We start from the raw sequence: 54,399 nt of genomic DNA, 5'->3' as shown, positions 1-54,399 counted from the left end.
GCTAAGCTCTGCCTGCCATTTCGTGACCCTCCCCGTGCAAGTTTTCAGTCCGCAGCTTTAGTTCGCAGGGCCGCCCTTGGCCCTGAATATACGAACGCCTTATCGGAAGAACGACCCGGGCCCCGTCCGAATTGTCCGAGGAGGGTCTGCCATGACCTGCAACGCTTTCGCTCCTGCCCGCATTTTCACCATTGTCACCATACTCCACGCATCGATCATGATTCTGGCTCCCACACCGCAAGCCCAGCAAAGCGATGCAGCCCGAGCATCGGCAACGCGCTCACTCGCAGGGCGTCAACTCGTCGCGGCTCCAGCGACTTTAAATTCAAAAACCGTGACCGCATCTGGCTTCCGAAAACAGAAACCGAACTCCGGTTCAACCCTTCCTCGAACCGTCAGCTTCCTGGCGCCGGCATCGTACAGCACCGGCGGCTCCGGGGCGTCGTCGGTAGCCGTGGCGGACTTGACCGGCGATGGCACGCTGGACGTGGTTGTCACAAACCAGTTCGACGGCACCGTAGGTGTGTTGCTCGGTAATGGAGATGGTACGCTCCGGAACGTTGTCGTTTACAGCGTAGGCGGCGGGGCTTCATCGATAACCATCGCAGATGTGAATGGGGATCATAAGCCGGATTTGATCGTCGTCGGCGACGAGGAGGCGATTACGGTTGCAGTACTTCTGGCCAACGGCGACGGAACATTTCAACCTGCGGTCACTTACTCATCCGGCGGCTACGGTTACGCCGAACCTTCGCAAATCCTCGTAGCGGACGTGAATCTCGACGGCAAGCCGGACTTGGTTTTGACGAACCAGTGCGCCGACAGTGCGTGCATGAATGGATCGGTTAGCGTGCTTTTAGGCAATGGCAACGGCACGTTCCAACCGGCGGTCTCCTACTCATCCGGCGGTTACCTTGCTTCCGGTCTGGCGCTGGCTGATTTTAATGGCGATGGCATTCCTGACCTGGCAGTAACCAATTGCGGTAGCATCGGCGCGACCAACTGTGCACCGGAAACGGGAACAACTGGAAACGGGACGATTGGCGTCCTCTTGGGCAAGGGCGATGGGACTTTTCAGGCCGCCGTTGACTACAGCTCCGGAGCCCAGGAGTTCTTTTTTACGAGGATCGCCGTCGCAGACGTAAACGGGGATGGCAAACCTGATCTGTTGGTTGCAAATGAAGGCGGCGACAATGGCAACGGTGAGGGTTCGGCCGGAGTGCTCTTGGGGAATGGCGACGGAACTTTTCAGCCAGTTGTGACTTATGATTCGGGCGGGGATTGGGCCAATTCGATATTGGTCGCAGATTTGAACGAGGATGGCGTTGCCGACTTGGTGCTGACCGACTTCAGTGGGACGATAGGCGTCTTGCTGGGCAAGGGAGACGGAACCTTCCAAGCGGTGACAAGCTATGGAGCGGGTGGCGTCAACCACAGCAACTCTGCTCTGGTCGCAGACCTGAATGGCGACAATATCCCGGACGTAGTTGTGCTGACCTGGGAACCGCTGGAAGTGCTGCTCGGCAATGGCGATGGAACCCTTCAGCAAGAAGAGAGTTTCAACCCCGGTGATGGCGGATTTGTCGGTGTAGGACCCGCATTTGCCATCGCCGACTTGAACGGGGACGGCATGCCGGACTTGCTGACAGTCAGCAGCGGCACATTGGGTGTGCTGATCAATAACACCAACGCCTCACGGTTCTCGACCGCTTCCACAGTGGCCTCATCGCTTAACCCATCCACCTACGGTCAGTCCGTCATCTTCACCGCGACGGTCACCTCAACTTCAGGCACACCCACCGGAACTGTCATCTTCTACAACGGCACAGCCAACATCGGTAGCGGCACCCTCGCCAACGGCAAAGCCTCAATCGCGGTTTCATCGCTGCCCGCAGGCTCCCACTCCATCACCGCGGCATATCAGGGCTCCTCGACTTTTGCACCCAGCACCTCGTCTCCCGTCGCTCAAACGGTCGCCCGAGCGGCCACCTCCACCACATTGGCTTCATCGCTCAATCCCGCCGCAAACGGCCAATCCATCACCTTCACCGCAACCGTCACCAGTCAATACGGAGGCTTCGCCACCGGTTCAGTCACCTTCTACAACGGATCGCAATCCCTCGGCGCCGGCTCGCTCAGCAACAATCGCGCCACGCTTACGACATCGTTCGCGACCGCGGGCGCCTACACCATCACCGCAAAATATACGGGCGACACCAACAATACCGGCAGCGCCTCCAGCGCTCTGATCCAGACCATCATCACGTCCACCACAACCACCCTTTCCTCGTCTCCGAACCCGTCGCTGGCCGGCCAAACCGTAACCTTCACCGCCACGGTAAGCTCAAGCACCGGACCTCCGCCCAACGGCGAGTCCATCACTTTCTACAACGGATCCGCCATCCTCGGCGTCGGCTCACTTGCCGGCGGAGTGGCCAACTTCGCAACCTCATCGCTTGCCGCCGGAATCTACTTCGTCACAGCCACCTACCCAGGAGATTCCACCTTCGCCGGCAGCACCTCGCCCGCACTCCGCCAGGTCGTGAATTCCACCACCAAGTCCGCCACCTCAACCACTCTCACCTCCAGCCTCAACCCGTCCACCTACGGTCAAAGCGTCACCTTCACCGCGGTCGTCACCACCACAGGGTCGCTTCCTCCCACTGGCACCGTCATCTTCACTTGGTCCGGTTACAACATTGGCAGCGCTACCCTGAACAGCAGCGGCGTAGCCACTCTCACCAAAACCAATCTCAACGCCGACACCTATCCCCTTACCGCCATATACAAAGGCGACGCCAACAACCTCGGTAGTACATCCGCGATTGTGAATCAGGTTGTCCAGCAGGCAACCAGCAGCGCTATGCTGACGTCGTCGCCGAATCCATCTAACGTCGGCCAAGCCGTCACCTTCACCGCAACCATTACATCCCTCACGGCCAAGCCCACGGGGCCGGTAACTTTCTCAGCAGGGAAGACGATTCTGGGGACCGTTAATCTCAGCAATGAGAAAGCCACTCTCACAACTTCATCGCTGTCCTCAGGCTCAACCGTCGTCACCGCCGCCTACAACGGAGACTCAAACATCGGGAAATCTTCCGCCTCGGTCACTCAAACAGTCCACTAATTCCTTCCGGGTGCCCCACTTCTCTCGCGCGCTCTTTGCGCGAGAAGTGGGGGCGCTCAACCGCTGATTTGTCATTCCGAGCGATGCCCGCCGGCAAGCGGAGCGCGACGGCGTGCGCAGTCGGGGTACCTGTTTTTTCTTTCCGAAACGATACGCCTCTCCGCCGTCCCTCCCTTGACCCCAACTCCCGTCCCCTTTACTGTTCCTCTATCCCATGAAACTCTCTGTGGTGATGCCCGTCTACAACGAGGAGGCAACTCTCCGGGAAGTCATTGCCCGAGTCATTGCCGTACCGCTTCAGACAAGCATGGAGATCGAACTCATCTGCGTCGACGACGGCTCGACCGACAGCTCCCGCGAAGTTCTTTCCACTCTGCAATCAACTTATCCCCAACTTCAGGTGCTTCTTCAGCCCAAGAACACAGGCAAGGGCGCAGCCCTCCGCCGCGGCATTCAGCAAGCCACCGGAGACTTCATCATCATTCAGGATGCCGACCTCGAGTACGATCCCTCCGACTATCCCGCGCTCCTTCACCCGCTGCTCGAGGGCAAAGCCGACGTCGTCTACGGCTCCCGCTTCCTCGGCTCGGGGCCGCACCGCGTTCTCTACTTCTGGCACTCCGTCGCCAATAAGATCCTCACGCTCATCTCCAACGCCCTCACCAACATGAACCTCACCGATATGGAGACCTGCTACAAAATCTTCCGCCGCGAAATTCTGCAATCGATTCCCCTCGAAGAAGATCGCTTCGGCTTCGAACCAGAAATCACCGTAAAAATCGCGAAACGCCGCCTCCGTGTCTACGAAGTCGGCATCAGCTATTGGGGGCGCACCTACGAAGAAGGGAAAAAGATCACCTGGAAGGATGGCGCACGCGCCCTCTTCTGTCTGCTGAAGTACACTGTCACCGAATCGCAGAAATGATCCCAGAATGGTCCGCACGCAGTACAAAGTTGCGTCCGGGGATCTAACGTCCGATAAGAAGTATTCTGTTAAGCCTGTTCCGGACCGCAAACCCTCAGTCTCCGTTCCCAGCAATTCCGACCAGGTGGCCGCATGAACCGCCGCCTGCTGCTGCCCGGTCCGCTCTTCGTCCGCGTCGCCATCTGGCTGTTTGTCTTTGCCCTCTCGCCGCTGCCGGCGCCGGTCGCTCAGCTTTCTTTCCAACTCGAAGTCCTGGGGCGTACAACGGTTGCCGCGCTTCCCCCAAGGAGCGCGCCCGTGGAGGCTCAGCACTTAACCGAGAAAGAACACACTCAGAGAATTCTGCTGTACCTGGAACACGCCGAGAAAAAAGAAATCGATCCATGGCTGCGTGACGATATCCGCATCGCCTGGATCACTACGCTGGAAGCCTCACGCGGCAATTCTCAGCCGCATGTAGACGCGACCTACCGCGTGCTGGGCGTTCACCCCGATCAGGTCTGGACGCGCATCGTAGCGCGCCGGAAAGCGCTTCTGGGCAGCGAATACGAAGATTTCTTCGGCGGAGTTTCTTCGCCGAAAAAGCCGGTTCGATCGGTCAGTTTGGGAGAGCTGAGGGGGCGACGAACCGCCTGAAAAGCGAACGGCGCGGATCAGCACTCCGCGCCGCTTTGATGCAGTGTCTCAACCGCCATGGTCTCGACAGCGACAGCATATCCCAAATCGGCCAGTTCGCAAAGTGGAAACCGCGACGTTTTCACGGAGCAAAAGATTCGCGCGCTTTTGCTGTCACTGCCCTGTAAACCACGCCTTCGGCTGAGCGCCTTTTGCGTCTGGGAAGCATCGACCAGTCCAACCGGCACCGAGATTCGCTGCTTCAAAACCATGAAGGCATACGCTAAGCGCGCCGGAGTCTGCGAGCGCACCATGCGGTCTCATATGCGGCAACTGGAGCGGCTTTTCGGCACCTGCGAGGTCCACGTGGACGGGCCTGACCCTTATTGCGAGCAATGCCGCAGCGTTGCCTTATTTCAGTTGGATCGACGTCACAACACGATTCGCCGGCCGTCGACTCACAAGCTCAACACCGACCGGCTCGTCCGGCCGCGGCGGGATGATGGATTGTGTCCGGCATGTGGGCATAGTCACCAAGGTTCGAACGTGTGCGGCTGTGAATTGCAGAGCCGGCACTCTTATAAACGCCGCTGCCGCTGCGAAGCGCAATACGAGACGAACGTTACCCCGATCCGCAAGCCGTCGCAGGCCGCGTCGTCGGATCCCCAGCCGCCAGCAGCAGCAGCTCCGCCGGAGGCTGATGCCGCCCATGATCAATCTCAGCGCCGCATCACGCGCGACGAACGCTTCGCGCTGTTCAGCGCCTATATCGCTCTCAAGAAATCGGGGATGGCGCACGATGCCGCGATCGGAGAAGTGCACCGGCAATTCAAGGGGCGCTACTCCGGCGATGATATCGACTTCGCAGTGAAGATCGCCGGCCCGAAACAAGAGCATCGGCAGGAACGCGCGCGGGAACAAATGCAGGCTACCGACGCGCAAGCGTGGCAACGCCTGAGCCGCGCCATCATCAACGCGCGCGAGGCCTCGGTTGGGTCGGGTCTTAGTGGCGAAGACATTTTTGCGCGGGCCTGCCGTTTTGCCGGCATAAGCGTAGAGCGCGGAAACGAGCTGTGGGAGCGGAATGCGGAGGAAGGCTCATGACAGCCAAAGAACATGGCGTTTTGCTCGGCTACAAAGTTGGCAGCGGAGAGCCGGTGACGATTCCTCTGCGCCATCTCTGCGTGACCGGGCAAACGCAAGAAGCCGGGAAAACGACGGCGCTCGAAGCGCTGATTGCGCGCAGCGGCAAAAAGGCGATCGCCTTTGTCACCAAGCGTGGCGAGAAGAGCTTCGAGAGCGGCCGCAAAATTCCTCCCTACTTTCAGGAGCGCGTTGACTGGGAGTTTGTCGAGTCCATCCTCGAAGCGATCATGCGCCAGAAAATGAAGTTCGAGCGTGCCTGGATCGTGCGCGCAACGCGCGGCGCGCACACTCTTGCCGACGTCCGGCTCAACGTCGCCACGGCGATGGAGAAGGCGAAGCGCGGTCTGGATGCCGATGTCTACATGATGCTGGGCGAGTACCTGGATAAGATTCTGCCGCTGCTGGCGCGGCTTCCCAAGGCCGATCGCATCGATCTGCAGCCTGGGCTGAATGTGATGGACTTGCGGCAATATCCGGAAGAACTTCAGATGCTGATCGTTTCTTCCAGCGTCCGCTGGGTGCATCAGCGAGAAGACGAAGTAATTACGGTTCTGCCGGAGGCCTGGAAGTTTGCTCCGCAAGGCCGCAATACTCCGGTAATTGTCGAAGTGCGCAAGATCGCGCGCGAGGGCGCTGGACTCAAGAATTATCTCTGGATCGATTCCCAGGACATCGCCGGCGTGGAAAAAGAAATTCTGCGCGGCGCCGCGGTGTGGCTGCTGGGCGTGCAGCGCGAAGCCAATGAGATCGAGCGCGCGTTGAAGTCGATTCCCAAAGGCATCAAGCGTCCCGACGCCGGCGAGATCCCGCGGCTCGGCCTGGGCGAATTCTTTGCATGTTGGGGGCAGCACGTTGAAAAAGTGTATGTACAGCCGGCGTGGATGTATGCGGACGATGCCCGTTCGATCGCCATGGGCGAAGCTGACGCGCATAACTTTATCCGGATATCTCCGGCCAAAAGCGAGGATGAAAATATGGACTTCAAAGCCGCCTACGAGCAAGAAGCAGCAAGCCTCTCAGAAGCGCAGAAAACAATTCGCGAGCTGGAGACGAGGATCGCCGACTTAGAAGGGCTGATGCTCCGAAACAGCATGGCTCAAGAGCGGAAAGCTCCGGCGCCGGCCGCACGCGCGAATGAGCCCGCCAACGGCAACACCGTGAAGCGTTCCCCTGCCGACATCAACGGCGAAGTCGCGATGGCTCTGGAACGCAGAATTCCGGTGATCGATGTCAGTGTGCGCAAGTACGTGATTGAGGCCGACGACAGCACGCTCAAAGGACGCCTCGCCGTGCTGATCTCGCAGAACTTTTTCGATTCCGCGAAAACCGGAAACGCTGCCTACGTCGAGATGCAGCGCCGCGGATTCTCGACCGCGAAGCCGAATGTGTATCGCGAACTCGATAAGCTCGCGGAAATGGGCTTCCTGACGAAGGAAGGCACCGAAGGCTATCGCACCGTTTCCGGCATGAAGGTGAACGTGAAAGAGGTCCGCACCGTCGCCTGAAAAGTTTGTTCGTAAATCTCAACCGCCAATGGAGGAAACAACGTCATGGCCTCAGCAGCCTGCCGTCGCATTGCACCAGCGCCCGCGCTCACACTCGAAGTCCACACCGAACAAAACCCGCGCCCGGCCACGCTTCACCAGGTCTGCCGCGATTTAGAGCAGCTCTGCGAAATGGGCCTGCTGGAAGCCTTTCGCGATGAGTACAACATCGTGCGCTATCGGACTACGGGCGCCAAGCTCGTATGAATCCCGATCGCATAAGTTTGACTTCGACTTCGCCGACTGATCGTGGCCCGGTCGGCGTCGAGGACGGCGTGCAACGTTCCCCCGTCGTCGCCGTCCTCAATCTCCCGGTGGAAGACATGCGCTGGTGCGCTACCTGCGGCCGCGAGGAGTGCTTCGTCGCATTTCTGGAGGGAGCTGCCGGACGCATCGGCTCCTGCTTAGGATGCGGCGAGATTTCGTTTGTCCCATTCACGCGCGCGACGACGGAGGTTGCCTGAAATGGTGCGCGCGTGGACGCCTGCGGATTACTGGATGCTGCAAATGTTTTATCCACACATCTCGACGCCGGTGTTGGCGCGGCGACTCAACAGGACGGTGCCGGCGACATATGGCCAGGCGAAGAAACAGGGACTCTCCAAAAGCGCGATCTATCTAGCGAGTCCGGATGCGTGCCGCCTGCGTCGCGGTGACAAAGTGGGCATGGCTTTTCGTTTTAAAAAAGGCATCGTCCCCGCAAACAAGGGAAAGCGAATGCCCGGATGGGGACCGGGCAGGATGCGTGAGACGCAGTTCAAGAAAGGCCAGGTTCCGCGCAATGCGATGCCGCTGTGGAGCTTCCGCTGGTACCAAGGCGGCAGCGATGCGGCTCCTGGATATTTGCTGCTGAAAACCGGCAAGCCATGCCCGAAGCCGATCGATGGCTGGGAGTTTGTACACAAGCTGATCTGGGAACAAGCGAATGGTCCGCTTCCCGACTGGCGCATTGCGCGGCTTTGGTGGAAAGACGGCGATCACGCGAACTGCGCGCTGTCCAATCTCGAACTGGTTTCGGCACAGGAACACATGGCGCGGACGACGGTGCACACGCTGCCGGCGCCGCTGCCTCAACTCATCCAGCTGGCGGGCGCGCTTAAACGCAAAATCAATCGCAAGGAGAAACAGAGAAATGGCGAAGAATACGTTGAACGATCTGCGGGACCATCTGTTTGCCACGCTGGAAGCGCTGTCTGACGCAGAGAAGCCAATGGAGATCGAGCGCGCGAAGGCGATTTGCTCGACCGCGCAAACGATCATCGACTCGGCGCGCGTCGAAGTGAAGTACATCGAAGTGACTGGACGCGAAGAGAAATCGCAGAAGTTTTTCGCTGGCCAAGTCCCTGATGCGCCGATCACTTTTTCAAGTCGACGAGGCAACTTGCCGGCATGAACCGCGAACTCTTGAACCTCTCGCTCTTGCTGTGCGCCCTCGCCAAGGTCTTGCTCTACACCGGAGTGGGGCCGGGGATCGCGCTGATGGTCATTGCGGAATCAAAGCCTGTACGGCTCTACGTGTTTCGCTGGGCGAAGTATCTCGGGATGCCCGTGCTGGGCGGAACGCGCAAAGGCCAGTTCTGCAAAGTTCTAGTGCGCGGCGGACGCAACTCCTGCCTGGTCGAATTCCCGGACGGATTGCAGGTGGTGACGAGCCGCAATGCGTTAAGGAAAAGCAGTTGAGTTTGAAACCGGGGTTCCCCTTCAAAAAATGCAAGTCGGCGGGAACTGAGTCCTGGGCAACTAGGCCCGGAGCGGAAAAGGGACGACAGATGAACATGCAAACTCAGACGGCTATCGTTTGTTCGCACAAATGGATTGCAACTGGATGGTCTATTTTTGGGCAAGCAAATCAGTGGGTATGCATGTTTTGCCGAACACCGTGGATGCTTACAGGCAACCCTGGCCCCGCCCCACGGAAAGGAATGGAGGAACAACGGTGAGCGACACAGTTTCAATCGTCGGTCCCCGAAAAGACGGCTGGTGCTACGCATGGCACATGGGGTGGAAGACCTACCTGCATCCGCTGTTTATGGCGCAGTTGGCAGCGGCGGCGGCGTCTCGGAAAGGAATGGAGGAACAACGGTGACTTCTCACAAAGAGTTCTACGCCAACAACATATCGGACAAAGACCGGCTTCTTCTGGAAGAATTTCGCAAATTTGATGAGCGCCGCGCCCAGCGTGAGGCCGAGAAAAGAGGAGCGAAATTACTTTTGCCAAAAGCGAAGGCGGCGTCCCGGAAAGTGAGGCAGGCGTGAGCACAGACGAGGAAAATATTTCGGTCGAACTGACTGACCAGAATGAATTGCATTGCTTCAAGCTGATTTTCCGCGCGAAGCACGAGAACTTGGGCGAACGATTGCCGCTCGAAATTTTTCTGCACACGCGGCAAGCCTTTGACCTGTTCCACAAACTCGGACTGAAGCTGATGGATTATTTCTCGCTTCACTCGCTTGATCTGCTGAAGAAGTTGGGCGAGAGGGACGAGATGCGGCGATTGCTGGAAGCGGCATCGCATGGCCTCCGCAGTTATCAGTACGGGAATGCGGCGACCGATCCGGCAAAAGATATGGCTGACTCGATTGACCGTTTCCTAAACACAGGCGAGCCGCAAACGTTGGAAGGAAGGGCGGCACGATGAACGCCTTCGCTCTCCAACCCTTCGGACCGCCTGCCCCATGCGGTTTTCCGCGCTGCACGCTGACTGCATTTCACGATGGCGATCACCAGTTCCCTGCTCCCAAGCCCGGCCTGGTGCAGCCTAAGTTCGATCAGCATTGCGTCGTTTGCGGACAGCCCTTCACCGTCTACGCTCCACCCAACTTCCCGAAATATGAAGTGCATCGCACCTGTGGGAAGGAAGAATGTTTGCTTCATCTGGCTCGCCACGATGCGCAGCCAGTTCCACAAATGTGCCGCTGCCCACAGCGCGACTATCCGCACGAGCTGGCGATCCACACGCAACTCCGCAGTGAATCGTTCAATCCCGCGTTTCGCTATCGCTGGCCCTGGTCGCTAATGCTGTCGCTGCGCGAAGAGCCGAGCACGGAAAGGCGGCGGGATGCCTGACTCAACTCTCATCGCTAACGATTCCCTGATGGCCTACGCTCTGCGCACGTTTCGCAAGGCCTGCGCTTGCGGAGAGCAGGCCGTCGCGCTCTGCGATTGGCCGATGCCGAATAAGAAGTCAGGCCACTGCGACACGCCGATGTGCGATGCGCACCTGAAGATCACGCGCCAGGGCCTCTGTTTCTGCCCAGAACATCAGGCGCTTCCCAATCCCTTCGAGGTGGCTGCATGAAAGCGAGAACCGCGCATTGCAAATTCTGCGGTTGCACCGATCGCCGTAGCTGCGCGATCCCGATGCGCTACGAGCCGACTCCGGATGACCCCGGCCTGCTCGAATCGTTTGGCGACGAATATCCCATCGTTCTGATGCCGGCGGGAAGCGTCGCGGAGTTCACCACACCCTGCCATTGGATCGCTCCCGACATTTGCTCGGCGCCGGCATGCGTCGAAAAAGCCTATCGCGAACGCTGCGCCTGGATGGATGCGGTGATTGCTGCCGAGTTGGAGGCCGCATGACGCAGTACCTGGTCAATTGCGCGCTCGGTGTGCTCTGGATTTTGTGGATCGTATACCGGCTGATGAATTCCTAGCCGGAGAAAGGAGAAACTCTCATGCTGAAGAGACTTTGGAACGACGAGGCTGGTCAGGACATGGCCGAATACGCCGTGATGCTGGCCGTGATCCTTGTCATCGTCGTGGGCACGATCCGTCTGGTCGGATCGGACACCAACATGCTGTTCTCGCAGACTGTCAGCGCCATGCAGTGAATGAAGTTTCGGCCCTCTCCCGGAAAGGAGTTCTCTGTGACGCGAATGGAAACCGGAGTAACGCTGATCTTCGCTTTTGTCGGCGGAGTTTTCGCGGGGATTGGGCTATACGTGGTATTGGTAGTTGCGAAAGGGGCGGGCCTCGAATGAGCGCTAATAACTCGCCACGACATTTCGAGTGGACGTTTTCAACGCGAATCCGCGAACGTGATTGCCGGCGCTGCAAGGCCAGCACATCAGCTTTTTTGACAGACATGCGCACTGGCGTGCGCTATCCTTTTTGTTCCCGATGTTTTTTCACGGCCGTCAAGTCCGTTAGTGGACTTAGCTCGACAGTGCTCAATCTGACCGGAGGAGTTTCAAAGATGAAAAACGCAATCTATCGCCAAGGCGATGTTCTGATTCGGCGTATCCAGAGCCTGCCGACGCAAACGGCTCAACCGCGGCTGACCGGCATACTCGCCTACGGCGAAGTGACGGGACATGCTCACAAGATCGAGAACCTGAAAGTCGCCGAGGTTCTCGAGATCGAGAACGGTCTTTACCTGCGAGTAGGAGAAGAAGGCGTTCGCGTCGTCCATGAAGAGCACGCTGCGATCACTCTTCCGGCCGGCAACTACGAAGTCGAGATCCAGAAGGAATACACGCCGGCGGAGATCCGCAATGTCGCAGACTAGGCCACCCTCCGTTCTCGATCGCTATGTGGAAGCCTGCAACTATCCTGGCAGGCTCGATGAATCCGCGGTCGAATCGGAGCTGCGGCGCTATCTTCGGGCGCTCGGCGTGAAGCGGGAAATCGTGCGCCTTCGCGAAGGCTGGACTCTCGCGGAACATCCGCCGCTGGTGAAGTATGTAGGCGAGATCCTGGATAGGATCTCGACGGCCGCCCGCGACGCCCTCGACGCCCGCGACGCCCTCGACGCCCGCGACGCCCGCGCCGCCCGCGCCGCCCTCGATGCCCGCGACGCCCGCGCCGCCCTCGACGCCCGCGCCGCCCTCGACGCCCGCGCCGCCCTCGACGCCCTCGACATTCCGTTCCGCGGCGATGCAGCTTCGCTGCATCGCCTTGCAGCCTGGTGTATTCAAGTCGGCGGCTGGGGCTGGTGGAGATTCGAGTTGAGCTGGATCGCGTCGACTCACGTCGGCGCGCAACAGCTCAACTCTCCGAAGTCAGTACAGTCCTGGACTGAACCCATCTTTGAAGCTTTCCTCGCCGGCGCCTGGTTTCTTCATTGGACCGAAAGCACTCTGTACTGGGTTGCGAAGCCAGGGGTTCACGTAGAGGAGACTGCCAACGGCCGACGCCTGCATAATTCCGAGGCCGCCGCGATCCGCTCGGACATCGAGAACCTCTATTTCTGGCACGGCGTGATGGTGCCGGCATTCGCCGTGGTGAAGCCGGAGTGGATCACGCTCAAACACATCGCCGATGAGACGAACGCGGAAGTGCGCCGCGTATTCATCGATCGCTATGGGCTGACTCGCTATCTGATCGACAGCGGAGCCAAGAAGATTGCCGAGGACGAGTTCGGAGAACTCTATCGCGCCGAACTCGATGGTGACGAGCCGTTGGTGATGGTGAAGGTGATCAACTCAACTCCGGAGATGGATGGCAGCTCGAAGCCGTATTTCCTGCGCGTGCACCCGGAAATTAGGCCGCTGATGAACGCTGGCCTTGGCGATGAGCAGAAACCGACGCCGCTGAATGCTGTCGCGTCAACCTTCGGAATGACTGGCGAACAATATCTGAAGAGGCTCGTCGCTCAGACTTGATGTGACATAGCCCAGGGAGGTTTTCACCCCATCGCCTAGCGAAACTTCCAGCAGTTTGCGTTCGGCGTTCCACGTCGCATTTAGGCGTTCCCGACGCTTCGACTTCCACCCGATTGAGCGTAGAAACCTCCTCGCGGTGCAGCTGGCCTGAGAGTCGGCGCGGGTGAAGCTGAGTTTATAGGAGTCCTTCTCGCCCTCATCCGCGGCCAGAAGTGCGATCTTGCGCTTGTTCCGGTCCCACAGGAATTGCACCGCGCCCACTCCGACGCTTTTGGCCAGGTGCGAGGCCGTGGAATTTAGAACGATTCGCCCATCTGGCGTGATCGAAAGCGCTGGTCCTCCGCGTGAGCGCGTCTTTGGGCGTTCAAATATTTCGTAGGTCATAAAGTAGACTTTAGATTAGCACAGATATGAGACAGTAACAAACAACGTCTCCGCGAGGATGTATAGATGTATTGCCTCTCGGCGCGGCGACCCGTTCCAGCACGAACGTAACTTGCGCTGTCTCCCCCTCGGCGTTGATCCTGCATCCTGAACGGGCGGCGGACCAGTGACCCTAAGCGCCGCGTCTCTGACGCCCCGACTTCTTCGCTCGATCTGCCGCCTGCCTAGTTTCCAGGTACTCCCGCACCACGCCGGGAAGCCCCGTCACCCCCTTACCTGAAGTGTATCCAGCGCCATGAAAGTCGCCTTTTTAGATCACACCCAACTCCCTGGGGCTACGAAGCCTTCCGGGGGGTATCTCGATCGGATCGATGCCGATCGGCTCGTCAGCGAATTGATTGCGGAACGCATCTCGGCTAAAGTCATTCGAGCTTTTGCCCCTGGTTCCTCATTCCGCCGCCTGCCAGGCTCTATTCCCTCGCCGGGCAGGCTCGCTCTCGCACCGAAGGAAGTCGGAAATGTCCGCTTCGCGAACGTGCCCACGCGCGCCGGCCGCTATATTGCCGAGATGCACAAGCTCGCGCTCAAAGCTTTTAAATCGAACTTCCTCCGCACAGCCTGAGCCATGCGTGCCCAGCTTCATCGAACTGCTTGCTCTTTCCGACAGCGTTACTTTGCTTTCCCAACTGAAGGCTGCCCGGACGCCGATGATGCCGGAGAGGATCGAATTCCTGTCCTGGATGGCTTTGGTGATGTTCGACGGCTACGAAGTGTTCCCCGCCCATGACTCCACTCGAACAAAAAGCGCGCGATCGAGCGATCCGGAATAATCCGCGTCGCCTGCCGGAACGTTGGATCAAGGCTTACCTCGAACGGAAACCGGAACAGCTAGCAGAGGATGTGCTTCAGGTTTTTGACGAGAATTACAAACTTCGGCGCCACGTCGAGCGCGACCGCATCATCATTGCGGTCTTCACTTCGATCCTGACTGGCCTGTGCTGGGAAGGACTGAAGGCGCTAGTTCAATTCGTCCGATGAAACGCGTAAAACACATCGCGCTTAATGTTCCGATGGAGATGTGGTTCGAGCTGATCGACGCTGCGGCCGAATGCTACCAGAAGGACGAGCGTCGTGACTGCACTCCGGAATCCTTTGCCCTCGAAGCGATCCAGTCGGTCCTAGCGGATCGCCGATTGAACCGCATGGAGTTGGCTGGATGACAATTTTGATCCTCATCATGCCATGCCGCCGTCTCTCCGGTCCCGCTACTATTCGCGAGGGCTGAAGTGAAAGACGAAACTGCATGCCTCGACGTGCACCGATCGCAAAGCCACCACGGTTCGAATCGGCGAACGGCAGTCGCGAGCGGCGACGACGCGAAAGCGGACTTCGCCGGCTATACGACTCAGCGCAGTGGCGTGAGCGCACCAGGCCGTTCGTTCTCGAGCGTGACCCGATGTGCAAGATCGCGAAGCTTTGCGGCGGCAACGAGCCCAGCACCGACGTCGACCATGTCATCAAGGCTGCGGTCTATATTGCGCAGAACGGCGGCGACTGGCGCCGCTTCTATGACGTCTCAAACCTCCAGGGCGTCTGTAAGGCAGACCACACCGCGAAGACCGCGCGTGGGGGGTAGGGGGCTGATTTTCGCCAGCCGGCGAGGGCCTGCGACCGATGTGCAGTCACGCGCGCAATTCCGCAGCAAACGATTTTTTTTCAATTGGGGAAAAATATGGGCGCTAAGGGATCCGGTGGTCACAACAAAAAGCCATCGAAGCTCAAAGCGATCCAGGGCAACGCCGGCAAGCGCAAGATTAATCATCGCGAACCGAAGCCTACACCAGGCATCCCACTGATGCCGGCACACCTAGCGAAGGACCCAGTCGCAAAAGCGAAGTGGAAGGAGCTGGTGCCGATCTTGAATCGCATGGGCGTGCTGACAACCGCAGACGGTGACGGCCTGGCTGCTTACTGTGCGCTGTTCTCGCAGTGGGTCAAGTGTGAGGCCGCGATTCGGAAGCTTGGCATGTTCACCGCTGACGTCGATGAGACCAGTGGCCTAGCGAAGATCAAACAGAATCCAGCGGTGCGCGTGAAGGCAGATACGCTTCGCCTCATGCGTCAATTTGAAAACGAATTCGGCCTTACGCCAGCGGCGCGCTCAAATCTGAGCGTCGGCCAAGGTCGGGATCTCGAGCCAGATGTTAAAGCACAAGACGCACTTCAAAACTTCATCGACCGAAAGCCTGTTAGCGCGCGCACACAATAGCACGCCGGCAGTGGCGCGCTATTGTCTCGACGTCCTCACCGGTAACATCCCTGTCGGGCGCCTGGTCTTCCTCTCGGTCGAACGCCACGTCCGCGACCTGATTGAAGGCCAAAAGCGCGGACTGTGCTATGACGATGCAGCCGCGGCTTATGTCATCGAATTCTTTGAAAACTTCCTGGTCTTCGCGGAGGGCGAGCACGCCGGAAAGCCGTTCATTCCGTCGCCCTGGCAGCAATTTGTTCTTGCAATGTTGTTCGGCTGGAAGACGGCCGATGGCTTTCGCAGGTTCCGGACGGCCTATCTTGAGATCGGCAAGGGGAACGGCAAATCCCCGCTGGCGGCCGGAATTCTGCTCTTTATGCTCATCGCCGACGGCGAAGAGAGCGCGGAGATATACTCGGCCGCGGTCACGAAAGACCAGGCGAAGATTCTTTTCCGCGATGCGGAAAATATGCGGACCGCGTCGTCTTGGCTTCGCCAGAAGATCGCTGCCCACCGCAATAATCTCTCCGTTGCGTCGACCGCCTCATTTGCGCGGCCGATTTCTTCTGAGAAGCGCGGCCTTGATGGCAAGCGCGTCCACTGCGCTCTGATCGACGAACTGCATGAGCACCCGAGCGATGTTGTTGTGAACAAGATGCGCGCTGGCACTAAGGGGCGCCGGCAGGCACTCATCTTCATGATTACAAATTCGGGATTCGATCGCGAAACCGTCTGCTATTACCAGCATGAGTATTCGAGGAAGGTCCTCGATGCGATCATCGAGGCCGACGCGCACTTCGCCTATGTCTGCCACCTCGATGCCTGCGAAGAATGCCAGGCGAACGGCTACACCCAACCGAAAGAAGGCTGCAACAACTGCGACAGCTGGCTTGACCAGGACGTCTGGATCAAGGCCAATCCGAATCTGGGCGTCTCGATCGGGGTGAAGTATCTGGACGAGCAAGTACAGGAGGCCGTCGCGATGCCTTCTAAGGAAGGGATCGTCCGGCGTCTGAATCTTTGCTTCTGGACGCAGGGGGAGAAGCGCGCGATCGGCGCTGTTGCCTGGGCTCGCTGCAGCGGTCTGGCACGAGAAGAGGATCCTGTTGCCTGGCGTGCTCGCCAGTTCGAGCAACTACGCGGACGCAACTGCGGCGCCGGGATGGATCTGGGATCGACCGATGACATGACGTCCGTTGTCTATTTTTTCGATCGCCAGCCTGGTGTGGCAAAACCGATAGTTCTGCCGTTCTTTTACGCGCCGGAAGAGAGCGTAGCCCTCCGCACGCAGCGCGATCGAATCCCTTATGAGATGTGGCGACAGCTTGGCTTTCTGAAGGTCACTCCAGGCCAGGTGCGCGACGACGACTTTATCCGCAAGGATATTAACGACTGCGCGCGGCTCTTCAATGTGAAGGAACTGCGTTTCGATCCGCATCGCGTCCTATTGCTTTTGAACCAATTGCAAGGCGATGGATTCAGCGTGGAGAGCAACGCGCACCGGAATCGACTGGAAGGCCATCAGCAGGGCTTTATTTCGATGCACGACCCGACGAGTCGCGTTCTTACCATGATCAAGAATGGCGACTTCGAGCACGGCAACAACCCCGTACTGACCTGGATGGCGGATAACCTGGTCATCGTCGCCGACGCAGCCGGAAATCAGAAACCGGTGAAGCCCTCGAATCCAAGTTCTCCGAAAAAGATCGACGGCATGGTTGCTTTCATTCTAGCCACGGCAGCCATGGATGCCCATCCCGTCACCGCGCGGCCTCGAGTCCACGTCGTATGAGCGCAAAACCAGTCAGCATCAGCGATCTCGGCGGGCAGAACGAAAAGGACAAACTGCTCAAGGCCAAGCGGCGAAGCGAACTCCGCGACGATGTTCTTTACGTCGCTGGAGCGCTCCTGGTCACCGCGGGCGTCGGATTGCTCCGCATCAGCTGGGCCTTCATTGCTGCCGGATTTTTTTGCATGCTGTTGCCTCTCCTCCAGCTCGCGACAGGGTTCATTCGGGGTTTGAGGTCGATCCCTTCCGGGAGTCGAAGATGAACGAACCGATAGTTGAACAGCTCGGTGAAATGAATCCGTTAGGCCATGCGAGACTCACGTGCAAGATTTATCGCAATCCGGACGGGTCGCCCATCAAGAGTCCCGAGGCGATTAGGTTTCCTGCGCTTTCGCGCCGACAGCGTCGCGCCATCTCACGCCAGGTTCTAAAAGAGATGCGGAAGAAGCCGGCATAACCATGGGCCTGATCTCCGAAACCCGCACATCACTGGAAAATCCGCAGACGCCGCTCTCCTACCCGAGCGAATGGCTGTTAGATATTTTCAACGGTGGTCGCACCGACTCCGGGATCCGCGTCTCGGAGATGACCGCTCTTCAGGTTTCCACCATCTGGGCCTGCTGCGAAATCAAGGGCGGCGCGATCGGCGCCCTTGAGTTGAAGATTTTCGAGAAGCTTGTGACGGACAGTGGCCGGCTGAAGCGCCGTATCGCCCACGATCACGACTACTGGGATCTCCTCGAGCACGAGCCCAATTCCGAGATGTCGGCATTCACCATGAAGAAAACGGTGCAGGTGCACCGCATGCTTTGGGGGAATGGCTATATCGAGATACAGCGCGATCGGAGCGGACGAATTATTGCTCTCTGGCCGCGAAATCCGGCGCGTATTCGGCCGCATCGCGTGATTGCCCCGATTCCGGTGACCACCTCGGACGGTATCGTACTGACCGCACGTCCAGGGCAAATGGTCTATGTGACTACCGAGGGCATGGAAACCGAAAGCATGAATCCGGAGAGTCCGTCTTTCGACGCGGCCGGCCCGCATGGCGATCGTTACATCTTTCCCGAAGACGTGATGCACATTCCCGGCCTCTCTCTCGACGGCCGCATTGGGCAAGACGTCATCCAGCTCGCACGCAACGCTGTGGGCCTGGCGCTGGCTACGGAAAAGTTCGGCGCAAAGTTCTTTGGCAATGGCGCGATCGGCCGCGGCGTTTTCAAGATTCCCGGAACTCTGACTCCCGAGGACATGGCGAATCTGCGCAAGGAAGTGCAGGAAGCCTGGGGCGGAGAGAACGCCAATCGTCCCATGGTGCTCGATAGCGGCATGGAATATGTCGCAACTTCGACGAAGCCCAATGAGGCTCAGTTTCTCGAAACCCGCGAGCACGAAGTGATTGAGCTTTGTCGCATTTTCACCACGCCGCCGCACATGGTTGGAGTGACCGAAAAGACTAGCCGTGCCAACACCGAACAGATTGGCCAGGAGTTTTTAACGTTTTCCCTCGCTCCTGACCTTTGCGCCTGGGAACAGGAAGTGAAGCGCAAGATGTTGCCTTCTCCCGATCGCGGGCGCAACGCGGCAAAACGCTTCGGCGTGTTTTTCGACACATGGCCTCTGGTCACTCCATCCGCTAACGATTTGCGCGCTTTCGTCCAGGCCATGATTCAGTGGGGCGTGTGGGAGCCGAATGATGCGCGCGAGCGCATGCACATGAATCCTCTCGATACGCCCGCGGCCGATTCCACCTGGATGCAGATCAATATGGCCCCGGTCGACCAGCTTTTTGAGACTCCTGCTCTGCCTGGCGCCGGCGACGATGAAAATAACGAACCGGCCGACGATGGCGCCAAGCCAGGATCCAAAAAGCGAACTGCCCGCACGGAAGAACTTCTTGTCGCACGCCTTTCCCGCGCTTATTCCCGCGTCTTCCGTGATGCTTTTGGTCGCATCTGCCGGCGATCGCAGGCGGATGAATCGACTTTCCGGCAGGTTTTCCTGCCGGTCCTGGTCAGCATCGGTGAGGAGCTCGAGCAATACGCCGCGCAGATTCTAGGCACGGTCACGAGTCCTGACGGACTTGAGAGCTCGCGCTTCCTCGCCGGCTACCTGGGAACCATGTTTCATCGATTTGAGGGCGAGTCCTGGGCATCAGCGAACGGATCCGCTCATGAGATCTGTGTGCGCGAGCTGAGCCGGGCGATTCGGGCGCTCGCCATAGAAGCTTACCGCAATGCCGCAACCGCCGCGGCAAAACTAGAAACCGAGGTGGAGTCATGATGGAACGCCGTTTTGTAAAAGGTGCGCAAGTCCGCGCCGTGAAGTCCGGCGACAAACCAGGCATCGAAGGCTACGGCGCCGTGTTCAACGAGGAATATGTTCTCTACGAAGATACAGGTTGGCGCTTCGTCGAGATCATCAAGGCCGGCGCCTTCAGCCGTGTGCTCAAAGAGGCCCAGGACACGCGCTGCCTGTTCAACCACTCCGCCGACAATTTGCTCGGCCGTACGACGAACAAAACCTTGCGCATGGTGGAAGACGATCGTGGTCTGAAGTACGACAATGATCTCGATCTGCGCACTACGGTCGCTCAAAATGTGCAGGCCTTCATCGACCGCGGTGATCTTACCGGCTGCAGCTTTGCCTTCACGGTCAGCAAGCAAGTCTGGCGCGAAGAGACCAGCGCCGATGGAAAGATGACCATCAGCACGCGCGAGATCGAGGAGATCGGAGAACTCTTCGACGTCGGTCCGGTCACCTATCCCGCCTATGAAGGTACCAGCGTGGCGCCGCGATCGCAGGCGCAGCTCTCCGAAATGCGCAGCCGTGTGCTCTCGATCAACGGCTTGCCCGTGGAAGTGCGGTCGCGCATCGAAGCCACGCGAAAAAAGAAAGACAAAGAAGACAAACCAGAGTGCAGCTGTCGCTGCGTGGCGTGCGCTCGGGATAACGATTGTGAAGGTTGCCCTGACCACATGGTCGACTGCGGCGACGAAGAAAATTGCGGCTGCATGGGTGATCGATCGAGCCGCTCAGCGGGGACAGCGATCGATCTCGATCGTACGCGCCTCGAGGCCGATGTTGACGCCCGTCTGCGAAAGGTAGGGCTGAAGGCCAGCTAGTTTCCCAACAAGTTTCGCTTTTTCCTGCGCGCCCAATGGGGCTCGGCGTGATAGCCGAAGCGCAGAAGAGAGCAAACGCGCATCCCGTGGCCAGTGGCCGCTTGATCGGCGCGAATTCGATCCAAGGTGAGACAACAATTATGAGTCTGCTCAAGATTCGTGAACTGAATGAGCGGATCGCCAAGCTGAACGAAGGTGATCTGCAACCGCTGCGTGTGGCTCTCCGCGATGCCAAGACCACAACGGAGATCCGCGAAGCGAAAACCAAAATCGATAAAGCCCTGGATGACCTTGATGCCATGGTCGCAGAACGCGACGGTCTGCAGGCCGACTTGAATCGCGAATCGCGTCTTGCCCTGGTCGATCCCAGCGGCCGCCGCGAAGATCCAATCCGGCCGGCGAACGGCGACAAGCGCGCAGCCGTCGTTCTTTACAATCGCGCCCTGAAGCGTCACGGCGTCTCTTGCGTGCGCGACGCTCGCGGCCAGATCGTGGTGCGCAATCATGCACTTGAGAACGTCGCGGCAGAAGTGCGCTCGCTGATCGAGGATCTGGACGACCGCTACTGGCAGGCTTTCCGCAATCATTCGATTGCGGTGTTGAGTGGCGACGCCGGTCTCTGCCCGGCCGAGGATCGCGCCATCATCCTGGGCCAGGTCGAGGAGTTCCGTTTGCTGGGCGCCAGCGATAGCAAGTTCAACCTGAGCGATCGTGAACGCCGCGACATGGGCATTGGCACCAACACGCTGGGCGGGTATTTCGTTCCTCGCGGCTTCGTCTACGAAGTCGAAGAGGCGATGAAATGGTACGGGTCCATGTTGATGTCGTCCGAAATCATGGACACTGCCACGGGCCAGCCTCTTCCCTACCCCACCGATAACGACACCACAGTGGTGGGCGAGATCGTGGGCGAAGGCAAGCAGGTGAGCGCCGCCGACGTCACCATCGGCCAGATCCTGTTCGGCGCGGAGAAGTTTTCCACCAAGATGGTGAAGGCCTCTCTCGAGCAGCTGCAGGATTCGGCCTTCGCGCTCGCGCCTTACGTCCGCAACAAGTTCGCCATTCGCCTGGGACGGATACTGAACACCAAGTTCACGCTGGGTAACGGCAACAGCGCAAATCCGGTAGAACCCACTGGCCTGGTCACTGCGGTGGTCGCCAACTGCGCCGCGGCGCAGCTGGCTTCTGCCGGCGTGCTTTACGGTACGGGCTTGTTGGCCGCGGGCAGCTCGCCCAACACCGGAGGCGCTGAAACGGGCGGCACGTCGATCGGCTCGCAGGATTACACGGATCTTGAGCACACCGTCGATCCGGCATATCGCCTGGGGGCGTCCTACATGTTCCATGACCAGACGCTGCGCGTCGCCAAGCGACTGCTCGACAAGTACGGCCATCCGCTGTGGAAACAGACGATGGCTGCCGGCGAGCCCGATCGCCTCAACGGCTATCCGTACTGGATCAACAACGACATGGCCACGATCGCGGTCAACGCGAAGACCGTGCTCTTTGGGGACATGAAGAAATACCTCATCCGCCGCGTAAAAGAGCTGGGCGTGATCACGCTTCAGGAACGCTTCGCCGATTACGGCCAGGTAGCCTACATCGGCTTCGCGCGTTATGACGGCAATCTGCTCGACGCCGGCACGCATCCGGTGTGCTTCCTGCAGCAGGCTGCGGCCTAAGTCGTCCCAGGGGTTTCCGCGACCGCTTCGTCTTTCGGGAGCGGTCGCGGGGAACTTCTGTTTCCGAAGGTTCTAACCAAATTTCGCAAGAGGAGAAGACTCTTATGCACCCGATTCTTTGTTTCGCTTTCGCATTCACGTCCGCGGTGGGATTGAAAGGCCTGATCGCCTGTCTCGCCGCGCTTGGCGCCGCAGCGCTGTTCGGAACTACCATCACCGCGCAGACTCCCGGCCCTATGGTCGCACCCACCTCGCCCGACTATGACACGATCGTTGGCCAAAGCAGCAACCTGCCATTTCAGTTTGAAGTGCTTACCGGCACAACCGACGTCATCACAGGCGGCGGCGGACTGCTCGGCAATGGCGCTACGCCGCCCATTTGCGGCACCAGCTTCATCGAAACAGCCGGCGTCGACGCTTGTACGTTGGCTACTCCGGTTGCTGGGTCGCCTGCTGCGGGCGGTAACGATGGCCTGGAGATCACGATCATCGACAACAGTGCGCACGCCCACACCGTGACTACTGCTGCCGGCAAGATCATTCCAGCTCATCACCTGATGACCTTTAACGGCACTCAGGGCAGCTTTGTGACGCTGGTGGCCAGGAACGGCTTCTGGATCCCCGTACAACAGAGCGGCGTCACCATCAGCTAGGTTTGGGCACTGGAAGCCGCCCGTTTTTTTCTCTCGCGGCTTCCAGTGACGTTTTTCCACCTTTCCACGAAAGGCAATCTCACATGAACGGTTACAAAACGATTCGTGTTCGAAGTACCGGCCAGGTGACGGAGATGGTTCCTGATGTGGCTCGCGCCATGATCAACAGCGGCATGGCCGAAGAAGTCGGTTCTCCCTCTTCTTCAGGGGATCGCGTAAAGCCTGAATCGAAGCCTGAATCGACGGCCGTCGCGCCCGCCGGCGAACGAGCTGTGGCGCCGGCGCAAGCCGGTCCCACCAAAAAGCCGGGATTGTTCTCACGCAAAAACAAAAATCGATCGAGGTGAACTTCATGGAAGCTGCCGCTTTAATTGTCGCTGCACTCGTGGCTGATCCCACGACTGAGTCGCTGCTGGCCGATCTATCTCCTGAACGTCAGGAGAGCCTCAAACACTATTGGGGTTTGGTGATCGAGGCTGAACTCCAGGCTCTCTTCCCGCCGGCGCCGCCAACATCTGCGCCAGTTGCGCCTGCGCCAGTTGCGCCGATCGCCCCGTCACCTGAAGTCGCCGCAGCGCCCGCGGTCGAAACTGCACCCGCGGCTGCTACGTCTGCCGAAGGCCCGGACGCTACCGCGCCGGTTCAGCCAGGAGCTGGCAGCTAACCCGTGCCCTACATCGTCGAAGAGATCGCGCCGATCGCCGAGCCGTTGCTGCTCGCGGACGTGAAGAACTACCTGAAGCGGTCGCCGGCCGATACGGCCGACGACAGCTTCATCACGGAGTTGATTCAGTCGGCGCGCGAATATGTCGAAGGGTTTACCGGGCGCTCGCTGATCAACAAAGGCTACCGGCAATCGCTCGATTCTTTTCCCTACTTCGTCGACTCGGTCACCAGCCAGCAGGCGTATCCGCCCAGCTACTACTCGCTGCCGCGGTACTCGACAACGCTGTGGAACTATTCGCAGATGATCAAGTTGCTGCGTGGCCCGCTGCGCTCGATCACCAAGATCACCTACAGCGACAGTGTCACCGGGAATATCGATGCGCTGTATCCCGCTCTATTCAGCTGGCAGCCGTTGCATGAGTACAACCTGTCCGATCAGATTGAGGATCCAAACGGCAATTTACAGGTGGTCACCGGAGTCACTCAGGCCGATGAGGACTCAACCTCGATGTCGGGGACAAACCAGCCGGCGTGGAGCATGGCGCTCAATGGGACCACCACGGACGGCATGCTGACCTGGACCTGCATGGGACCGGTGCCCGACTCCGGAGACTTTATTTACGACTACGATTCCGTGCCTCCGCGCATCTTCCCGCTTGCCGGCGGAAACTGGCCGCCGGTGCTTTACGTTCCGAATGCGGTGCAGATCCATTTCATCGCTGGCTATGGCAGTAACGGAAAAGCGGTGCCGGCCACGTTGCGGCACGCCATGCGCCTGCTGATTTCAGACGGCTATTTCAATCGCGATATTTCTTTCAGCGGAGCGATCTCGCAAAATCCCGCGCTCGATCGCCTGCTCAATCGCTGGAAAGTTTACATCTTGTCCCCCACGCGGGGCTGAAGACAACCAACCTACAGGAGAATAGCAATGAAGAAAACCACGCCTTCGCTTTTCACGCGCATCACGGCCGTTATGCTGATGGTCGTTATCGTGAGCGTAGCTGCTTTTGCCACGCCCACCGCTCTTACGCCGGTCCAGCTGAAGCTCAACAACTATGCGGTGCTCGCGGGCGATCTCACGCTCACTTTCACCGCCATGGATGCCAGCAACGGAAACAGCTACGCGGCCACCGGCCAGGAAGTTCTGATTTTCAATAACACCGATACCTCTGCACACACCGTCACCATCAGCAGCGTCGCCGACAACCTGGGCCGAACTGACACCTCGCTCACCAACTACAGCATTGCGGCCAACGGCTTCATCTCGATCCAGATGAAGTTCCTGCCGGGCTGGATCTCGGGTGGCTTGGTCACCATGACCACGAGCTCGGCGCTGGTGAAAGTGGCCGTAGTTCGCTGGCAATAAGTACGGCATGTCTCTTCGTCGCCTAAGCTCGCTGCCGCCGCTGCCCGGTGCGACCACGCCATTAGGGGCCTTCAATCGCGTGGTCACGCTGCTGCAGCCTGGCGCGAAGAATCTCGATGGCACGACGCTGCTGCCCAGCCCTTTCGCGGTCGGCGTCTGGGCGGCGATCCGCGCGCTCTCTGCGCAGGAAGTCGACAAGCAGCAGCAGATCGAGCAGAAGGTTTCGCACCTGGTAACGATTCCCTTTATGCAAGGCGTTACCCAGGACATGCTGGTCAGTAACACATTCGACGGCCAGGTGCGGACCTTTCAAATCGTAGCCATTGAAGACGCCGATGAAGGCCGCTACGAGCTGCGCATGCTCTGCGCCGAAATTGGCCAGAGCGCCCAATGACCATTTTTCAGGAGATTCCGTTATGACAAAACGAAATTCAGTTTTCACGATCGCAGGAATTTTCATCTTCCTGCTGCTTTGCCTCGTGCCCACCGGCGAAGCGCAAACCTGCGTACCGGCCTCCGATCCCGGTAGTCCAGCCTGGCAGCTGGGACTGAAGTGCAATTTAACTTCTGTCTCAACCCCCTATCAGTTCAGCGTCGGGAGTCTCACCTATTGGCAAATCACTTGGGTACCGTCAGGAACAGTTTCGGCCGCTTCGCTGTCGCTCGATTCTTCGGCAACGGGAGCTGCGGGGGATTACAGCACGGGCGGAATTATTACCTCTGGCACTATCGGATCTCTTGCTTCTGCTGGCTCCTATACGAGTTCGACTCCCACGACGCCGACGAATTTCGGCCAGATCACTCCCAGCGTCACGGGATCCGGAACGGTCACCCTATTTCTCTTTGGCTATAGAAGCAACTCGTCTGCCAGCTCAGGGCCGACTGTCACTCAGGGAACCACTCCGTGGGTGGACAATATCTCGCAGATCGGCGGCACGGCCATTTCGCTCTACGGCCTGCTCCTCAACGGAGTCGCCGCCACAGGCACCGCAACCAGCGGGGCTGTGAGATTGCCGGGGTTTTCAGCGACCGGCTCTTTGTGGATAGGAGGTTCGTCGATCACCGGCTCCCCGTCAGGATGCCAAGTTGCACTCGATCTGCAGGGTTCGAACGGCGGGCCGCTGAGTTCGGCGATCGCCACTGTTGCCTTCACTCCAGGAAACAGTTATCAGTCTTTTTCGGTCGCTCCCTCGCTGGCCTACGCATACGGCGACAACCTGGTCGCCGTCTTCACCTGCGGCACCTATCCCACTGCGGGAACCATCTCGGTGGGATTTGATTCTCTGCCAGCGACCTCGATACTCACTTCGAACTTTACAACCTTTAACGGAAATGCCTGGCCTTCCGCGGGGGTGAGCAGCGGTATTCCGAAAGTCGGTATCGTCGGAAACGGTGGAAACAACATTGATACCGCTCCAGGAGCCGCACTCCCTGGGCACGGCATTGAAACCGTCACCCAGTCCCAGAGCACCGGATCACTTCCCGCCGCGACGACCAACGCTAAGGCTAATAACTTTCTTTCCGATCTCGTCGGAAATCTCTTTGTTCGCACTGGAAGTTCGCAGCCGTTCTCGGCTTTCATCACTCTCAGCACCAACACGACAACGCAGATCGAGGCGACGCCGGGCGCAGGGCTGACTCTCTACGTCACGAACGTCGTATTCAACACCCGAACTGCTGGCTCGGCGACGACTCTCCAGTTGGTCCAGGGTACGGGCACAAACTGCGCCACTGGACAGACGACCCTCACGCCGACGTTTCCGGACACCGCCGTCAGCGTGTCGCAGTTGAATCTTAATTCTCCACTCGTGCCAGTTGCCGCGAACGCAATCTGCGCCACGCAAGCCGGCACCACCGCGGGAACCGCTGACGTCCTGATCACGGGGTTCGTTGCGCCGTGAGATTCAGGCTTCTATTACACGCTGCTGCGCTTCTATCGCTGCTGTCAGCGGCGGTGGCGCAAACTGTCCCCAGCTCGTCTTTTTTTGGGGCTGACTGGAATAGCGTTTCAGCAACGCCTCCGCCCCCAACCTGGCCTCCGACCGATGGCACTGGCAGCGTTGCGGCCATCAAGTATTTCCGCGTGTGGGACTCAGCCATGAAATGGCTGAATGTCGAACCCTCCTCCGGAACGTTTGTCTGGACGAAACTCGATGAGGTCGTGAACACCCTCGCTCCTGGCCAGGGAATGAAGGTTTTCTACACGGTCGGCGCGACTCCAATTTGGGCCACGGCATGCAATGGCCAGCCGGATCCAGGAACCTGCTTTCCTGGACCGACCGCCTCCGGTTATGGCGGAGGGACGCAATGCGCGAGCGCGGGCGATGGGAGCTGCCTTCCACCGAGTGACGTAAACGCAGACGGCACCGGCACCGACGCGCAGTTCCAGAGCTTCATCAGCACGGTGATGAATCGCTACACCACGAAGATCGCCGCCATTGAGACGTGGAACGAGCAAGATTCCCCGAACTTCTGGTGTCCGGGTGGAACTGGAGCTGTGGCGGCATGCGGCACCACCACGGCTTCTCTGAGCCGCGCGGTTCGCATGGCTTGGGATCTCTATAAAATCGCGCACTGCGCGAATGCCAGCATCCAGGTAATTGGCCCATCTTTCCATGGCTTCAGCTCTGGGCTCGGCGGATGGATGAACCTCTACGCCAATACCTCGATCTCAGCTCCGGCCGGCAGCATCAACGGATGCAACTGGTCCGCGCAAACCGTAACTGGAGCAGAGACCTTCGATGTCACCAACGATCACATGCGAGGAACTCCGAACTCCGATCCGACGCAGATCATTCAGCAGTACAACGCGGCCGTCGGCGAAATCACCCGCGACAGCCTGCCTACGGCCTTGTGGAACGGGGAGTGGGGCCCGGTTTCAACTTCGGAAGCCGCAAACAGTGACATTCTCGCCGCCTACGTTGCCATCGAATACGTCCTCCAGGCTTCATTCTCGAACCCCCCGATTCTGACGTCTGTCTATTACACATGGGATGCTCATCTCGGCCTGGGCCTGCAGGGAAACGTTGCTGCGACGGCCTATGACACTGTGGCCAAGTGGCTTATCGGCTCGACGGTAAATGCGGCGACCGTGACTGGATCGATCTACAAAATCAGCGGCACTAATGCGTCCGGAACCGCTTTCAGAATCACCTTTGATACTTCTCAAAGTTGTGGATCCGGATGCTCAACATCGCCACAAACTGAGACCGGCTATGGCAGCTATCTTGACCTGCAGGGATTGAGCCACAACATCAGCGGCACTGCGCCGGTTGGGTTGAAGCCTATTTTGCTGCTCGCTTCTGGCGCGACATCTACGGTCACCGGAAGCATCGGACTCTCGGAACTCGGAATCGGAATTCGCTGATGGCGGTAAAGAACGGATTGTTCATGCTGTTATCGACGACGCCGAGCGTCGCTTCACTGATCGCGCCGGCGCCGAATTCTGCTCCTGGCACCGGAATTTATTTCAGCCTGGCGGTGAAGCAGGCCGCGCGGCCGTACGTTGTGCTTCACCTGATCACGAGCTCGCCGGCGGAGAAAAGTCTTGACGGATCCAGTTCTCTCACCCGCGGCCGCTTTCAGTTTGACAGCTACGCCGACGACGCTACGACCGCGCGCCAGCTCTCACAGGCGATTCGCGCCTTTCTTCAGGATTTCAGTGGAGCGCTGCCGGACGAGACCGTGGTCACGTTCACGCACGTGCATTCCGATCAGGACGACGCTTTCGAGCAAGGCGGCATCGGCTACCTCTATCGCTCCATGCTCGATATCGAAGGCTTTTACACCGAACCGCTCGTCGCCGGCACGCCCGGCAATTAAACCCAACTTCCATTCGCACACGTTCAAAAACATCCACACAACACTTAGGAGAATGCCATGACCACCAAGGCCTACACCGGCGCCGGATCTTCGCTGCAGACCAGCCCGGACGGAGTTACCTATACGCCGATCGCTCAAGTCAAAATGATTAAGCCGAGCGGCGCGAAACTGAAGACGGGAGACATTACCAACCTCAGCTCTCCCACAACCTCAGGCGGAGTCGTCGTCGACGAATTCATTCCCACGACGATGGATCCTGGCACTTACGATCTGACCGGCATCACCGATCCGGGCAACTCGACCTATTTCAACCTGATGACGTTGCAGGAGACGGCCACACTCGAGTACTTCAAACTCGTGCTGCCCGACACTTCGAATTTCAAGTTTCAGGGCTACCTGACCGACTTCACTCCGGCCGACATCGACGTGTCGAAGCCGATTGAATTCACGGCGAAGATCAAGGTTTCCGGACCGTCGACCTTCACCCAGGCTGGCACCGGCCTCACCGTCCAGGAGTAGTTCGTGGTCGACGCGGCGGGATCTCCGTTGAAGGCAGGCGACGACGCAGTGCTGGTGTGCGAAGTGCTGCGCGTCGTCGAAGCCGTCGAAGATACGGAGCCTGGCGTCGTGGTGCGAATTCTGAACTCGGATCAGACGCTCTTCGTCTCCGCGCGCAAGATTCCGCTGCGCGGCCTGGTGGCGTCGGAAGAGCTGATGAAGTTACAGGTCTCTGAGCCAAAGATAACGATTCATGAGGAACTATGAACCCAATTCAAGTGTTGCAGCGCGAGCTGGCGCCGGCCGTGGTGGTCGCGATCGGCGGCAAGGATTTAAGCCTGGTCTACGATCTCCAGGCCGTGATCCTCTACAAACAGAAAACCGGCGACAGTCTCTTTCAGGAAGGCACGTTCGCCAAAATCAATCCGCAGGAAGATCCGGAGCGTTTTGCAGCGTGCCTGTGGGCTGGGCTGCAACGCAAGCATCCTGAGGTCACGCTCGCGTGGCTCGGCGAGGAGATCCCGTTCGGTCCGGAAGTGAATCCGCTGATCGAAGCGATGACGAAGGCGGTGACGGCGCATTTTCCGAAGGCCAAGGCCGCAAGCCCAAACGCCGCGGCGCCGGAAGAAACTCCGGCACAGGAACCGCAGGAACCGCCGCCGCCGCTGCCGATGCCGGTGGAATTGAAGCGTTCCGCAGCATCGCCCGCTTCGATCTCGGGCTAAGCGATGACGAGTTTCTGCGGGAGACGCCGCGCACGTTTCAAGCGTTGGTCGATCGCTTCAACGCCCAGGAGCGGCGCAGCCAACGGCGGATTGCCTCGGTCATCGCGGCGCTGTTCGAACTACATCGCGATCGGGATAAGCGCCCAGAGCCTTTCACGGCCGACGACTTCCTCCGCGGCGCCGGCGACGACGAAGACGACGACGCGCCGCCCACGCCAGAGGCGCTCGAAGAATTCAAACAACGCATGATGAAGAGTTTCGGAATTAAGGACTAGGAGAACAAAAGATGCATTACAAAAATGGACGTGAAGCGAAAAACGGCGACAAGGTTGTGCTGATTCCGAGCTATGGGCCGCCGGTCATCGGCATTCTCTACGACGCGACCGCAGGAAATGATTTTTGTAATGGACGTATCGCGCCGATCAAGCCGAACGATCCCTGCCCGAATCTGAAAGAGGTGCTTCATCTCGACGATGTGCTCCTGGCGCTTCCGGCAGAAGTTCCGGACAGCTCAAAGGCTGCGCAAGAGAGCTAGTGCCGGACGCGATCACAATTCAGGTTGACGGCCTCGACGAGTTGGGCCGCGCCCTCGAGTCAATTCCGGCTGTGCTGGCGACGCGCGTCATGCGTGGGGCGTTGCACGCTGCCGGCGACGTCATGGCTGAGGCGATCGAACTCACCGCGCCCGTGCGCAGCGGCGCACTGAAAGCGGACATTATCACCAAAGTCCGCGTGGGCAGCGATCTCTCCGACAACTATGTCATCGTCGGTCCAGGGTACGAGCGCGGCGCTCTCACGGTGAAGGGTGTCACCCGCAACAAACGGGGCGGCATTGAAGCTGTTGTCGATACCACCGAAAGCCCCGGCGTTTATGCGGCTTTCGTCGAGCGCGGCCACCGTCCGCCAGGTCACGGCGTAAGAAACGATCGCGCCGGCAAACACTCGCACGCCCACGAACTCGAATTCGGTGGCGCTAGCACGCCACCGCATCCCTTCATGCGGCCGGCGTTCGACTCGTCGAAGGAAGCTGCGCTCGACACGTTTGTAGAATACGTTCGGGCAGGCCTGAACGGAGTGATTGAAGCAGTGAGGAACCAAAGTTAAATGCCCGATGTAGGCTCAATCTCGGTTCGCATGGGTGTCAACCTGGCTGACTTCCAGGCTGGCCTGAAACAGGCGACGGCTCTGGCCAGCTCGGAATCCGGCCTGATGTCGGCGGAGATGAAGCGCACCTCGCGCGAAGGCGCGGAGTCCTGGCGTCTGATCGATGAAGCGCTCGGCATCCACATCTCGCGCCCGCTCACCAAGATCGTTACGCAGGAGTTCCCTGCCTTCGCCAGCGCGCTGCAATCCGTTCTGGGAGTCGGCGTCGCTGGCGCTCTGGCCGTTGCCGGCTTCGACGTTTTCGAGAAGATTTCCAAGTCGATCGAGAAAGCACAGAAGGCGCAGGAAGAGCTGAAAGCAGCCAGTGAGAACGTGAGCAATGTGTTTGCACGGGAGATGAGCGCCTACAAGGACAAAGATAAAGCTGTCACTGCTGCCACCGAAGCCGTAGATCGTCTCGCTGAAGCGGAAATGAAACAGGCTAAGGCCTCGCAAGAAGCCTCCGGTTGGCTGTCTCAGGCCGAGAGTGCTGTTGGCGAGTTTTTCCACGTCGCAACTTCTTTTTCCGGCACGCTCGGAGTGGAGCAGATCAACAAGAAACTAGGGGAGTTTAAGCAGCAATACGACAGCCTGGGCTTGACCGATTCGATCAACAAGACCCGCTCGGCTGCGAAGCTGCTCGCGGATGAATTCGACAGGGCAAAGCAGTCGGTCACGCAGATGCAGGACCTTCACATCACTGCATTCCAAGAAGTGATGAACTATTTCAGTGCGGCTGCGGGCCATTCGGAATTGATGAAGATTGGGTTTACCGACAAAGAGATCGATGCCGCGAAAGCCCTCGCCGAAGCCTTACAGAAAATCCAAACGGTTCAAGACGCCACCTCAGCCGGTGTTCAGAAGCAGGAAGCGCAAGCCGCAGCGCTAGAGCGGCAAAAGGAAGCGGCCGCGGCGCTAGCCGATCTCTATCGATCGATGAGTGGCTCGATTGCAAAGCTTCAGCCCGTGACCGATCCTCTCGACAAGCTGAGGGTTGAGATCAGGCAGATGAAAGAGAGTGCCGAAAACGATTTCCGCCAGCTCGCACATAATTCGGATCAGGCACTTCAGCTCACCAGGGCTAGGGCTACACTGAAGGCTTTTGAAAGCGACCTCGATCGCGTCTTCGCCAAGGCGAAGGCTGATGCAGATCTGCTGAAGGCGACGGCCGAGCTCCCCACAAAGATCGCGCCGACCGGAGCCGCTCCACAGTTTCCTACAGCGAACGCGCAGCCAACTCTCGGCGCCGGCGGATCGACGGCCGCACAACTTGACACTTTCACCAAAGACCTGGCTGCGCAACTGAAGCTGGCGGCGCAGGCTTATGAGGAGGTCGTCACTCCCCAACAGAAATATCAGCTCGCGCAATCCGAACTGAATCTGCTGCTCAAGCAGGGATTGATCGACCAGAATGCCTTCACCGCCGCGATGCAGAAAGCGCGCGAGGAAATGGCCAAGGCTACGGACCAGATGGAGAAGCTGCTGAAAGAAGGCGGCGCCGCGGGAGGATTCAAGGCGTTCATGATTCAGCTTCAGGGCCAGGGATCGAAAGGCTCCGATGCGCAATTCACCTTCGATCTGCTGAACAAAGGGTTGCAGGGCTTCGAAGATCAGACCGTGAAAGCCCTCACCGGCGCGAAGACCAGCTGGCGCAGTTACTTCCTCGAACTCGATCAGATGGCACTGAAGTTTCTGCTGAACAAAGAGATCTCCAGCCTGCTGAAAATGTTCTCGAATAGTTCCTTCGGCAAGTCGCTGGGCTTGCCCAACATCGGCGGAGCGTCGCAGGCGACAACGACCACCGCCAACACGACGGCCGTCACCTCGAATACCACCGCGCTGATCGCCAACACGCAGGCGCTGATCTCCGCCAGCGCGGGCGGCGCTGCCGGCGCGGCTGGCGGCGGCGGGATAATCGACATCGGAAATCAGCAGTACGCATCTGGCACTGACTTCGCGCCAGGCGGCATCAGCCTGGTGGGCGAGGATGGTCCGGAGCTGGTTAACCTGCCCACAGGATCTTCGGTCACGCCGAACAGCGCGCTGCGCGCAGGCAGCCCAACCGTGCATGTGCACATCGACGCCCGCGGCGGGGAAATTGGAGTCGAGGACAAGATCGCGCGCGCCATCTCCTCGAGCGCGCCGCACATCATCATGCGCGCAGTCGTCGAAGCGAGCGAGATTCAGCGAAGGACGCCGCGCTAGTGTTGTGCCGGCGAATTTTGCCACCAGTCGGTTTTTTGCTGCTGCGAGCTGGCGGAAGTTTTGTTCGATGCCCTGGCCACGGCCTTGCGAAACCGGGATTCGCATTTTGCATCCGACGATGGTGAATTCTCTACGCAGTCCTTGAAGTGGCGGAAGGGCTTTGAGTCTCGATCAACAGTTTGCCCGACCAGTTCGAGCAGAATGCGACCGAGAAGGTCGGGGCCGTCCGAGTGAGCCAGGCCAGAAAACCGGCTCTGGACGGTGGCGACGCAGCCCTTCTCGGCGGCGGGAGCAAGGCTGAGCGTGATCATGCGTTCCCCGCTCCACGCGCCGCCGGCGGCGAGGGAAATCACTTGCTCCTCTTTGGAGATGCTGACAATTCGATAGTCCTGCGTCTTTGCCACCGTGACTGAGGCGGCCCATACCGTCTCGCACGATTCGGGAAAAATCCTCTGCCGGTTTTTCATCGCGACCGCTTGAATATCGAGCAACGCTGTCAGTGCCAGCAGATATGCGATTCGCTTCACGTTTCCTCCAGGCGGCGCCGAGCATGATGCCACGCGCTGAGCAGCTCCGCAAGCGGCCCGAACGGGCCAGAGACGAAAGACTCTAATTCCATGGCTTACGAAATCTGGGACGGATTCGACAACTACGACACCGCTCATGACGAGTGGGAGACGGTCAACGGCTCGCCGAGCTATTCCACCAGCTACGCCCGCTTCGCCGCGGCGTCCGGTTGCGTCAGCAAGGGCGTCAGCATGGGACTCAGCACCTGGAAGCGCAAGAACCTCAGCGGCAACCGTAGCGGCCTGATCTTGTCTTTCCCTTTCGAGATCAGTTCTCTCTCCTTCACCGGCTATGAGGATTTTCTCGGCTTCCTCGACAACGGCACCATGCAGTGCATGCTGGGCGTCAGCGCTTCAGGGGCGCTGGCGATCCGGAATGGCAGCGCCGGCGTCGTCCAGGGCGCGACCGCTCCGGGAGTGATCGCGTCCGGAAATTATTATTTCATCGACCTCATCATCACTTTCGGTTCCACGACCGGAAGCGCGACCCTTTACCTCAGCACGCCTGCGGGCGGCGCCGCGATCCTGACTCTGACCAACATCAACACGATTGCCAATTCCAACGCATATGCGAACCAGGTGGAGATTGGCGAGTTGCGCGGTAACAACCTGACACTCTACTTCGACGATTTTCATTGCCACACCAACTCCGGCGCGGCCCCCAACACAGTCCTCGGCGAAGGCACGCGGATCTATACCAAGATGCCGAATGGCGCGGGCTACGCCACCACGCTCACGCCGAATGGCGCTTCCGCCAACTGGCAGTGCGTTGACGATGTTCCTCCGGACGACGACACCACTTACGTTTCCGCGGCCTCGTTCCCTCTGACCGAAGGCTATGCCGTCGGTGCCGCAAGTTTCACCGGCACCGTGAACGGTGTGGTGAGGAAGTCGCGCTTCCGCAAAGACGACGGCGCGGCGCATACATTCCAGAACGGCGTGCGATCGAGCAGCACCAATAGCCTGGCGACGGCCGTCAACGTTCTCTCGACTTATTCCTGGACCGACAGTTTCTACGCGCTCGATCCTGCCACCAGCGCGGCCTGGACCGCGGCGGCGGCGGATGCGGCGCAACCCATCATCTCGGCAGCTTCTTAAATGGCGCAACGCTCCACGCATGAAGCCACTCTCGTTTCTGCGATCAATGGCGGCAAGTTCCGATCGACGCATGAAGCGCTGCTCGCCTCCGCCATTGTCAGCAGCGGCAAGCTGCGATCGACGCACGAAGCTATTCTGATTTCCGTTACCGCCCCGATTACCATGTCGCTCTCGTATCCACTCACGCCGCCAACGGCGCTCGGTCCGCAGGAAGTGAAGTTTCGCCTGGTCAGCGTGGTCGGTGAAACTGCATCGCCTTTCAGCGGCAGTCAGCAAGAGCAGCAGTGGCCGGCCCAATGGTGGGAGATTGAAGTTACGCTGCCGCCGATGAAGCGCGCCATCAGCCTGGCGCAGCGCAATGCCGACAAACGCTTCACCGCCGAACTGTGGGCCAGCATGCTCGCCGCTCTCGGCGGGCGATTCGGAACATTCCTGATGGGCGATCCCAACGGGGTCGCGCCGCAAGGCGTGGCCACCGGGACTCCGGTCACGGCCGGCACCAGCGCGGTCGCGCCCAACAATGTAATCACCACGAGCGGTTGGATTCCGGGCGTGACTGGAATTCTTCTCGCCGGCGATTACATTCAGGTAACTCCCACCGGGGGATCGCAGCGGCTCTACAAACTCTTGCTCGATGCGAATTCAGACGGCGCCGGCAACTCCAGCCTCACGGTTGCGCCCATGCTGCACGAATCGCTCAGCAGCGGCCTCTCGATCGTGACCGCGAATCCCCGAGGAACTTTCCGCCTCGATGAGAACAAAGCCGAATGGGACGTGAAGCAGGCCCGCACCTACGGCATCAGCTTCAAAGCGAAGGAAGCGATCTGATGGCCTGTCTTTGTATTGCTGGCTGCAGCGTAAACGGGCTCTGTCCTGAGCATGGGGATCGCATGGCGCAACTGGATCGGGCAGCTGAGCACGCCTATCGCGCATTTTGCGAATCGCCGGATCCGCCTTATCGTCTGCCGCGCACAGTGGAGTGGGCCGATTTGCCCGAAGTCGTGAAGAAGGCCTGGCGCGCCGCGGCCGCGGCCGCGCGCAAAGACTAACATGCCTCGCGCACTCTCAGCCGCTGTACTCGCCGCGATCGCTGCCAAGACGGTGACGATCGCAATGTTTGCGGAGATCGCCTTCGCCGACAACACGCTGTATCTGTTCAGCGGCGTTGGCACGATCACTCCCGCGGGTCCGCCGGCGAATCCAGCTTCGACTTTCCCTTATGGCGAGACTTTTACCGGCCTGGGCTGGCTCGCGAAGTTCTCCGCGATCCCGCAGACCACGAAGGTGCAGGCGCAAAATGTCACGCTTTCGCTGAGCGGAATTCCGGCCAACCTGGTCAGCGAAGCTGTGGGGCAGGTGCGTATTGCCGGCAGCGTCACTCTCTGGTTCGGACTGTTCAGCACAACCACCGATGCGCTGCTTGCCGATCCGGTTCAGGTCTTCGCGGGCTCGCTCGACGTGCCCAGCCTCGCCGACAACGCTGACACTTCTACGCTCTCGATCACCTGCGAGAATTCCCTGCTCTCGCTCAACTTGGCTCCCAACCGTCGCTTCGACGATCCCGACCAGCAACTGGAATATCCGGGCGATCTCGGTCTCAGCTTTGTGCAGGCGCTGCAAACTATTCAACTCTTCTGGCCATCGCCGGCCGATAGCGGCAGTCCCTATCCCGTTTTCATGAGCGTGTCGCCGTCTTCTGTGGATCTCGCGGTCGGTGCTTCGATCACGATCGAAGTGACCGTGCACTATTCGGACGGAAGCACCTACACCAGGCCGGCCGGAACGGGTAGCGGCCCAGTATTCGATCTCGGGATGGCATCGAGCAATCCGAAAATAGCAACCTTCCAGTACACCTCGACGGGCAATGTGACAGGAGTCTCGCCGGGAGCCTGCAACATCATGGCGCGCATTCCCTATGGAAGCAGCACGGTGGGAATCGCGGGCGAGTACCGCTCCATTTGCAGCATCTTCGTGCACAGCTAACATTTTTCCTTCATGCCTCTTCAACGCATCCCTAACTGGCGCGAACGCCTCGGCCAAATCATTGCGAGCGCCGGCGAGCTGGAGTTCCAGTGGGGCGTCTTCGACTGTGCGCTGCACGTTTGCAATTGCATTCGCGCCATCACCACAACCGCAATCGATCCAGGGCACAGTTATCGCGGAACTTATTCCGACGAGGCGGGCGCAGCGGCAATTTACGGCTCGAGCCTCGAGCAATTCGTCGCCGGCATCGCCGCGACTCTGGCCTTGCCGGAAGTTGCGCCGACGTTCGCGCGCCGCGGCGATCTCGTCTTCATCGACAACGGCACGGCGCAGGGCGCGATCGGAATTGTCAGCCTCGACGGCCGCTTCGCATCGTGCGCTTCGGATAAAGGACTCGCCATGATCAGAATTCGCCATTGGAAGCGAGCCTGGCAAATCGGATGAGCAAAACAGGATGAGCAAAACTGCAAAAGAACTGGGCCTGATCCTGGGCGGAATCGCGCTCGGCGGCGTGGGCGCGCTGGCCTATTACGGCTTGCTCTCGTTTGGGATCGGCCCAGCGACGTTTTCCACGATGCTCGGCATCGGGCTGAGTTCTGCGCTCTCCGGCATTGGGCTGGCTTTGCGGCCTCCGCTGCAACCAGTCGGCGCTGCGAACTCGATCAGCGTAAACTCCGGCATCTCTCCGCGGCGCGTCATCTATGGCCAATTTCAAACCGCGGGCGTTTTGACCTATGCGAGTTTTCCCGGCAGCCAAAACCAGTCGACAACGAGCCAATTCCTGCACCTGGTCTACACTCTTACCGGCCACGAGATCACCAGCTTCGACGCTGTCACAGTCGATGGCTTCGTCTATAACTTCGGCAGCGACATTTTGCAGGATTCTTCCCTTCCCGATACGCCCTGGCAGATTCATCCTGACGCCTTCCCCACCATCAACGATTTCTACTGGCAGCACATGATGTTTGAGTTCGATGCTGGCAGGCCGGCCGATGGAGCGCAGCCTTTTCCGAATCTTGCGAACGCCGATTCTGCGTGGACCAGTGCGTGCCTGCAACGAGGCTGCGCCAAGGTGCACGTGATTCTGCGCGCCGACAGTGGCCTGACCGCGCTCTATCCCAGCGGGCAGATCCCGAACATTCAGTTCCTGGTGACCGGAAAAAAGATCGTCGATCCGCGCATCGTTACCGCCTGGGCGCCGAGCACCAATTATCCGCCTTACGACTACACCATCGACAACAACGGCTATATCTGGTTCCAGCAGGCGAACCCCTTCATTACGCCCAGCAGCGGCCTGACGCGGCCGAATTTTGAAGCGTTATCTGGGACCGCCGGCGCCACACTCGCAGACAACACCTGCGTCTGGTTCAACACCGGTTGGCCGGTGGCCGCAGTTTACAACGGGACAACCGCTCCGCCTTCGCTGGCGCAGGGGCCATGGGGCACGCCGGCAATTCTCGTGAACGATGGCTGGGTTGCAGGGGAAACCTACGGCAGCGGCGCGGTGGATCTCGTCGTAATCGAAGCGCCGGTTGGCTATTTACAGATGCTCACTGGCGCGGGAACTGGAGCGGCATCGCATCCCGTGTTTGCCACAACGCGGGGAACGACCACGACCGATGGAACGCTCACCTGGACTTGCCTCGGCCGTTCGACGCATGCCATCAATCCGTCGAACAATGCGCTCTGCGCCAACGATTATCTCCAGGACAGCTTCAACGGCATCGGCGCGGCGGCGGCCACTATCGACACGGCTTCGGTGATCGCGTCCGCCAACGTTTGCGAAGAGCAGGAACTGATTATCTGGAACGCCGATAACACGGTGGTCTACGAAAATCTCTACACCTGCAATGGCATGTTCGATCACAGCTCGACCCGTGGCGATGTACTCTCGGCGCTGTGCGCCTCGATGGCCGGCTGGGCGATTCCTCCCGGCGACCTCTGGCACATTTTCGCCGGCTCCTACATTACGCCCACGCTTTCGTTTGGTGACGACGATCTGCGCGCCGGACTCAAAGCCGACTTTCGCTTGTCGCGCCGCGAAGTCGCGAACGGCATTAAGGGCACCTACACGCCCGCATTTCTTCCCGCGAGTCCGGCCGCGGCCATCAGCCTGACCTCCGTTCCGGGCACATGGCAGTCGCAGAGCTTTCCTCCGTACCAGGCCAACGGCCTCGCCGGCAAACCGAATTTTCTGAACACTGAAGACGATGGCCAGGTGATTTGGCAGGACGTGCACTTTGAATTTACGACGTCGGTTTGGACCGCACAGCGCCTGGCGAAGATCGCGCTGATGCGTTTGCGCTTCCAGCAGACGCTGACCCTGCAATTCAAGCTGACCGCATTCCAGCTCGAGGCCGGCGACACATTCTATTTCACGCACGCTCGCTGGGACATCAATGGCGGCGTATTTGAAGCCTCGCAGTGCTCGCTGACGTTTGACAGCGACAAAGATGGCATGCCGATCGTCGGCGTCGATGTGGTCGCGCGCCAGGTGGATCCATCGATCTACAGCTTCACGCCGCCCTCGAGTTCAACCGACTACGGCGAATATTCGCCCTTCGGCGTGACCGGCGTCATGACGGGAGTCGAGTAAGGAGTAACTGAAAGCTATGGCCATCAACTGTCTCGAAGACCAGCTCCGCCGCGATGAGAGCGAGCGGCAATTCGCCTACGACGACGCCACGGGAAGAACTTTGGGTAAAGGCGATCGGCTCCAGGCAAATTTAACGATCGGCGTCGGCCGCAACCTGAGCGCGAAAGGCTTATCGCAAAAAGAGCGCGCATATCTTCTGGCCAACGACATTGCCGACGCCACAGCGGACCTCGCGGCCCATCTGCCCTGGGCGCTCGAACTCGACGATGCACGCAAGGGTGCGATGCTGAACCTCGTCTTCAATATGGGCATTAGGGGTGTGATGGGCTTCCCGAAATTTCTAGCGGCGATGCAGGCGGGCGACTGGGCGACGGCCAAGGCCGAGTTGCTCGACTCCGAGGCCGCGCGCCAGGAGCCGGATCGCATCGATCGCCTCGCGCTGCAAATCGAGACTGGATTCTGGCAATAACACTTCCCTTCCCCGTCTCTTTTTTCGATGGTCCTGTGGTGGGACATCAACCGAGGAGAACAATCATGAAGGACTGGAAAACCACCGCTGCCGGCGTGGCCACGATCGTGGGAGCGCTCTGCGCTACCGCGCTGAAAGTTTACAACCATCAACCCGTCGACGTGCCGGTGCTGCTCGGCTCGCTCACCGCCGGCGTCGGCCTGATCAAAGCCGCGGACTCGCGCTAAAGACATGAACCCCTTCGACGCGATCGCCGCACTGATCCTCGGCAAGATCAAAGACGGCATCTGGGCGCAGTGGCTCAAGTTTCTCTTTGAGTTATTGTTCTCGGCCGTCGTCTCGTTTCTGTTCACCTGCGGCACGGTGCTGGTGAGTGGAGAGCCGGAGCTGCTGGCGATCGGCGCCGGCATGATCATGGCCGCGCTCGCCCTCACCGTGTTATTCCGCCGCGAAGCTTCGCGGCTCACCAAGGGAATGCTCGTCGTGCTGCCCTCAGCTGAGGCCACGAAAGAGATCGCCACCGATTTTGAAGTCATTCAGAAAGCAGAGGAGAAAACAAAGTCATGACGTTCAAAGGTATTGCCACTGATCTCATCGCGGCCGCCAAGAAATTCAAGGCCGCAATTCTGTCGGCCGCGGCCGACGCCCCTAAAGTCATCGGTAAGATTGAGGCGGACGCGCCGGAAGTGGAAGCGCTCACCGAGTTGGCATTCCCTGGCGCCGCCGCGGTGGAACAAGCTGGACTCGTTGTGCTGGAGAAGATCGCAGAGGCAGTCGAAGCCGCGGGCACCGCAGCCTCGGCCAACGGATTGAGCGTGTCGCTCGATCAGGCCACCGTCACCGCGGTGAAGGGCGTGCTGCCCACGCTCAAGGGTTTGGCGACTCCGGCCGCTGCGCCCGCGAAATAAGCAACTTCTTAGCTGGCCAGGCGCTTCGCGTGCGCCGACTCTGGATCGGATTGATCGAGCGTCGGCGCATTCGGCAGCGCCATCACACGGCGGAAGTCGTTCCACGCTTTGAGAATTTTTGTGTCGCTCATTGCGGGCACGGGCAAGCCTTGCGCTTTCCTCATCTCGATCCAGCTCAGAAAGGTGAAGCTCGGGTCCGCTGAGAAAATCTCGCGCGCGCGCTCGTAGACGATGTAGTTCAGCGGTTGCGTTTTCTGGTTTGGGGCGTCGCCTTTCGAGATCAGATCCGCGCACGTCATGCAGATTGAAACCGAGGCCTGCGAGGAACGAACGGCATCGTCAACCCCGACGACGCGCAGGCGGATATCGACCACGATCGCGGCGACGTTGATCTCGACGACTTCAAGGCAGCGAAAGCAGGGAGCGGTTTGGCGAGCTGGCATTTTTCCCCTCCGGGAAGCGTTTTGGAAATGGTTTTGGAAACGCGATTAGCTTACCAGACAGCCACTTAGCCCAGACTCAGAGGAGTAAACATGGCAACAACAAACGCAGCGATTGAGAAGGCTCCCCTGCCGGCGGAGTTGGATCCGCTCGCAGAACAGTTCCACGATCTAGAGCTTGGGCTCTCCAGTGCGCGGCGCGAAGTGACCGCGAAGCAGGCGGCATTGGCGAAGATGGAGCTTGAGTTTATCGAACTAGTGAGATCTCACGGAAGCACTCATGCGGAGAAATCAAAGATTCTGCACGGCATTGTTTGGGAGATGGTCGCGACGTTCTCTCAATACACCACACAGGACGGCGCCGCGATCGAGCGTTTTCGCGAAGCACTGGTGAAGGCGAAGAAGACCAGGCTGTTGAAAAAGATTTTCGAGGCCGACACGCGCTGGACGATGAAGGCCTCGGCCGCGGAGATCGTGAAGACCGAGCAACTCACTCCGACGCTGATGGCGCTGCTGTTGCAGTGCTCGGTGACGAAAGACAGGAAGCCCTCGCTGGACGTGCGGCAGAAAAAGAAACCGGCCTGATGACGAAAGTGTATCGAGAGCGCGAGATCTGGAAGTGGTTTCGGCGGCTGTGGTTTCGAATCCGCTATACCGCGGTCGAGACCGATCAGCCGGTCGGAACCGACAGGCCAGCCTGAGCGCTTTTCAGCGTTTCAATTCACCTGATCTGAAATCGGCTCTTCGCGGAGCCGATTATTTATTTATCAGTCAACGGTCCACACATTGAAAGCCCCAGTCTCACTCACATTCGAAGAACTCCTCGCAGTGTTGGGGAAGGCGAGAGAGCGCCGGCTGCGCGACTGGGTCATGCTTTTGTTTCTCGTGTGGCACGGGCTGCGCGCGAGTGAACTCGTTCAATCAAGCACGCGCCAGGCGGGATTATTCTTCACGCGCGAGAAAGCAGAAAGGCGACGTGCAGAGATTGGCGCGGCCGCAGCCGTGACCGAGGTGACACGCCGGATACAGGGAAAGCCGAGGATCTGCTTCCTGGTTACCACCGAGCAGCCGATTACGCGGTCGGGCATGACCTACGGGTCCGTCGTCGGCGGTGAGGTCGAAGTGCAGCGACTGAAGCGATCGCTGAAGACCACCCAAGACCTGCATGAGCACGAGAACGAACTCCTGAACGAGCGCAAGGCCTGGTCGCAGTGGCTGCGCGAGGCGCCGCGGAGAGGCAAAAAAGGGGCGGCCCGGGGCTGTTTGCCGGAAGTGCAACAAAATGTGATTTTGTCGCATTTCCAGGCCTCGGAGAGCGTTTTTCGGATCAGTCGAAGCCAACTGTGGCGGATCTGGCGACGCTACGCGACCGAAGCCGGCCTTCCGCCCAGGAAGAGACATCCGCACTGCGCGAAACACACCATTGCGACGCTTCTCGTCGATGCCGGTGTTCCGTTACCAAAGATTCAGGTCCACCTGGGACACGCATCGCTCGCATCGACGGGAAAGTACACATTGCCGCGCGAGGATGAAGTGTCCCGCGCCGTCGGCAAAGCGATCGGCTCGCTGATGTAGAAACTGGACCGTCTTCGATTTTTTCCGCCCGTAGTTTTTCTGCTCTATCCCCTTTTTGAATGGAAACCCGCGTGCTTTGCCGCATTCACAGGCAAGGGGTTGGGGTTGTTCGTCCAAAAAACGATTTTGATCTTTCAGCATCGCGCGCGGGGTGTGCGCGCTTCCTTGTGCCTTTGATCTTCGACAGTCGTGTGTCTGCGATGTTCTAGGAGGGGCTATAGGGTGGTTTTATCTAGATTCAATTCTTAAAAGCAACTTCGGGGGTCAATTTTTGCCGCTTAAACCAGCATCTGTTGCCCGACAGTAGAACTTGCCCGGAAGCATTTCTTGCCGGGGTACACAGAGAGTAATTCGCTGCGATACCGCACGCCCCTGCTAGGCCAAAACGGGATTCCCCCCCCCCGATTTTCCACAGACGTGCACAGATTGCGCTTGACGTGATTACGCGTAACGCGTAGGGTTGCGCTCATGGAAACGCGAACTTGCAAAGCCGTTGACTGCCGGGCTGAGTTCGAGCCGATCAATCCACGCCAAACTTTTTGCTCGAATGCGTGCGCGAGCCGCATCCGAATGCGACGTCGACGCGCTCGACATCACGGCGGCGGAGGCGACAACGGCGGCCCTGGCGGCCCTCCAAACGGCGGACTCCACGCCACAATTGGCGGCGCTGTCGAATACGGCAGAGACGGATCCGTGTCTGATAATTCCAGGTATTATGTAAAGTTAGGCCAGTTTAGATCAGTTCCACATGCGACCGCTCGTTGTTTCCCTCTAGCAACCCAACCAGCTTCTTATCCAAAGTTGCGACCTTCCCGCGGCGATGCATCGCTAACGCCAAGAGATACGCATCCGTAATCTGTTGATGCCCCAGGATTCTTATTCCCAGATTCCCCATTCCGTCTGATACGGAGATGTCATCGGCCCAGAATTGATGTGCAGGATGTCGCAACGTAATCCGCAACGCCGCAAGGGCCTCCGCAGGAGAAACCGCATGGGGAGAGAAAGCGGGATTCGAAACAATCCTTACAAACCCGGTTTCCACGATTGGGCACGTCGCCCATCCTTTAACAGCATTACCAGCAAACCATCTCTGGACCTTAGCATGGAATTCATGCGCCGGCCACGACAATGCCAACAGCACATTCACATCGAGGAGATAGGCCATCATTCCAACTCAGACTCAAGCTCCTTTACCCGTTCCGTCGTAATTTTAGGGGAGTCCCGGGGGACGTCGAATACAACGACGCCATTCACCATGCGAGTCGGAGTCGGACTTGCAAAACCCTTCCGCACCAACTCGGAAGCCGCTTTCCCTAAAGCTACAGATCGAGCCTCCGAATACCGGCGGAGAATCTCCAAAGCGTCGTCGTCTAGATTGAGAGTGGTGCGCATCTGTAGCGATGATGCCACTAATTATTAAGTGATGTCAATAGGCAGGAGTAAGCATCACTCGCCAAAACCCTACATCTTATACTTCCCCATATCATCGTCGCCCAGCCCTTCCAGATACTTCCGCAATTCGTCGCTGGTCACCCGGTCCGACGAACTCGCCGCCAGCTTTGAAGTCTTCAGGACTATATCATCCACGAAGATCGGGCAATCCACGCGCAGCGCCAGCGCCAGCGCATCCGACGGTCGCGAATCGATTGAGATCACCTCGCCGCCGCGCTCCAGCCAGATCACCGCATAAAACGTATCCTCGCGCAGTTCCGTCACCACGACTTTATGCACCTGCGTCTCCAGGCCAGTCAACACATTCTTGATCAGATCATGCGTCATCGGCCGCGGTGGACTGAACTTTTCCATCTCCTGAGCGATCGCATTCGCCTCATAGACCCCCACCCAGATCGGCAACACTGTGTCCCCACCCACATCCTTCAACACCACTATCGGCATTTGCGTTACGGGATCGAGCAGTAAACCCCGGACGGTCATTTCGATTTCCATGGGGACCTCCTACTGATTTTCATTCTTATATCACCAATTCGCCGAGCAGGGAGTTGGGAAAACTGGCGGTCACTCGGACTGGAACGTAGGTTCCAGGCCGAAGATTTGCGGATGGTGGGGCGGTGAAATTGAGCGTTTTGTTGTGAGTGGTTCGGCCCATCCATTGGTTGCGGGATTCATTACGGCCTTCAACCATTACTTCACAAGTTGCGCCGATGTACTTTTTGTAACGGATAGTTTGGATTTCGCGCTGTCGCGCCATCAAAACTTCCAAGCGGCGGGCTTTTTCTTCGTCGGGAATGGCATCGTCCAATTTCAGCGACGGAGTATTCGGCCGCGGGGAATACTTGAAGGCGAAGACTGCGTCATAGCCGACTTCATCGAGCAGGCTGAGCGTCTCGGCAAAGTCGGCGTCGGTTTCTCCCGGGAAACCGACGATCATATCGGTGGTGATGCTGATCTCGCGCTTCGCGGACTTGATCCAGGCGATGCGCTCAAGATATTGCTCGCGATTGTAGAGACGCTGCATGGCGTCGAGCATACGCGTCGATCCGCTCTGCACGGGCAGATGAACGTGATCGCAAAGGGTGGAAACGGCGTCGAGGGCGTCGACAATGTCGCGGCCAAAATCGCGCGGATGCGAAGTGGTGAAGCGCACGCGCCGGATGCCAAGGACTTCCCCGACCGCTGCGAGCAATTCGGCAAAAGTTTTTCTCTTTGAAATCTCAGCCGAAGAATCCTTGTACGAATTCACATTCTGCCCGAGCAACTGAATTTCCGTGTAGCCGAGGTCGGCCATCTGACGGGCTTCGGCGAGGACTGACTCTGAGGTCCGGCTACGTTCTTTGCCGCGCGTGTAGGGCACGACGCAATACGCGCAGAATTTGTCGCAGCCTTCGATGATGGTGATATAGCCGCGATGCGGATTGGTGCGGGCAGTGAACTCGGTTTCGAAGCAGGCGTCGGTCTCGCGGTCGTCGAGTCCGGTCACGCGGAGCGGGCTTCCAGCTTCGGGCTTCCGGCTTCCGGATTTCTCTGCGCCGACTTCCCCGCTTTCGGAACGAATCTTTACGAGCCGCGCGTTTTCTTGTTGCGCGTTTTCCAGTTGCACCAGCATTTGCGGCAACTTGTTGTATGACGCCGATCCTGCGACCAGCGAAACATACGGGGCGCGTTCAAAAATCTTTTCGCCCTCCTGCTGCGCAACGCAGCCGAGCACCCCAAATGTCTTGCCCTGCTTCTTGTATTTTTTGTAATCGGAGAGGCGGTTGAACACCTTCTGCTCCGCCTTATCCCGGATCGAGCAGGTGTTGTAGAGCACCAGGTCGGCCTCTTCCACGGTCTCGACCTGCCGGTAGCCCTCGTGCAGCAGCGTCCCAACGACCTTTTCGGAGTCGTGCACATTCATCTGGCAGCCGAAAGTTTCGAGGTAAAACGTTTTCTGCGGACGCTGTTGTGGAATCCCAGACATACGTCAAGTATAACCCGGTCGTGTAGGACGGACACTCTTGTCCGTCGCAGTTGACCTTGGTTTTGATTTTGCCTTGGTTTTGATTTTGCCTTGGTTTTGACCTCAGCTCAGTGACCCGCTAAAGCGAAATCAACAGCAAAAACAAAATTCAACACCAAAATCAAGATCAACGGCGACGGACATGAGTGTCCGTCCTACACTGGATCTTTTTTGACCCAGAGCCAGCGATAATCTTCGGGCCTGTCGACTAAGCCTCTCCTCACCGGATTCTGGCGAATGTATTCGAGTTCCGCATCGAAGCTCTGCTGCGATCGCGGGATGTGGTCGAACGATTATTCCTGCCAAACCGGGCCCCAGGCATTCACAAGCTTGTTCACGCTGCACGCGGAGGTTCCTTTGAGACTCTTCATGAACGAAGGCAGACCGTAGGGCCAGCCCTGCTCATCGCGCAGCGGCGTGAGCAGCAAGTGTACGTGCTCTGGCATCACCACCGCGGCGTGCAGTTCGTAGCGCTTCCCGTTGTCGTAGAGTAGGAGGCTCGCTCTCACTGTTTGTGATCCCGGGGCGAACACCCTCTGTCACTCCGCTGCCCGTTGCTCTTGTCATTCCGCGGGGCGGGAGCGAGGGGGAACCTGCTGTTTCTCGCGGCCCGCTCCGCTGCTGGTTGCCGTTGTTCTTACCCATAAAGACACAAGGCGCAGCCTGCTCGGCTGCGCCCTCATGCTCCTTCACTTGAAAATGTTCGGTCCAGAAAGGCGAAAAGCGCGGCCCGGAGGCTGCGCTTTGTTGATTTCTTGTTTCTATAACTATTATCTCAAGTTAGAAGGGGTAAACCGGAAAAAATACAGAGTTTATTTCTCTCGGCGAATGTGTGGGTTGCGGGGAATTGAAGGCTTTTGGGGGCTTGACAAGATTTGGGGTCATCCAACGAAAAAGCAGATTCCTCGGCCAAAGAGCGGGTTCGGAATGGCAAAAGGGTTAATGACAAAAGGGTTAGGTGCAGGATGTTGTTCAGTCGTATGTGCTCATCGTCATCAAGATGGGTTAAGAACAAGATCAGCATTAAACTGAAACTGCGACGAGTGCCCGAAGAAAACCAACTGCTACTTCCGATGAACGTCCGCCGAGTGTTCCGGAAGGCGGCAGGCCGGGTGCACTCTGTTGTGGATTGGATTCCGAGCCAAAGAACGTACCCCCGCCGAGAAGACGTTCGATTGCCCGGATCAGATCCTTCCCCGCTTGCGATTTTAAGACAAATCCCTGAGCACCGGCCTGGGCGACTTCGATCGCAAGATGTTCCGATTCATGCATCGTAAACATCAACACCCGGGATCCGAACGCGCAAATCATCGAAGCTGCTTCCAGACCACTCATTCCTGGCATAGTGATATCCAGCACCGTAACGTCTGGCTTGAGGCTTCGGCATAGCTCGATAGCTTCACGAGCATTGCTGGCTTCTCCGCATATTTCCCATTGGGGGCGTGCCCTAGTGATCAGCGTTCTGATTCCCTCGCGCACGACTTCGTGATCGTCAACAATTAAAATCTTGGCCGGCATTTGCAGTAACCAACTTTCTTAAAAATCTCCGCCAACAACTCGCCATCGCAGCGGCGGTCGAAACTTACTTGGCATCCGGTTGACCTCTCACGGGAATTGTCGCTCTCACGAGCGTGCCGCCTGCCCGTGAAATTATTTTCAGTTTTCCTCTCAATTGGCGCATGCGCTCGTTCATTCCACGCACTCCAACACCTAGCGCGCCCATCCAGTCCTCGCCGCCTTGACCCAAAATGGTCTGATCGAAGCCTTTTCCTTGATCCTCTACTTCAAGAACAGCATTTCCGTCCCGCGTCAGCAATCGCACTTCAGCGGTCTTACTTCCGGAATGCCGATGGACATTCGTAAGACTCTCTTGCAAAACACGAAACATTGCCAATTCGGCTTCGGGCGCCAGGCGGGCAAAAGCCGGCTCCGCTTCGAATGTGGTTTTGATTCCGCTGCGAGAAGAGAATCCGCCCAAATACCAAGGAATAGCGGACTTCAGGCCCATCTCTTCCAGCATAGGCGGATATAACAGGTAAGAAACGGTTCGCACTTCTTTGATGGAATCGTCGGTCAGACGAATACACTGAGCCAGGTCCTGCGTCGCAACCTCCGGTTCAGTTCTGACGAGCGATGCAACAGTCTCAAGCTTAAGTTTCAGCATTGCCAAGGATTGCCCAAGGCTGTCGTGAAGGTCGCGTCCGATTCGCTTGCGCTCTTTGTCTTGCGTACTGAGAAGGTGGAGTGATAGTTGTCGAAGAGACTTTTCAGAATTAGCCAGTGCTTCCTTTGCTTCCATCCGGTCGGTGAAATCTCTGGTCACCTTTCCGAAGCCGACCAGTTCGCCCGAGCTGTTTCTAAGTCGAGTGATGATCACATTTGCCCAAAATCGAGATCCATCTTTTCGGATGCGCCAACCTTCGTCTTCGAACCGACCCTTTTGGGCCGCGACTTCCAGTTCCCAGGTTGGCTTTCCATTTCGTTTCTCTTCTTCGGGATAGAAGATCGAAAAGTGCTTGCCGATAATTTCGGCTGCGGTGTATTGCTTAATGCGCTCGGCTCCAGCGTTCCAGGTCCTAATATTTCCGGCGGGGTCAAGGATAAAGATGGCGTAATCTTGGACAGCTTCCACCAGCAACTGAAACTGCCCCTCCCGCTCGCGTGGTGACAGCTCTTTTTCAGGCATCTCTGAATTTGGGCCTTGGCGCGAGGCCGCGAGGCGATGAAGTCGGTTTTCCTGGTCCTCATTCAATCGTTCGTCGGATTTGCTAGGCACGATGGTTGAGATCTCCTTGAGCGTCAGGACGATGAGCGACAGTACAACGCAGTCTTATGATGCTTGTCTCCCTCGTTCTGGTCATACGGAAATCACCCTAGAAAAACCTGGCCGGAACCATCAGTAATCAACATCAACGGGGACGGACAGGGGTGACGGTCCTACCCGATTACGAAAGCGTCGAGCCAGCCGAGAACGCGCTGCCAACCTTCGCCGTGGTCTTTCGCGGATTCCACGTTGCCGGCGAAGCCTTCCTGACAGACTCGCACCAGCGTTCCGGTGCCGGATTTGCGCGGGCCGCTGGGATGCAATCCGTGGACGCTGTGTGGCTCGAGTTCCCAGTGGACCACGGTTTTGAGCGGGCCGGTATAGCTGCCGATCTAGGTGTGGACCAGCAGGCGCGGCGGATCGACTTCGAGATATTCGCCTTCGACGTAGAAGGATTTGCCGTCGGCTTCGACGCCGTCGCTCCGCCATTTACCGCCGACGCGGACGTCCATGGTGGGCTTGGTGAGGGTGTAAAGCTCGCTATGTCCCCACCATTTGGGAAGTTGCGCGGGATCGCTGATGGCCTGGAAGACGCGGGCCGGGGGCGCGGCAATGAAGATCTCGGCGATGACGGCGTTTTGGTCGGGCGTGATGGTTGCAGTGGCCATAAGTTCTCCTCAGTGTAGGACGGACACTCTTGTCCATCGCTTTTGCTGTTGTCGTCTCCGTGGTTAGCAGAGAAGCAAAGTCAAAGTCAGGAGCAAAGTCAAAGGCGACGGGCAGGAGTGTCCGTCCTACATCTACATCTTGCGGCGCAGGTCAAAAAATTGTTTCATCTCTTTGCCGTGATCGACGAAGATCCAATCTTCGGTGTGGTGGTTGTCGTCGAGAACCGTCAGCACCATTTGCTGCATGTGGCCGGCGTCGGGAGTCGCGAGATTAGTGGCGCCGACGTAGGTGAAGGTGATGGTCTTACCGTCCGGCGAGACGCTGGCTTGCATGCGGGGCTGGTTACCGACTGCACAGTAGTGGGTCATCAGCAGCTTGTCGGGGCCGTCAAGATTGAACATCGAGATCATCTCGGCGTGGCCGCTTCTACGCTTGATCGGATAACGACGTTGGAGGACAGCGATGGCCGCCAGATTACTTCAGCAGGTCGAGAAAGGCTTGATGGAGTCGGGGATCGTCGGAGAGTTCGGGGTGGAAGGTTGCGGCCATGGTCTGGCCCTGGCGAACGGCGACGGGGACTTCGTCTGCGCCTTCGGTGGCGAGTATCTCGACGCCTTCGCCGACGTGTTCGATTTTGGGGGCGCGGATGAAAACCATTTCCAGCGGGGAGGCGCAATGGTCCGCGGCCAGGAACCTGCCTTCGCGGATGGAGCTGTCGATCTGGCGTCCGTAGGCGTTGCGGCGGATGCGGATGTTGAGAGCGCCCAGGCCCCTTTGTTGAGGATTTTCCACTTCGGCGGCCAAAAGAATCGCGCCTGCGCAGGTGCCGAAGGTTGGCTTGGCATGAACGAACTGTTTGAGCTTTTCGAACCCGGCTTCGCCTAAGAGTTTAAGGAAGGTGCCGGACTCGCCTCCGGGGATGACGAGGCCGTCGATCTCGTCAAGCTGCTCGGGCTTTTTGACGAGCACCACTTTAGCGCCCAACTCTTCGAGTCGGCGGCGGTGGGCGTCGAAGTCGCCTTGCAGAGCGAGGACACCAATGAGCATACGAAAATCCTTTGACCACAGAGGTCACTAAGGAGCACAGAGGAAATACTTGCTTACTCGTCTGCGTCGCGGCCTCAGCTTTTATTTTAAGGGATTGGGGCAGGAACAGCTTGAGTCACAAAAGCGAACTCAAACTCAAAGGTGGCGGAGATGCTTGGGAAATCCTGCGATCGCCGTTCGTCTCACGCCCTTAAGTTCGGGCAACTGGAAAGAGCAGAGCGCACCAGCGCCGGGACGGTTGACAACGCGCGATGTGGTAGACCTGACGGCCTTCTCCCAGCGCCGCGCTAGAGGACGCCCGGACTGCGCTACGTACCATTCGGCCTGTTCCAAAATATCGGCGACGGCCGCATCGCTGAAGATAAGCCGACGCTTCTTCACCGGCGCTGAGAACGCTCGCGGAGGGCGGCCAGCAAGCCCTTCTGTCGAATCCTTCAGGGCCTCGGGAAGCGAGATGTTTAGGGAGGTCATGGGCATGGCTTCATAATATGACAGTTTATGACGGTGTTCAAGGCTGGCACAGGTGCAAAAAGAATGGCCCTCTGTATCCGGGGCCATTTCAATGTCCGTGGTGCGGCTCTCTGTCCGTCCTCAGTATTGGCTAGCCGGGACACATGGCCAAGTTACAAGGGACGTCGTCTCTGCATCGCGCGCTGGCCAGTTGGAAAAGTCAAAAGCCCGCGATTCAGGTTCGTGGAATCCTACCCTTTCGCAAAAAGCGCGAAAGGATGGGGCACCCGGCTGCGCTGCCGCTGCACGGTTCTAGATCCTGTGTTCAAACAATCTGAACGCAGGGAGTCGATAGCGCATTATCTCGACATCCGCGCAACGAGCGATTGAACCGAGCGTCGACGGCAGGTAATCCAGCCTTACGCGCGAGAGGATTCTGATGAGCCGTTCTTTTGGGTCGATCAAGTCTTCAAGATTGCCGTTGACGGTTCCGGCTAGGCGACCATCTGCTACCGTCGATATCGCTCGCTCATCGGCCAAGAGCCAGGTTTCTGTTTCCTGCTTTACAGCACAAACATCGACTCCACGCGGAAAGCGGTAATCTAGCCCCGCAATCTTCGAGCGCATTTCCGCTTCAACATCGGACGCCAGTCGACTGCCGCAGTCACGGATAACTAACGCCCTATCAACCGGATTTCCTTCATCGATGAACTCCAGGGATTTCAGAAGGCCTGGAAAACGCTTCATTAGATTCCCCACGCCCCCACATTCGAGGCTAAAGAAACGCGCGTCTGGAGAATCTAATCGAAGCGTCAGTGCTTCGTACACCGGTATGTCATAGATGCCCTCGACGATCAGCCCATAACTAGGCACGGGCAAGGGCCCCCGAGTAATACAGTTCGCCTAATCCTATTTCACCGGACTCGATGAGTTTCCGGAAGTGTTCATTGTTACGCAGACGCATGGAGGCGGTTGCTCCCTGTTCACGACGAAACAACACAAGATTGTCGATGGAAACCCTATCGATTAGCTGTGGTGAATGGGTGGATATTACCAATTGGGCTGATTTTTCTGATCCAAGTTCAATCTGCACCTGCTTGAGTAGTTCAGCCAAGACCGTCAATAAACGTGGGTGGAGGAAATTCTCTGGTTCCTCCACGCAGTACAAGGCTGAACCTAGTTCTACAGGAGCAAACACCAGCGAAAGCAATGCGATGAATGACAGTTCGCCATCAGACATCTGCCAGACCGTCATCGGAGACTTGAGGTATTTCTCGCGCGACGCAAGGTACACAGTCGACTGCTGCGTCGGCCAAGATAAAACCTCCTGCAGATCAGGAAAGACTTCCCTGCAGACCGAGACGATCCTTCGGAATTGCTCGCCGTGACGAGTCTGCAGCAAAAGCAGCCATGATGCTAGGTTGTCGCCGGATTCCGACAAGACCTGCGCAGCGGCCGATGGATTTGCCTGTCGCATAAGTGGCGGAATCAAACGATAGAAACGCCATGATGCAATCGAGGCGCGAATTGTATTCCCTTCCCAATCAGGGAACTCATACTCCAACGCAAGTCTACTTGTGTCGTGAATCTGACTTATGCTTGCGTGGTTCGAATCGTTAAGTATTCGGTGTCCTTGCTCACTAGTAATTAGAGGGATTGGACCATCCGGCTTGAAAAGAGTGAGTTCCTCACGCTGCACGCTGGTATAGCCGTAACGCCTCTCACCGAGAATCTCCAGATGATAGGACCATTTAAGTAATTGCCCATCTTCTTTTGGCACAGTGCCGTCCAAAGTAAATGAGATCAGGTTGGACTCTTCTCCCTTCCATGCGACCTCCTGAAATCCATTTCTCTTCGCGATAGCATTACCGAGTCCTTGAATCCCTGCACCTGGGACGATCAAATCCCTGATGAACTTGAAGACGTCGATGAAGTTGCTCTTGCCCGACATGTTGGGGCCTACCAACACATTCGTGAGCCCTAGCTCCATGTCCACGTTTTTGAGGGACTTAAAATTCTGTATTCGGATTCGGTTAATCATGAGCACTCGCCCTCGGGTGACGCAGCTAATAGGATTTCAAGGTTGTCCCTGACCTCTACCACCCTCTGGTTTGCAGCATCTGTGCCTCATCCAGCCCGGCCACGGCCAGCCCTTTCATGGCTCCGGTCAGGTCCTCGCTAACTTCAAGTAATACTTTAGGGTCGTTGAAGTGCGTCGCGGCTTTGACGATGGCTTTGGCGCGTTTTTCGGCTTCGATGGGGTCGGCGAACGTCGTGCTGTCTTTCATGAAGATGCCGCTGCCGACAAAGACGGCTTCGGCGCCGAGTTGCATGACGAGGGCGGCGTCGGCGGGGGTGGCGATGCCTCCGGCCGAGAAATTTGGGACCGGCAGCTTCCCTGCTTTGGCTACGATCTTCACTAGTTCATACGGCGCGGCGTGCTCTTTGGCTTTGGCGTAGAGTTCTTCTTCGCCGAGCACGGTGAGAATTTTCATCTCTTGAACAATCTGGCGGATGTGTTTCACGGCGTGGACTACGTCGCCGGTGCCGGCTTCGCCTTTGGTGCGGATCATGGCTGCACCTTCGGCGATGCGGCGCAGGGCTTCGCCGAGATTGCGCGCGCCGCACACGAACGGAACTTTGAAGGCGTGCTTGTCGACGTGATGGGCTTCGTCGGCGGGGGTGAGGACTTCGGATTCGTCGATGTAGTCGACGCCGAGTTCCTGCAAGATTTGGGCTTCGGCAAAATGTCCGATGCGGCACTTGGCCATGACCGGGATGGAGACGGCGGCCATGATCTCGCGAATCTTTTTAGGGCTCGCCATGCGGGCAACGCCGCCTTCGGCGCGGATTTGCGCGGGCACGCGTTCGAGGGCCATGACGGCGACGGCGCCGGCGCGTTCGGCAATGGTGGCCTGCTCGGCGTTGGTGACGTCCATGATGACGCCGCCTTTGAGCATTTCGGCGAGGCCGGTCTTGAGGCGGAGAGAAGTGTTAGTGCCGTTATTCTGCGACATGGTTTCTACCTGTGGATACCTTTTCGCAAGCGCGAAGGATGGGCCGACATCAGACGGCCGACTTTCTCCATGTTACAACTCTATCTT

At 58.4% G+C, this 54,399-nt stretch carries 74 protein-coding genes; 57 read left to right on the top strand and 17 right to left on the bottom strand.

Going from position 1 to position 54,399, the window contains the following annotated elements:
* Positions 1-151: 151 nt before the first annotated feature.
* The 18 genes from VGM18_05090 (at position 152) to VGM18_05005 (ending at position 12,964) form a co-directional block, all read left to right on the top strand.
* Positions 152-3,127 (top strand): Ig-like domain repeat protein, encoded by a 2,976-nt coding sequence (locus tag VGM18_05090; protein HEY3972358.1) that lies wholly within the window; start codon positions 152-154, stop codon positions 3,125-3,127.
* Positions 3,128-3,341: 214 nt separating this feature from the next.
* Complete coding sequence (locus tag VGM18_05085) at positions 3,342-4,052, top strand: glycosyltransferase family 2 protein (GenBank protein HEY3972357.1); 711 nt, start codon at positions 3,342-3,344, stop codon at positions 4,050-4,052.
* 132 nt (positions 4,053-4,184) lie between these two features.
* On the top strand, positions 4,185-4,688 hold the full coding sequence (locus tag VGM18_05080; GenBank protein HEY3972356.1) for a hypothetical protein: 504 nt from the start codon (positions 4,185-4,187) through the stop codon (positions 4,686-4,688).
* A 249-nt stretch (positions 4,689-4,937) separates the two neighbouring features.
* Positions 4,938-5,771, top strand: coding sequence for a hypothetical protein (locus VGM18_05075; GenBank protein ID HEY3972355.1), 834 nt, complete (start codon positions 4,938-4,940; stop codon positions 5,769-5,771).
* Positions 5,768-7,318 (top strand): hypothetical protein, encoded by a 1,551-nt coding sequence (locus VGM18_05070; protein ID HEY3972354.1) that lies wholly within the window; start codon positions 5,768-5,770, stop codon positions 7,316-7,318. The genes VGM18_05075 and VGM18_05070 overlap by 4 nt, the downstream gene beginning before the upstream one ends.
* A gap of 45 nt (positions 7,319-7,363) precedes the next feature.
* Entirely contained in the window at positions 7,364-7,564 is a 201-nt protein-coding gene (locus tag VGM18_05065; protein ID HEY3972353.1) for a hypothetical protein, read from the top strand.
* Positions 7,565-7,632: 68 nt separating this feature from the next.
* A complete protein-coding gene (locus tag VGM18_05060) occupies positions 7,633-7,821 on the top strand; it encodes a hypothetical protein (GenBank protein HEY3972352.1) in 189 nt (62 codons plus the stop codon).
* A 1-nt stretch (position 7,822) separates the two neighbouring features.
* Positions 7,823-8,554, top strand: a complete 732-nt coding sequence (locus tag VGM18_05055; GenBank protein HEY3972351.1) for an HNH endonuclease signature motif containing protein — start codon at positions 7,823-7,825, stop codon at positions 8,552-8,554.
* Positions 8,555-8,567: 13 nt separating this feature from the next.
* On the top strand, positions 8,568-8,750 hold the full coding sequence (locus VGM18_05050; protein HEY3972350.1) for a hypothetical protein: 183 nt from the start codon (positions 8,568-8,570) through the stop codon (positions 8,748-8,750).
* Positions 8,747-9,037, top strand: a complete 291-nt coding sequence (locus tag VGM18_05045) for a hypothetical protein (protein HEY3972349.1) — start codon at positions 8,747-8,749, stop codon at positions 9,035-9,037. The genes VGM18_05050 and VGM18_05045 overlap by 4 nt, the downstream gene beginning before the upstream one ends.
* A 156-nt stretch (positions 9,038-9,193) precedes the next feature.
* A complete protein-coding gene (locus VGM18_05040) occupies positions 9,194-9,613 on the top strand; it encodes a hypothetical protein (protein HEY3972348.1) in 420 nt (139 codons plus the stop codon).
* Complete coding sequence (locus VGM18_05035; protein HEY3972347.1) at positions 9,610-9,996, top strand: hypothetical protein; 387 nt, start codon at positions 9,610-9,612, stop codon at positions 9,994-9,996. The genes VGM18_05040 and VGM18_05035 overlap by 4 nt, the downstream gene beginning before the upstream one ends.
* On the top strand, positions 9,993-10,424 hold the full coding sequence (locus VGM18_05030; protein ID HEY3972346.1) for a hypothetical protein: 432 nt from the start codon (positions 9,993-9,995) through the stop codon (positions 10,422-10,424). The genes VGM18_05035 and VGM18_05030 overlap by 4 nt, the downstream gene beginning before the upstream one ends.
* The gene (locus VGM18_05025; GenBank protein HEY3972345.1) at positions 10,417-10,656 is read left to right on the top strand and encodes a hypothetical protein; all 240 of its coding nucleotides are present in this window, start codon (positions 10,417-10,419) and stop codon (positions 10,654-10,656) included. The genes VGM18_05030 and VGM18_05025 overlap by 8 nt, the downstream gene beginning before the upstream one ends.
* Positions 10,653-10,940 (top strand): hypothetical protein, encoded by a 288-nt coding sequence (locus tag VGM18_05020; GenBank protein ID HEY3972344.1) that lies wholly within the window; start codon positions 10,653-10,655, stop codon positions 10,938-10,940. Before VGM18_05025 ends, VGM18_05020 begins: the two co-directional genes overlap by 4 nt.
* Before the next feature lie 95 nt (positions 10,941-11,035).
* Positions 11,036-11,191 carry a hypothetical protein gene (locus VGM18_05015; GenBank protein HEY3972343.1) on the top strand — a complete coding sequence of 52 codons (156 nt, stop codon included), beginning with the start codon at positions 11,036-11,038 and terminating at the stop codon, positions 11,189-11,191.
* A gap of 365 nt (positions 11,192-11,556) precedes the next feature.
* Positions 11,557-11,868, top strand: a complete 312-nt coding sequence (locus VGM18_05010; protein ID HEY3972342.1) for a hypothetical protein — start codon at positions 11,557-11,559, stop codon at positions 11,866-11,868.
* Positions 11,855-12,964 carry a hypothetical protein gene (locus VGM18_05005; GenBank protein ID HEY3972341.1) on the top strand — a complete coding sequence of 370 codons (1,110 nt, stop codon included), beginning with the start codon at positions 11,855-11,857 and terminating at the stop codon, positions 12,962-12,964. The genes VGM18_05010 and VGM18_05005 overlap by 14 nt, the downstream gene beginning before the upstream one ends.
* Here VGM18_05005 and VGM18_05000 read toward each other — a convergent pair.
* Positions 12,908-13,348 carry a hypothetical protein gene (locus tag VGM18_05000; GenBank protein ID HEY3972340.1) on the bottom strand — a complete coding sequence of 147 codons (441 nt, stop codon included), beginning with the start codon at positions 13,346-13,348 and terminating at the stop codon, positions 12,908-12,910. The two genes, VGM18_05005 and VGM18_05000, sit on opposite strands and share 57 nt — an antisense overlap.
* A 295-nt stretch (positions 13,349-13,643) precedes the next feature.
* On the opposite strand from VGM18_05000, the gene VGM18_04995 reads away from it, so the two are divergent.
* The 27 genes from VGM18_04995 (at position 13,644) to VGM18_04865 (ending at position 33,273) form a co-directional block, all read left to right on the top strand.
* Entirely contained in the window at positions 13,644-13,970 is a 327-nt protein-coding gene (locus VGM18_04995; protein HEY3972339.1) for a hypothetical protein, read from the top strand.
* A 7-nt stretch (positions 13,971-13,977) separates the two neighbouring features.
* Positions 13,978-14,178 carry a hypothetical protein gene (locus VGM18_04990; GenBank protein HEY3972338.1) on the top strand — a complete coding sequence of 67 codons (201 nt, stop codon included), beginning with the start codon at positions 13,978-13,980 and terminating at the stop codon, positions 14,176-14,178.
* Positions 14,132-14,386, top strand: coding sequence for a hypothetical protein (locus tag VGM18_04985; GenBank protein HEY3972337.1), 255 nt, complete (start codon positions 14,132-14,134; stop codon positions 14,384-14,386). Before VGM18_04990 ends, VGM18_04985 begins: the two co-directional genes overlap by 47 nt.
* Positions 14,383-14,568 carry a hypothetical protein gene (locus VGM18_04980; protein ID HEY3972336.1) on the top strand — a complete coding sequence of 62 codons (186 nt, stop codon included), beginning with the start codon at positions 14,383-14,385 and terminating at the stop codon, positions 14,566-14,568. The genes VGM18_04985 and VGM18_04980 overlap by 4 nt, the downstream gene beginning before the upstream one ends.
* Positions 14,569-14,651: 83 nt before the next feature.
* On the top strand, positions 14,652-14,984 hold the full coding sequence (locus tag VGM18_04975) for an HNH endonuclease signature motif containing protein (protein HEY3972335.1): 333 nt from the start codon (positions 14,652-14,654) through the stop codon (positions 14,982-14,984).
* A gap of 96 nt (positions 14,985-15,080) precedes the next feature.
* Positions 15,081-15,617, top strand: coding sequence for a phage terminase small subunit P27 family (locus tag VGM18_04970; GenBank protein ID HEY3972334.1), 537 nt, complete (start codon positions 15,081-15,083; stop codon positions 15,615-15,617).
* Positions 15,550-17,391, top strand: a complete 1,842-nt coding sequence (locus tag VGM18_04965; protein HEY3972333.1) for a terminase large subunit — start codon at positions 15,550-15,552, stop codon at positions 17,389-17,391. Before VGM18_04970 ends, VGM18_04965 begins: the two co-directional genes overlap by 68 nt.
* Positions 17,388-17,651, top strand: coding sequence for a hypothetical protein (locus VGM18_04960; GenBank protein ID HEY3972332.1), 264 nt, complete (start codon positions 17,388-17,390; stop codon positions 17,649-17,651). Before VGM18_04965 ends, VGM18_04960 begins: the two co-directional genes overlap by 4 nt.
* 196 nt (positions 17,652-17,847) lie before the next feature.
* Positions 17,848-19,671 (top strand): phage portal protein, encoded by a 1,824-nt coding sequence (locus VGM18_04955; GenBank protein ID HEY3972331.1) that lies wholly within the window; start codon positions 17,848-17,850, stop codon positions 19,669-19,671.
* Positions 19,668-20,513: an HK97 family phage prohead protease gene (locus VGM18_04950; GenBank protein HEY3972330.1), complete on the top strand. Its 846-nt coding sequence runs from the start codon at positions 19,668-19,670 to the stop codon at positions 20,511-20,513. The genes VGM18_04955 and VGM18_04950 overlap by 4 nt, the downstream gene beginning before the upstream one ends.
* A 35-nt stretch (positions 20,514-20,548) precedes the next feature.
* Positions 20,549-22,195, top strand: coding sequence for a phage major capsid protein (locus tag VGM18_04945; GenBank protein HEY3972329.1), 1,647 nt, complete (start codon positions 20,549-20,551; stop codon positions 22,193-22,195).
* A gap of 104 nt (positions 22,196-22,299) precedes the next feature.
* Positions 22,300-22,848, top strand: a complete 549-nt coding sequence (locus VGM18_04940; GenBank protein ID HEY3972328.1) for a hypothetical protein — start codon at positions 22,300-22,302, stop codon at positions 22,846-22,848.
* A gap of 83 nt (positions 22,849-22,931) precedes the next feature.
* Positions 22,932-23,195 (top strand): hypothetical protein, encoded by a 264-nt coding sequence (locus VGM18_04935; GenBank protein HEY3972327.1) that lies wholly within the window; start codon positions 22,932-22,934, stop codon positions 23,193-23,195.
* 5 nt (positions 23,196-23,200) lie between these two features.
* Positions 23,201-23,512, top strand: coding sequence for a hypothetical protein (locus VGM18_04930; GenBank protein ID HEY3972326.1), 312 nt, complete (start codon positions 23,201-23,203; stop codon positions 23,510-23,512).
* 3 nt (positions 23,513-23,515) lie between these two features.
* Positions 23,516-24,415, top strand: a complete 900-nt coding sequence (locus VGM18_04925; GenBank protein ID HEY3972325.1) for a hypothetical protein — start codon at positions 23,516-23,518, stop codon at positions 24,413-24,415.
* A gap of 27 nt (positions 24,416-24,442) precedes the next feature.
* A complete protein-coding gene (locus tag VGM18_04920) occupies positions 24,443-24,880 on the top strand; it encodes a hypothetical protein (GenBank protein HEY3972324.1) in 438 nt (145 codons plus the stop codon).
* Between the two features lie 7 nt (positions 24,881-24,887).
* Positions 24,888-25,274 (top strand): head-tail adaptor protein, encoded by a 387-nt coding sequence (locus VGM18_04915; GenBank protein HEY3972323.1) that lies wholly within the window; start codon positions 24,888-24,890, stop codon positions 25,272-25,274.
* Positions 25,275-25,296: 22 nt separating this feature from the next.
* Positions 25,297-26,781, top strand: coding sequence for a hypothetical protein (locus VGM18_04910; protein ID HEY3972322.1), 1,485 nt, complete (start codon positions 25,297-25,299; stop codon positions 26,779-26,781).
* 197 nt (positions 26,782-26,978) lie between these two features.
* Positions 26,979-28,247 (top strand): hypothetical protein, encoded by a 1,269-nt coding sequence (locus VGM18_04905; GenBank protein HEY3972321.1) that lies wholly within the window; start codon positions 26,979-26,981, stop codon positions 28,245-28,247.
* A complete protein-coding gene (locus tag VGM18_04900; protein ID HEY3972320.1) occupies positions 28,247-28,702 on the top strand; it encodes a DUF3168 domain-containing protein in 456 nt (151 codons plus the stop codon). Before VGM18_04905 ends, VGM18_04900 begins: the two co-directional genes overlap by 1 nt.
* Before the next feature lie 57 nt (positions 28,703-28,759).
* Positions 28,760-29,221 carry a phage tail tube protein gene (locus VGM18_04895; protein ID HEY3972319.1) on the top strand — a complete coding sequence of 154 codons (462 nt, stop codon included), beginning with the start codon at positions 28,760-28,762 and terminating at the stop codon, positions 29,219-29,221.
* 3 nt (positions 29,222-29,224) lie between these two features.
* Positions 29,225-29,467, top strand: coding sequence for a hypothetical protein (locus VGM18_04890; GenBank protein ID HEY3972318.1), 243 nt, complete (start codon positions 29,225-29,227; stop codon positions 29,465-29,467).
* The gene (locus VGM18_04885; GenBank protein ID HEY3972317.1) at positions 29,464-29,925 is read left to right on the top strand and encodes a hypothetical protein; all 462 of its coding nucleotides are present in this window, start codon (positions 29,464-29,466) and stop codon (positions 29,923-29,925) included. The genes VGM18_04890 and VGM18_04885 overlap by 4 nt, the downstream gene beginning before the upstream one ends.
* A gap of 44 nt (positions 29,926-29,969) precedes the next feature.
* Positions 29,970-30,200: a hypothetical protein gene (locus VGM18_04880; GenBank protein ID HEY3972316.1), complete on the top strand. Its 231-nt coding sequence runs from the start codon at positions 29,970-29,972 to the stop codon at positions 30,198-30,200.
* Between the two features lie 11 nt (positions 30,201-30,211).
* On the top strand, positions 30,212-30,460 hold the full coding sequence (locus tag VGM18_04875; GenBank protein ID HEY3972315.1) for a hypothetical protein: 249 nt from the start codon (positions 30,212-30,214) through the stop codon (positions 30,458-30,460).
* Positions 30,460-31,029, top strand: coding sequence for an HK97-gp10 family putative phage morphogenesis protein (locus VGM18_04870; GenBank protein HEY3972314.1), 570 nt, complete (start codon positions 30,460-30,462; stop codon positions 31,027-31,029). The genes VGM18_04875 and VGM18_04870 overlap by 1 nt, the downstream gene beginning before the upstream one ends.
* Positions 31,030-33,273, top strand: coding sequence for a hypothetical protein (locus VGM18_04865; GenBank protein ID HEY3972313.1), 2,244 nt, complete (start codon positions 31,030-31,032; stop codon positions 33,271-33,273).
* On the opposite strand, the gene VGM18_04860 is transcribed toward VGM18_04865, so the two are convergent.
* Complete coding sequence (locus tag VGM18_04860) at positions 33,270-33,800, bottom strand: hypothetical protein (GenBank protein ID HEY3972312.1); 531 nt, start codon at positions 33,798-33,800, stop codon at positions 33,270-33,272. The two genes, VGM18_04865 and VGM18_04860, sit on opposite strands and share 4 nt — an antisense overlap.
* Positions 33,801-33,890: 90 nt before the next feature.
* Between VGM18_04860 and VGM18_04855 the strand changes: the two genes are divergently transcribed.
* The 10 genes from VGM18_04855 (at position 33,891) to VGM18_04810 (ending at position 40,893) form a co-directional block, all read left to right on the top strand.
* Positions 33,891-34,937 (top strand): hypothetical protein, encoded by a 1,047-nt coding sequence (locus VGM18_04855; protein ID HEY3972311.1) that lies wholly within the window; start codon positions 33,891-33,893, stop codon positions 34,935-34,937.
* Entirely contained in the window at positions 34,938-35,765 is an 828-nt protein-coding gene (locus tag VGM18_04850) for a hypothetical protein (protein HEY3972310.1), read from the top strand.
* A 62-nt stretch (positions 35,766-35,827) separates the two neighbouring features.
* The gene (locus VGM18_04845) at positions 35,828-35,986 is read left to right on the top strand and encodes a hypothetical protein (protein HEY3972309.1); all 159 of its coding nucleotides are present in this window, start codon (positions 35,828-35,830) and stop codon (positions 35,984-35,986) included.
* A gap of 1 nt (position 35,987) precedes the next feature.
* The gene (locus VGM18_04840; protein ID HEY3972308.1) at positions 35,988-36,920 is read left to right on the top strand and encodes an Ig-like domain-containing protein; all 933 of its coding nucleotides are present in this window, start codon (positions 35,988-35,990) and stop codon (positions 36,918-36,920) included.
* 12 nt (positions 36,921-36,932) lie between these two features.
* A complete protein-coding gene (locus tag VGM18_04835) occupies positions 36,933-37,364 on the top strand; it encodes a hypothetical protein (protein HEY3972307.1) in 432 nt (143 codons plus the stop codon).
* A gap of 10 nt (positions 37,365-37,374) precedes the next feature.
* The gene (locus VGM18_04830) at positions 37,375-39,516 is read left to right on the top strand and encodes a hypothetical protein (GenBank protein HEY3972306.1); all 2,142 of its coding nucleotides are present in this window, start codon (positions 37,375-37,377) and stop codon (positions 39,514-39,516) included.
* A 16-nt stretch (positions 39,517-39,532) separates the two neighbouring features.
* The gene (locus VGM18_04825) at positions 39,533-39,985 is read left to right on the top strand and encodes a glycoside hydrolase family protein (protein ID HEY3972305.1); all 453 of its coding nucleotides are present in this window, start codon (positions 39,533-39,535) and stop codon (positions 39,983-39,985) included.
* 65 nt (positions 39,986-40,050) lie between these two features.
* A complete protein-coding gene (locus tag VGM18_04820) occupies positions 40,051-40,212 on the top strand; it encodes a hypothetical protein (GenBank protein ID HEY3972304.1) in 162 nt (53 codons plus the stop codon).
* Between the two features lie 4 nt (positions 40,213-40,216).
* Entirely contained in the window at positions 40,217-40,552 is a 336-nt protein-coding gene (locus tag VGM18_04815) for a hypothetical protein (GenBank protein HEY3972303.1), read from the top strand.
* The gene (locus VGM18_04810) at positions 40,549-40,893 is read left to right on the top strand and encodes a hypothetical protein (GenBank protein HEY3972302.1); all 345 of its coding nucleotides are present in this window, start codon (positions 40,549-40,551) and stop codon (positions 40,891-40,893) included. The genes VGM18_04815 and VGM18_04810 overlap by 4 nt, the downstream gene beginning before the upstream one ends.
* A gap of 8 nt (positions 40,894-40,901) precedes the next feature.
* On the opposite strand, the gene VGM18_04805 is transcribed toward VGM18_04810, so the two are convergent.
* The gene (locus tag VGM18_04805) at positions 40,902-41,336 is read right to left on the bottom strand and encodes a hypothetical protein (GenBank protein ID HEY3972301.1); all 435 of its coding nucleotides are present in this window, start codon (positions 41,334-41,336) and stop codon (positions 40,902-40,904) included.
* Positions 41,337-41,426: 90 nt separating this feature from the next.
* Between VGM18_04805 and VGM18_04800 the strand changes: the two genes are divergently transcribed.
* Together VGM18_04800 and VGM18_04795 are read left to right on the top strand one after the other, a co-directional pair.
* Positions 41,427-41,918, top strand: coding sequence for a hypothetical protein (locus VGM18_04800; protein HEY3972300.1), 492 nt, complete (start codon positions 41,427-41,429; stop codon positions 41,916-41,918).
* Positions 41,919-42,119: 201 nt separating this feature from the next.
* Positions 42,120-42,908 (top strand): tyrosine-type recombinase/integrase, encoded by a 789-nt coding sequence (locus tag VGM18_04795; GenBank protein ID HEY3972299.1) that lies wholly within the window; start codon positions 42,120-42,122, stop codon positions 42,906-42,908.
* Positions 42,909-43,641: 733 nt separating this feature from the next.
* Here the strand turns inward: VGM18_04795 and VGM18_04790 are convergent.
* From VGM18_04790 to pdxS, 14 genes are all read right to left on the bottom strand, one after another.
* Positions 43,642-44,073 (bottom strand): TA system VapC family ribonuclease toxin, encoded by a 432-nt coding sequence (locus tag VGM18_04790; protein ID HEY3972298.1) that lies wholly within the window; start codon positions 44,071-44,073, stop codon positions 43,642-43,644.
* Between the two features lie 296 nt (positions 44,074-44,369).
* The gene (locus VGM18_04785) at positions 44,370-44,855 is read right to left on the bottom strand and encodes a bifunctional nuclease family protein (GenBank protein ID HEY3972297.1); all 486 of its coding nucleotides are present in this window, start codon (positions 44,853-44,855) and stop codon (positions 44,370-44,372) included.
* A 25-nt stretch (positions 44,856-44,880) separates the two neighbouring features.
* Positions 44,881-46,326: a MiaB/RimO family radical SAM methylthiotransferase gene (locus VGM18_04780; GenBank protein ID HEY3972296.1), complete on the bottom strand. Its 1,446-nt coding sequence runs from the start codon at positions 46,324-46,326 to the stop codon at positions 44,881-44,883.
* A 332-nt stretch (positions 46,327-46,658) separates the two neighbouring features.
* Positions 46,659-46,874 carry a transposase gene (locus VGM18_04775; GenBank protein HEY3972295.1) on the bottom strand — a complete coding sequence of 72 codons (216 nt, stop codon included), beginning with the start codon at positions 46,872-46,874 and terminating at the stop codon, positions 46,659-46,661.
* 514 nt (positions 46,875-47,388) lie between these two features.
* On the bottom strand, positions 47,389-47,883 hold the full coding sequence (locus VGM18_04770; GenBank protein HEY3972294.1) for a response regulator transcription factor: 495 nt from the start codon (positions 47,881-47,883) through the stop codon (positions 47,389-47,391).
* A 64-nt stretch (positions 47,884-47,947) separates the two neighbouring features.
* Positions 47,948-49,141, bottom strand: a complete 1,194-nt coding sequence (locus tag VGM18_04765; protein ID HEY3972293.1) for a PAS domain-containing sensor histidine kinase — start codon at positions 49,139-49,141, stop codon at positions 47,948-47,950.
* A gap of 161 nt (positions 49,142-49,302) precedes the next feature.
* Entirely contained in the window at positions 49,303-49,491 is a 189-nt protein-coding gene (locus tag VGM18_04760; GenBank protein HEY3972292.1) for a hypothetical protein, read from the bottom strand.
* A 30-nt stretch (positions 49,492-49,521) separates the two neighbouring features.
* On the bottom strand, positions 49,522-49,797 hold the full coding sequence (locus VGM18_04755; GenBank protein ID HEY3972291.1) for an SRPBCC domain-containing protein: 276 nt from the start codon (positions 49,795-49,797) through the stop codon (positions 49,522-49,524).
* Positions 49,798-49,929: 132 nt separating this feature from the next.
* Positions 49,930-50,208: a hypothetical protein gene (locus VGM18_04750; protein HEY3972290.1), complete on the bottom strand. Its 279-nt coding sequence runs from the start codon at positions 50,206-50,208 to the stop codon at positions 49,930-49,932.
* Positions 50,209-50,272: 64 nt separating this feature from the next.
* Positions 50,273-50,845 (bottom strand): pyridoxal 5'-phosphate synthase glutaminase subunit PdxT, encoded by a 573-nt coding sequence (pdxT, locus tag VGM18_04745; GenBank protein HEY3972289.1) that lies wholly within the window; start codon positions 50,843-50,845, stop codon positions 50,273-50,275.
* A 135-nt stretch (positions 50,846-50,980) separates the two neighbouring features.
* A complete protein-coding gene (locus VGM18_04740) occupies positions 50,981-51,322 on the bottom strand; it encodes a hypothetical protein (GenBank protein HEY3972288.1) in 342 nt (113 codons plus the stop codon).
* A 285-nt stretch (positions 51,323-51,607) separates the two neighbouring features.
* Complete coding sequence (locus VGM18_04735; GenBank protein ID HEY3972287.1) at positions 51,608-52,174, bottom strand: hypothetical protein; 567 nt, start codon at positions 52,172-52,174, stop codon at positions 51,608-51,610.
* Positions 52,161-53,336 (bottom strand): AAA family ATPase, encoded by a 1,176-nt coding sequence (locus VGM18_04730; GenBank protein ID HEY3972286.1) that lies wholly within the window; start codon positions 53,334-53,336, stop codon positions 52,161-52,163. Before VGM18_04730 ends, VGM18_04735 begins: the two co-directional genes overlap by 14 nt.
* A gap of 55 nt (positions 53,337-53,391) precedes the next feature.
* A complete protein-coding gene (gene pdxS, locus VGM18_04725; GenBank protein HEY3972285.1) occupies positions 53,392-54,312 on the bottom strand; it encodes a pyridoxal 5'-phosphate synthase lyase subunit PdxS in 921 nt (306 codons plus the stop codon).
* Positions 54,313-54,399: the final 87 nt, after the last annotated feature.

The organism is Candidatus Sulfotelmatobacter sp. (genome assembly GCA_036500765.1).
Lineage (GTDB): Bacteria > Acidobacteriota > Terriglobia > Terriglobales > Acidobacteriaceae > Sulfotelmatobacter.
The sequence above is the reverse complement of the archived record's forward strand: the minus strand, read 5'-3'. Positions and strand labels throughout refer to the sequence as shown.

Coding starts and splice junctions, on each gene's coding strand:
- VGM18_05090 (HEY3972358.1), top strand. CDS start 152: ATGACCTGCAACGCTTTCGCTCCTGCCCGCATTTTCACCATTGTCACC.
- VGM18_05085 (HEY3972357.1), top strand. CDS start 3,342: ATGAAACTCTCTGTGGTGATGCCCGTCTACAACGAGGAGGCAACTCTC.
- VGM18_05080 (HEY3972356.1), top strand. CDS start 4,185: ATGAACCGCCGCCTGCTGCTGCCCGGTCCGCTCTTCGTCCGCGTCGCC.
- VGM18_05075 (HEY3972355.1), top strand. CDS start 4,938: ATGAAGGCATACGCTAAGCGCGCCGGAGTCTGCGAGCGCACCATGCGG.
- VGM18_05070 (HEY3972354.1), top strand. CDS start 5,768: ATGACAGCCAAAGAACATGGCGTTTTGCTCGGCTACAAAGTTGGCAGC.
- VGM18_05065 (HEY3972353.1), top strand. CDS start 7,364: ATGGCCTCAGCAGCCTGCCGTCGCATTGCACCAGCGCCCGCGCTCACA.
- VGM18_05055 (HEY3972351.1), top strand. CDS start 7,823: ATGGTGCGCGCGTGGACGCCTGCGGATTACTGGATGCTGCAAATGTTT.
- VGM18_05050 (HEY3972350.1), top strand. CDS start 8,568: ATGGAGATCGAGCGCGCGAAGGCGATTTGCTCGACCGCGCAAACGATC.
- VGM18_05045 (HEY3972349.1), top strand. CDS start 8,747: ATGAACCGCGAACTCTTGAACCTCTCGCTCTTGCTGTGCGCCCTCGCC.
- VGM18_05030 (HEY3972346.1), top strand. CDS start 9,993: ATGAACGCCTTCGCTCTCCAACCCTTCGGACCGCCTGCCCCATGCGGT.
- VGM18_05025 (HEY3972345.1), top strand. CDS start 10,417: ATGCCTGACTCAACTCTCATCGCTAACGATTCCCTGATGGCCTACGCT.
- VGM18_05020 (HEY3972344.1), top strand. CDS start 10,653: ATGAAAGCGAGAACCGCGCATTGCAAATTCTGCGGTTGCACCGATCGC.
- VGM18_05015 (HEY3972343.1), top strand. CDS start 11,036: ATGCTGAAGAGACTTTGGAACGACGAGGCTGGTCAGGACATGGCCGAA.
- VGM18_05010 (HEY3972342.1), top strand. CDS start 11,557: ATGAAAAACGCAATCTATCGCCAAGGCGATGTTCTGATTCGGCGTATC.
- VGM18_05005 (HEY3972341.1), top strand. CDS start 11,855: ATGTCGCAGACTAGGCCACCCTCCGTTCTCGATCGCTATGTGGAAGCC.
- VGM18_05000 (HEY3972340.1), bottom strand. CDS start 13,348: ATGACCTACGAAATATTTGAACGCCCAAAGACGCGCTCACGCGGAGGA.
- VGM18_04995 (HEY3972339.1), top strand. CDS start 13,644: ATGAAAGTCGCCTTTTTAGATCACACCCAACTCCCTGGGGCTACGAAG.
- VGM18_04985 (HEY3972337.1), top strand. CDS start 14,132: ATGACTCCACTCGAACAAAAAGCGCGCGATCGAGCGATCCGGAATAAT.
- VGM18_04980 (HEY3972336.1), top strand. CDS start 14,383: ATGAAACGCGTAAAACACATCGCGCTTAATGTTCCGATGGAGATGTGG.
- VGM18_04975 (HEY3972335.1), top strand. CDS start 14,652: ATGCCTCGACGTGCACCGATCGCAAAGCCACCACGGTTCGAATCGGCG.
- VGM18_04970 (HEY3972334.1), top strand. CDS start 15,081: ATGGGCGCTAAGGGATCCGGTGGTCACAACAAAAAGCCATCGAAGCTC.
- VGM18_04965 (HEY3972333.1), top strand. CDS start 15,550: ATGTTAAAGCACAAGACGCACTTCAAAACTTCATCGACCGAAAGCCTG.
- VGM18_04960 (HEY3972332.1), top strand. CDS start 17,388: ATGAGCGCAAAACCAGTCAGCATCAGCGATCTCGGCGGGCAGAACGAA.
- VGM18_04955 (HEY3972331.1), top strand. CDS start 17,848: ATGGGCCTGATCTCCGAAACCCGCACATCACTGGAAAATCCGCAGACG.
- VGM18_04950 (HEY3972330.1), top strand. CDS start 19,668: ATGATGGAACGCCGTTTTGTAAAAGGTGCGCAAGTCCGCGCCGTGAAG.
- VGM18_04945 (HEY3972329.1), top strand. CDS start 20,549: ATGGGGCTCGGCGTGATAGCCGAAGCGCAGAAGAGAGCAAACGCGCAT.
- VGM18_04940 (HEY3972328.1), top strand. CDS start 22,300: ATGCACCCGATTCTTTGTTTCGCTTTCGCATTCACGTCCGCGGTGGGA.
- VGM18_04935 (HEY3972327.1), top strand. CDS start 22,932: ATGAACGGTTACAAAACGATTCGTGTTCGAAGTACCGGCCAGGTGACG.
- VGM18_04930 (HEY3972326.1), top strand. CDS start 23,201: ATGGAAGCTGCCGCTTTAATTGTCGCTGCACTCGTGGCTGATCCCACG.
- VGM18_04920 (HEY3972324.1), top strand. CDS start 24,443: ATGAAGAAAACCACGCCTTCGCTTTTCACGCGCATCACGGCCGTTATG.
- VGM18_04915 (HEY3972323.1), top strand. CDS start 24,888: ATGTCTCTTCGTCGCCTAAGCTCGCTGCCGCCGCTGCCCGGTGCGACC.
- VGM18_04910 (HEY3972322.1), top strand. CDS start 25,297: ATGACAAAACGAAATTCAGTTTTCACGATCGCAGGAATTTTCATCTTC.
- VGM18_04905 (HEY3972321.1), top strand. CDS start 26,979: ATGAAATGGCTGAATGTCGAACCCTCCTCCGGAACGTTTGTCTGGACG.
- VGM18_04900 (HEY3972320.1), top strand. CDS start 28,247: ATGGCGGTAAAGAACGGATTGTTCATGCTGTTATCGACGACGCCGAGC.
- VGM18_04895 (HEY3972319.1), top strand. CDS start 28,760: ATGACCACCAAGGCCTACACCGGCGCCGGATCTTCGCTGCAGACCAGC.
- VGM18_04885 (HEY3972317.1), top strand. CDS start 29,464: ATGAACCCAATTCAAGTGTTGCAGCGCGAGCTGGCGCCGGCCGTGGTG.
- VGM18_04875 (HEY3972315.1), top strand. CDS start 30,212: ATGCATTACAAAAATGGACGTGAAGCGAAAAACGGCGACAAGGTTGTG.
- VGM18_04865 (HEY3972313.1), top strand. CDS start 31,030: ATGCCCGATGTAGGCTCAATCTCGGTTCGCATGGGTGTCAACCTGGCT.
- VGM18_04855 (HEY3972311.1), top strand. CDS start 33,891: ATGGCTTACGAAATCTGGGACGGATTCGACAACTACGACACCGCTCAT.
- VGM18_04850 (HEY3972310.1), top strand. CDS start 34,938: ATGGCGCAACGCTCCACGCATGAAGCCACTCTCGTTTCTGCGATCAAT.
- VGM18_04845 (HEY3972309.1), top strand. CDS start 35,828: ATGGCGCAACTGGATCGGGCAGCTGAGCACGCCTATCGCGCATTTTGC.
- VGM18_04840 (HEY3972308.1), top strand. CDS start 35,988: ATGCCTCGCGCACTCTCAGCCGCTGTACTCGCCGCGATCGCTGCCAAG.
- VGM18_04835 (HEY3972307.1), top strand. CDS start 36,933: ATGCCTCTTCAACGCATCCCTAACTGGCGCGAACGCCTCGGCCAAATC.
- VGM18_04830 (HEY3972306.1), top strand. CDS start 37,375: ATGAGCAAAACTGCAAAAGAACTGGGCCTGATCCTGGGCGGAATCGCG.
- VGM18_04825 (HEY3972305.1), top strand. CDS start 39,533: ATGGCCATCAACTGTCTCGAAGACCAGCTCCGCCGCGATGAGAGCGAG.
- VGM18_04820 (HEY3972304.1), top strand. CDS start 40,051: ATGAAGGACTGGAAAACCACCGCTGCCGGCGTGGCCACGATCGTGGGA.
- VGM18_04815 (HEY3972303.1), top strand. CDS start 40,217: ATGAACCCCTTCGACGCGATCGCCGCACTGATCCTCGGCAAGATCAAA.
- VGM18_04810 (HEY3972302.1), top strand. CDS start 40,549: ATGACGTTCAAAGGTATTGCCACTGATCTCATCGCGGCCGCCAAGAAA.
- VGM18_04805 (HEY3972301.1), bottom strand. CDS start 41,336: ATGCCAGCTCGCCAAACCGCTCCCTGCTTTCGCTGCCTTGAAGTCGTC.
- VGM18_04800 (HEY3972300.1), top strand. CDS start 41,427: ATGGCAACAACAAACGCAGCGATTGAGAAGGCTCCCCTGCCGGCGGAG.
- VGM18_04790 (HEY3972298.1), bottom strand. CDS start 44,073: ATGGCCTATCTCCTCGATGTGAATGTGCTGTTGGCATTGTCGTGGCCG.
- VGM18_04785 (HEY3972297.1), bottom strand. CDS start 44,855: ATGGAAATCGAAATGACCGTCCGGGGTTTACTGCTCGATCCCGTAACG.
- VGM18_04780 (HEY3972296.1), bottom strand. CDS start 46,326: ATGTCTGGGATTCCACAACAGCGTCCGCAGAAAACGTTTTACCTCGAA.
- VGM18_04770 (HEY3972294.1), bottom strand. CDS start 47,883: ATGCCGGCCAAGATTTTAATTGTTGACGATCACGAAGTCGTGCGCGAG.
- VGM18_04755 (HEY3972291.1), bottom strand. CDS start 49,797: ATGGCCACTGCAACCATCACGCCCGACCAAAACGCCGTCATCGCCGAG.
- VGM18_04750 (HEY3972290.1), bottom strand. CDS start 50,208: ATGATCTCGATGTTCAATCTTGACGGCCCCGACAAGCTGCTGATGACC.
- pdxT (HEY3972289.1), bottom strand. CDS start 50,845: ATGCTCATTGGTGTCCTCGCTCTGCAAGGCGACTTCGACGCCCACCGC.
- VGM18_04740 (HEY3972288.1), bottom strand. CDS start 51,322: ATGCCCATGACCTCCCTAAACATCTCGCTTCCCGAGGCCCTGAAGGAT.
- VGM18_04730 (HEY3972286.1), bottom strand. CDS start 53,336: ATGATTAACCGAATCCGAATACAGAATTTTAAGTCCCTCAAAAACGTG.
- pdxS (HEY3972285.1), bottom strand. CDS start 54,312: ATGTCGCAGAATAACGGCACTAACACTTCTCTCCGCCTCAAGACCGGC.